The sequence below is a fragment of the Aeromicrobium sp. genome (genome assembly GCF_049587115.1).
Lineage (GTDB): Bacteria > Actinomycetota > Actinomycetes > Propionibacteriales > Nocardioidaceae > Aeromicrobium.
This window is the reverse complement of the sequence record NZ_JBAVDI010000026.1, coordinates 1-41,358: the sequence shown is the minus strand read 5'-3', so window position 1 is coordinate 41,358 and position 41,358 is coordinate 1. Positions and strand designations below refer to the sequence as shown.

42 protein-coding genes and 1 pseudogene are annotated in these 41,358 nt (G+C 68.1%); 23 read left to right on the top strand and 20 right to left on the bottom strand.

Annotation, left to right across the window (positions count from 1 at the left end; genetic code table 11):
- Window positions 1–212: pseudogene (locus tag WB461_RS02990) on the top strand (pyridine nucleotide-disulfide oxidoreductase); the annotation flags it as partial.
- 201 nt (window positions 213–413) lie between these two features.
- Here WB461_RS02990 and WB461_RS02985 read toward each other — a convergent pair.
- Together WB461_RS02985 and WB461_RS02980 are read right to left on the bottom strand one after the other, a co-directional pair.
- Window positions 414–1,964, bottom strand: a complete 1,551-nt coding sequence (locus WB461_RS02985; RefSeq protein ID WP_423851237.1) for a hypothetical protein — start codon at window positions 1,962–1,964, stop codon at window positions 414–416.
- 107 nt (window positions 1,965–2,071) lie between these two features.
- Window positions 2,072–3,454, bottom strand: a complete 1,383-nt coding sequence (locus WB461_RS02980; protein WP_423851236.1) for a pyridoxal phosphate-dependent decarboxylase family protein — start codon at window positions 3,452–3,454, stop codon at window positions 2,072–2,074.
- A 132-nt stretch (window positions 3,455–3,586) separates the two neighbouring features.
- On the opposite strand from WB461_RS02980, the gene WB461_RS02975 reads away from it, so the two are divergent.
- Window positions 3,587–4,759, top strand: coding sequence for a zinc-binding dehydrogenase (locus WB461_RS02975; RefSeq protein WP_423851235.1), 1,173 nt, complete (start codon window positions 3,587–3,589; stop codon window positions 4,757–4,759).
- Window positions 4,760–4,765: 6 nt separating this feature from the next.
- Here WB461_RS02975 and WB461_RS02970 read toward each other — a convergent pair whose 3' ends face one another.
- The 5 genes from WB461_RS02970 to WB461_RS02950 are packed head-to-tail and all read right to left on the bottom strand — an operon-like array spanning window position 4,766 to window position 8,358.
- Entirely contained in the window at window positions 4,766–5,179 is a 414-nt protein-coding gene (locus WB461_RS02970) for a hypothetical protein (RefSeq protein WP_423851234.1), read from the bottom strand.
- On the bottom strand, window positions 5,176–6,348 hold the full coding sequence (locus WB461_RS02965) for a molybdopterin-dependent oxidoreductase (protein WP_423851233.1): 1,173 nt from the start codon (window positions 6,346–6,348) through the stop codon (window positions 5,176–5,178). Before WB461_RS02965 ends, WB461_RS02970 begins: the two co-directional genes overlap by 4 nt.
- Complete coding sequence (locus WB461_RS02960) at window positions 6,345–6,989, bottom strand: SAM-dependent methyltransferase (protein ID WP_423851232.1); 645 nt, start codon at window positions 6,987–6,989, stop codon at window positions 6,345–6,347. Before WB461_RS02960 ends, WB461_RS02965 begins: the two co-directional genes overlap by 4 nt.
- Window positions 6,986–7,705: a TIGR04282 family arsenosugar biosynthesis glycosyltransferase gene (locus WB461_RS02955; protein ID WP_423851231.1), complete on the bottom strand. Its 720-nt coding sequence runs from the start codon at window positions 7,703–7,705 to the stop codon at window positions 6,986–6,988. Before WB461_RS02955 ends, WB461_RS02960 begins: the two co-directional genes overlap by 4 nt.
- Complete coding sequence (locus WB461_RS02950; protein ID WP_423851230.1) at window positions 7,702–8,358, bottom strand: glycosyltransferase family 2 protein; 657 nt, start codon at window positions 8,356–8,358, stop codon at window positions 7,702–7,704. Before WB461_RS02950 ends, WB461_RS02955 begins: the two co-directional genes overlap by 4 nt.
- Before the next feature lie 117 nt (window positions 8,359–8,475).
- Between WB461_RS02950 and WB461_RS02945 the strand changes: the two genes are divergently transcribed.
- The 3 genes from WB461_RS02945 to WB461_RS02935 are packed head-to-tail and all read left to right on the top strand — an operon-like array spanning window position 8,476 to window position 11,503.
- Window positions 8,476–9,765: a hypothetical protein gene (locus WB461_RS02945; protein WP_423851229.1), complete on the top strand. Its 1,290-nt coding sequence runs from the start codon at window positions 8,476–8,478 to the stop codon at window positions 9,763–9,765.
- Window positions 9,766–9,767: 2 nt separating this feature from the next.
- Window positions 9,768–10,502, top strand: coding sequence for a response regulator transcription factor (locus tag WB461_RS02940; RefSeq protein WP_423851228.1), 735 nt, complete (start codon window positions 9,768–9,770; stop codon window positions 10,500–10,502).
- Window positions 10,499–11,503 (top strand): sensor histidine kinase, encoded by a 1,005-nt coding sequence (locus tag WB461_RS02935; RefSeq protein WP_423851227.1) that lies wholly within the window; start codon window positions 10,499–10,501, stop codon window positions 11,501–11,503. The genes WB461_RS02940 and WB461_RS02935 overlap by 4 nt, the downstream gene beginning before the upstream one ends.
- Window positions 11,504–11,513: 10 nt before the next feature.
- Here WB461_RS02935 and WB461_RS02930 read toward each other — a convergent pair whose 3' ends face one another.
- Together WB461_RS02930 and WB461_RS02925 are read right to left on the bottom strand one after the other, a co-directional pair.
- Window positions 11,514–12,551 (bottom strand): NAD-dependent epimerase/dehydratase family protein, encoded by a 1,038-nt coding sequence (locus tag WB461_RS02930; RefSeq protein WP_423851226.1) that lies wholly within the window; start codon window positions 12,549–12,551, stop codon window positions 11,514–11,516.
- Window positions 12,548–13,351 carry an S-methyl-5'-thioadenosine phosphorylase gene (locus WB461_RS02925; RefSeq protein WP_423851225.1) on the bottom strand — a complete coding sequence of 268 codons (804 nt, stop codon included), beginning with the start codon at window positions 13,349–13,351 and terminating at the stop codon, window positions 12,548–12,550. The genes WB461_RS02930 and WB461_RS02925 overlap by 4 nt, the downstream gene beginning before the upstream one ends.
- 58 nt (window positions 13,352–13,409) lie before the next feature.
- Between WB461_RS02925 and WB461_RS02920 the strand changes: the two genes are divergently transcribed.
- Complete coding sequence (locus WB461_RS02920; RefSeq protein WP_423851224.1) at window positions 13,410–14,165, top strand: enoyl-CoA hydratase; 756 nt, start codon at window positions 13,410–13,412, stop codon at window positions 14,163–14,165.
- Window positions 14,166–14,171: 6 nt separating this feature from the next.
- On the opposite strand, the gene WB461_RS02915 is transcribed toward WB461_RS02920, so the two are convergent.
- Window positions 14,172–15,089, bottom strand: coding sequence for a LysR family transcriptional regulator (locus WB461_RS02915; protein ID WP_423851223.1), 918 nt, complete (start codon window positions 15,087–15,089; stop codon window positions 14,172–14,174).
- Between the two features lie 450 nt (window positions 15,090–15,539).
- Here WB461_RS02915 and WB461_RS02910 point away from each other — a divergent pair, with 450 nt between their 5' ends.
- Window positions 15,540–17,402 carry an acyl-CoA dehydrogenase gene (locus tag WB461_RS02910; RefSeq protein ID WP_423851222.1) on the top strand — a complete coding sequence of 621 codons (1,863 nt, stop codon included), beginning with the start codon at window positions 15,540–15,542 and terminating at the stop codon, window positions 17,400–17,402.
- Between the two features lie 138 nt (window positions 17,403–17,540).
- Here the strand turns inward: WB461_RS02910 and WB461_RS02905 are convergent, their stop codons facing one another.
- Window positions 17,541–18,083: a hypothetical protein gene (locus WB461_RS02905; protein ID WP_423851221.1), complete on the bottom strand. Its 543-nt coding sequence runs from the start codon at window positions 18,081–18,083 to the stop codon at window positions 17,541–17,543.
- A gap of 249 nt (window positions 18,084–18,332) precedes the next feature.
- Here WB461_RS02905 and WB461_RS02900 point away from each other — a divergent pair, with 249 nt between their 5' ends.
- On the top strand, window positions 18,333–18,764 hold the full coding sequence (locus tag WB461_RS02900; RefSeq protein ID WP_423851220.1) for a pyridoxamine 5'-phosphate oxidase family protein: 432 nt from the start codon (window positions 18,333–18,335) through the stop codon (window positions 18,762–18,764).
- Between the two features lie 98 nt (window positions 18,765–18,862).
- Here the strand turns inward: WB461_RS02900 and WB461_RS02895 are convergent, their stop codons facing one another.
- Together WB461_RS02895 and WB461_RS02890 are read right to left on the bottom strand one after the other, a co-directional pair.
- On the bottom strand, window positions 18,863–19,390 hold the full coding sequence (locus WB461_RS02895) for a flavodoxin domain-containing protein (RefSeq protein WP_423851219.1): 528 nt from the start codon (window positions 19,388–19,390) through the stop codon (window positions 18,863–18,865).
- Between the two features lie 28 nt (window positions 19,391–19,418).
- Window positions 19,419–20,261 (bottom strand): universal stress protein, encoded by an 843-nt coding sequence (locus tag WB461_RS02890; protein ID WP_423851218.1) that lies wholly within the window; start codon window positions 20,259–20,261, stop codon window positions 19,419–19,421.
- Window positions 20,262–20,422: 161 nt separating this feature from the next.
- Here WB461_RS02890 and WB461_RS02885 point away from each other — a divergent pair, with 161 nt between their 5' ends.
- Window positions 20,423–22,105: a GAF domain-containing protein gene (locus WB461_RS02885; RefSeq protein WP_423851217.1), complete on the top strand. Its 1,683-nt coding sequence runs from the start codon at window positions 20,423–20,425 to the stop codon at window positions 22,103–22,105.
- A 1-nt stretch (window position 22,106) separates the two neighbouring features.
- Here WB461_RS02885 and WB461_RS02880 read toward each other — a convergent pair whose 3' ends face one another.
- Window positions 22,107–22,748, bottom strand: coding sequence for a response regulator (locus WB461_RS02880; RefSeq protein WP_423851216.1), 642 nt, complete (start codon window positions 22,746–22,748; stop codon window positions 22,107–22,109).
- A gap of 160 nt (window positions 22,749–22,908) precedes the next feature.
- Between WB461_RS02880 and WB461_RS02875 the strand changes: the two genes are divergently transcribed.
- The 3 genes from WB461_RS02875 to WB461_RS02865 are packed head-to-tail and all read left to right on the top strand — an operon-like array spanning window position 22,909 to window position 25,178.
- Window positions 22,909–23,433: a hypothetical protein gene (locus tag WB461_RS02875; protein WP_423851215.1), complete on the top strand. Its 525-nt coding sequence runs from the start codon at window positions 22,909–22,911 to the stop codon at window positions 23,431–23,433.
- A complete protein-coding gene (locus WB461_RS02870; RefSeq protein ID WP_423851214.1) occupies window positions 23,420–24,217 on the top strand; it encodes a maleylpyruvate isomerase family mycothiol-dependent enzyme in 798 nt (265 codons plus the stop codon). The genes WB461_RS02875 and WB461_RS02870 overlap by 14 nt, the downstream gene beginning before the upstream one ends.
- A 25-nt stretch (window positions 24,218–24,242) precedes the next feature.
- On the top strand, window positions 24,243–25,178 hold the full coding sequence (locus WB461_RS02865) for an oxidoreductase (RefSeq protein WP_423851213.1): 936 nt from the start codon (window positions 24,243–24,245) through the stop codon (window positions 25,176–25,178).
- Window positions 25,179–25,181: 3 nt separating this feature from the next.
- Here the strand turns inward: WB461_RS02865 and WB461_RS02860 are convergent, their stop codons facing one another.
- Window positions 25,182–26,483, bottom strand: a complete 1,302-nt coding sequence (locus WB461_RS02860) for an MFS transporter (RefSeq protein WP_423851212.1) — start codon at window positions 26,481–26,483, stop codon at window positions 25,182–25,184.
- A gap of 60 nt (window positions 26,484–26,543) precedes the next feature.
- Here WB461_RS02860 and WB461_RS02855 point away from each other — a divergent pair, with 60 nt between their 5' ends.
- Window positions 26,544–27,149 carry a DUF1684 domain-containing protein gene (locus WB461_RS02855; RefSeq protein ID WP_423851211.1) on the top strand — a complete coding sequence of 202 codons (606 nt, stop codon included), beginning with the start codon at window positions 26,544–26,546 and terminating at the stop codon, window positions 27,147–27,149.
- A 7-nt stretch (window positions 27,150–27,156) separates the two neighbouring features.
- Here WB461_RS02855 and WB461_RS02850 read toward each other — a convergent pair whose 3' ends face one another.
- The 4 genes from WB461_RS02850 to WB461_RS02835 all read right to left on the bottom strand — a co-directional run bounded on the left by WB461_RS02850 (window position 27,157) and on the right by WB461_RS02835 (window position 31,921).
- Window positions 27,157–28,536 carry a dihydrolipoamide acetyltransferase family protein gene (locus tag WB461_RS02850; RefSeq protein WP_423851210.1) on the bottom strand — a complete coding sequence of 460 codons (1,380 nt, stop codon included), beginning with the start codon at window positions 28,534–28,536 and terminating at the stop codon, window positions 27,157–27,159.
- Between the two features lie 8 nt (window positions 28,537–28,544).
- Entirely contained in the window at window positions 28,545–29,555 is a 1,011-nt protein-coding gene (locus tag WB461_RS02845) for an alpha-ketoacid dehydrogenase subunit beta (protein WP_423851209.1), read from the bottom strand.
- A complete protein-coding gene (gene pdhA, locus WB461_RS02840) occupies window positions 29,552–30,682 on the bottom strand; it encodes a pyruvate dehydrogenase (acetyl-transferring) E1 component subunit alpha (protein ID WP_423851208.1) in 1,131 nt (376 codons plus the stop codon). Before pdhA ends, WB461_RS02845 begins: the two co-directional genes overlap by 4 nt.
- Before the next feature lie 180 nt (window positions 30,683–30,862).
- Window positions 30,863–31,921 (bottom strand): histidinol-phosphate transaminase, encoded by a 1,059-nt coding sequence (locus WB461_RS02835; protein ID WP_423851207.1) that lies wholly within the window; start codon window positions 31,919–31,921, stop codon window positions 30,863–30,865.
- Window positions 31,922–31,950: 29 nt separating this feature from the next.
- Between WB461_RS02835 and WB461_RS02830 the strand changes: the two genes are divergently transcribed.
- From WB461_RS02830 to WB461_RS02785, 10 genes are all read left to right on the top strand, one after another.
- The gene (locus tag WB461_RS02830; protein ID WP_423851206.1) at window positions 31,951–32,889 is read left to right on the top strand and encodes an EamA family transporter; all 939 of its coding nucleotides are present in this window, start codon (window positions 31,951–31,953) and stop codon (window positions 32,887–32,889) included.
- Between the two features lie 37 nt (window positions 32,890–32,926).
- Window positions 32,927–33,325 (top strand): phage holin family protein, encoded by a 399-nt coding sequence (locus tag WB461_RS02825; protein WP_423851205.1) that lies wholly within the window; start codon window positions 32,927–32,929, stop codon window positions 33,323–33,325.
- The gene (locus WB461_RS02820) at window positions 33,322–33,810 is read left to right on the top strand and encodes a low molecular weight protein-tyrosine-phosphatase (protein ID WP_423851204.1); all 489 of its coding nucleotides are present in this window, start codon (window positions 33,322–33,324) and stop codon (window positions 33,808–33,810) included. The genes WB461_RS02825 and WB461_RS02820 overlap by 4 nt, the downstream gene beginning before the upstream one ends.
- 33 nt (window positions 33,811–33,843) lie before the next feature.
- Window positions 33,844–34,722: a fructosamine kinase family protein gene (locus WB461_RS02815; RefSeq protein WP_423851203.1), complete on the top strand. Its 879-nt coding sequence runs from the start codon at window positions 33,844–33,846 to the stop codon at window positions 34,720–34,722.
- 59 nt (window positions 34,723–34,781) lie between these two features.
- Entirely contained in the window at window positions 34,782–35,474 is a 693-nt protein-coding gene (locus WB461_RS02810) for a response regulator transcription factor (RefSeq protein WP_423851202.1), read from the top strand.
- Entirely contained in the window at window positions 35,471–36,859 is a 1,389-nt protein-coding gene (locus WB461_RS02805; RefSeq protein WP_423851201.1) for an ATP-binding protein, read from the top strand. The genes WB461_RS02810 and WB461_RS02805 overlap by 4 nt, the downstream gene beginning before the upstream one ends.
- Window positions 36,860–36,929: 70 nt before the next feature.
- On the top strand, window positions 36,930–38,399 hold the full coding sequence (locus tag WB461_RS02800) for a trypsin-like peptidase domain-containing protein (protein ID WP_423851200.1): 1,470 nt from the start codon (window positions 36,930–36,932) through the stop codon (window positions 38,397–38,399).
- Window positions 38,400–38,539: 140 nt separating this feature from the next.
- Window positions 38,540–39,463 (top strand): DMT family transporter, encoded by a 924-nt coding sequence (locus WB461_RS02795; protein ID WP_423851199.1) that lies wholly within the window; start codon window positions 38,540–38,542, stop codon window positions 39,461–39,463.
- A 124-nt stretch (window positions 39,464–39,587) separates the two neighbouring features.
- A complete protein-coding gene (locus WB461_RS02790; RefSeq protein WP_423851198.1) occupies window positions 39,588–40,322 on the top strand; it encodes a DsbA family protein in 735 nt (244 codons plus the stop codon).
- A 53-nt stretch (window positions 40,323–40,375) separates the two neighbouring features.
- Window positions 40,376–40,993 (top strand): hypothetical protein, encoded by a 618-nt coding sequence (locus WB461_RS02785; protein WP_423851197.1) that lies wholly within the window; start codon window positions 40,376–40,378, stop codon window positions 40,991–40,993.
- Between the two features lie 9 nt (window positions 40,994–41,002).
- Here WB461_RS02785 and WB461_RS02780 read toward each other — a convergent pair.
- Window positions 41,003–41,358: hypothetical protein (locus WB461_RS02780; RefSeq protein WP_423851196.1), on the bottom strand; the 356-nt coding region annotated here is incomplete at its 5' end.

Sequence of the window (41,358 nt, the reverse complement as noted above, 5' to 3'; positions counted from 1 at the left end):
GGGCCCGGATGAACCTGCGCGGCACCCAGGCGGTCATGTCCTTCATGAGTGAGCCCGACATCAAGGACTGGTCCAGCCGAGTGGCGATCAACCCTGCCCGGATACCGCCCGGGCACCCGGGCTCCCCGGCGTTGGACGACGCCCGCGAGCGCCTGGCAGCGAATGTCGGGCCGGCACTCGCCAAGCTCGCCGAGCTGGTTGGAGCACCTTAGGTCGGCAACGCTGCCCGCGCCCAGGTCTCGTCGGGCACCGCCTGGATCGCGATGAGCGACTTCATCTCGTATGCCGTCACGGAAGAATTCGGTCTGAACGAAACCTGTGCCAGTCATGCGGATCAACTGAATTCACTGCAGCCGGATGAAGCCACCGGGAGGCCGCAGGCAGCACCGAATGCCTCGGGGCTCGCGCACGCTTCAGCGGGTGTCCGCGACCCGCACCAGTCCACCGAGCGTGCCGACGTACGCGGCGCCGTCCCGGCCGAGACTGATCGGCGCGTAGTTGTTGTTGTACCCGAGGCCGCTGCCGGTGAGCTGCGACCAGATGTGCTTGCCGCTGCGCAGGTCGAGGGCGCTGAAGTACCACGCGTCGGGCGCCAGCAGGTCCGGGAGCGGAGCCAGCTTCCACGAGAGCTCGTTCGCCGCCGGATGGGTGTACGTGTAGATCAGCCCGGTCTTCAGGTTGACCTTGCTGACAACGCTGGGCACGCGGGCTGTCGTGTTGCTCCAGGCGATCCGGCACCCCCCCTGCTTGTAGTTGACGTCGATCCGGACCAGGCCGGGCGTCGTGTCGGGGATTCGCGTCGTGGCGCCCGCTGGCAGGGGCCCGCTGTAGCCGTAGTTGTTCTCGGCGATGAGCCCCCCGGGAACCGAGATCAGGCTGTTCTCGTCATTGCTCTGGTCGGCAGGGAACACCGGCTGCTTGCACAACGGCTTGGCTCCGGGGCCGCCCTTGCCGCGCCGGAAGACGAGAACGTTCATGCGGGGGTCGGCGTTGTCGGTGATGGCGATCGATCCGCCGCCGGGCGAGCTGGCCGAGCCGATCAGCGTGGGTGTCGTGCCGCTGCCCTGGCTGACCTGCCCCGGCTTGACCCGGCTTCCCCGGTCGTACGACTTGCGCCACGTCACCTTGGGCCTCGAGCGCACGACGTCGAAGCGGTAGAGCGCAGCGTCGGAGACGATGAAGACCCCGCCGGACTCATCCATAGCGAAGCTGTTCGCGATGGTCTCCCCGGTTGGGAGCTGGTGCGGATGGACCACACCCTTGGAGTCGATCATCGCGACCAGACCCTCGGTCGTCACGAACCAGATGCGACCGGCCCAGTCCGGCAGAGCCGACTGGATTCCGGCACCTCCGGTGACCTTGCTGACGTCGATGTCGCGCTTCAGCGTCAGCGTGGATCCCTTGACCGCGATGACGAAGATGTGGCCGGTAGACGTGGAGACAACGGCACGATCGAGGTGGTCGAGGTAGAAGTAGCCTCCGCCGGAGAAGTTGGAGAACGAGAACGAGCCGAGCTTGCGCGGCGGCAAGTCGTACGACGCGATCTCGCCGAGTGTCGTGGGGTCGAGCACCTTGAGCGACGCGCCCGCCACCCCGACGCACACCGTCACGATCCGACCGGCTCGGTCGAACGTCACGGATGCGCACTCGTTCGCGTACAAGGTGCTGGTCACCTTGGGGTTCTTGCCGAGCGGCCCGGGACCGTTGTACGCATCGCTCTGATACGCGTCATTGTGGATGTTGTTGGCACCATTGCGCGCCATGAACGGGTGCTGCGGCAGGGTGAGTCCGGAGGTCGGGCGCGCGATGGCGGGGTGTCCAAGGTACGGAGTGAGCAGCGCGTTGCGAGGGTCCGGCGGCACCGGTGTCGCCGAGGCGCTCTGAGCGGTGATCGCGATCGCGGCGACGGCGACGGCGACGGCGGTCAGGGCGCGGTGCCAGAACTGGTGGACCAGGGCCGTCATCTGCATCTCCAAGCTGTGGGCGCTGCTGTGATCGGTGCTCTAACGATCAACGCGACGTGTGGGTTACGTGCGCTGCCCGAGTCAGGTCGCCGTCGCCCCGGTCGGGATCAGCGAGAGGTCGCTGTCGCCTGATCGACCGCCGCGCGCAGCGCCACGAGGGTGCGCTCCACATCCCCGCTGGTGGTCGACCAGTTGCTCACCGAGATCCGCAGCACCGCCTGACCCCGCCACACCGATCCGGTGGTCCACGCGGTGCCGTCCTCCATCATCAGCCGGACGACCTCGCGGGTCAGGGCATCATCCCCGAAGGTCGCGCACACCTGCGTGAAGACGACATCGTTGAGCACGTGCGCGCCGGGAATCTGGGCGATGCCGTCGGCGAAGGACCTCGCGTTGCCGGCCAGACCTTCCACGAGCGAGGCGGCACCCGTCCTGCCCATGGCCCGGAGGACCGCCCACACCGGGATGGCGCGACCGCGACGACTGAGCTCCGGGACCTTCTCGAACGGATCCCCCGCCTCGTCGCGGATGAGGTACGCGCCGTGCATCGACATCGCCTTGCGCAGCACCGCCGCGTCGCGGACGATGACCAACCCGCAGTCGTACGGAACATTCAGTGTCTTGTGCGCGTCGGTCGACCATGAGTCGGCGGCCCCATGACCCGCGACGAGGTGTCGATACACCGGGGAGGCGCCGGCAAACAGGCCGAACGCCCCGTCGATGTGCACCCACGCCCCATGCTCGTGGGCGGCGGCGATGGCATCTGCGAACGGATCGAAGGCGCCGGAGTGCAGGTTGCCTGCCTGGAGCACCACGATGGTGGGCCGGTCGGGGCCGTCCGCCAGTGCGTCGCGCAGCGCCGTCACATCGATCCGCCCCTGGTCATCGGCGGCAATCGGCTCGGGCTCGCCCAGCCCGAGGTAGCGCAGCACCAGGTCGACGGAGTCGTGGCGTTCGGCGCCGACCATGACCCGCACTCCCGGGGATCCCGCGAGACCGTGCCGCCCGGTGTCCCAGCCGACCCGGGACAGCACCGCTTCACGGCCCGCCGCGAGACCGGTGAAGTTGGCCATCGTGGCCCCGGTGACGAAACCAACGGCGGCGTCGGTCGGAAGTCCGAGCAGATCCAGCAGCCACCCCTCGGCGACGTCCTCGACTGCCGAGTGGGCCGGGGCGATGTTGCGCAGACCGGCATTCTGGTCCCAGGCACTGGTGAGCCAGTCGGCTGCCAGGGCCGCGGGGTGGGTCCCGCCGATCACGAACCCGAAGAACCGGCCCGAGGGCATCGCGGTGAGCCCGGGCTCGCAAGCCTCGGCCAACAGATCGATCACGTCGGTGGCGTCGGTCGGCCCGTCCGGCAGCTCCCGCCCCAGTCGTTGAATGATCTCGTCGACCCCCGCTCGGGGTGGGACGGCTCGCGAGTCGAGCGAGTCGAGCCATGCCTGCGTGTGGGCCCTGGCCCGGTCCAGAGCATCGCTTGCATCCGCCATCACGCCATCCTCCTCGCCTTGCGAGGTGAACGTCCATAGCCTGACCGAGCCGGGCCCCGAGATCGCCTGACGATCTGCGGCTCCGTGACCCGGAAGCGCACATGTCGGAGCAGGGTCGGCTTGAATGGCCCGATGACGATGCGCGCCGTGACCTGCCACGAAAACACCCTGAGCGTCGACGAGGTCGACACCCCTCGCCCCGGCGCGGGCCAGCTCCTGCTCGACGTGCACCGATGCGGGATATGCGGCTCGGATTTGCACGCCCGCACGCACGGCGACGAGCTGGCCGACGTCATGGCCGAGACCGGTTACGACGACTTCATGCGATCCGAGCAGCAGATCGTGCTGGGCCACGAGCTCTACGGCGTGATCGCCGAGCACGGCCCCCAGACTCGCGGGAAGCTCGCCGTCGGGACACCCGTCGTCTCGATCCCCCTGTTGCGGCGAGGCAGTGAGGTGCACGCGCTGGGCTTGTCCGCCCGGGCGCCCGGAGCCTACGCCCAGCAGGTCGTGACCCAGGAGTCCCTGACGCTCGAAGTTCCCAACGGACTGGATCCCGATGTCGCGGTGCTGACCGAGCCGATGGCGGTCGGCTGGCATGCGATCGCTCGCGGGGAGGTCGGCAAGAAGGATGTCGCGGTCGTCGTCGGCTGCGGACCGGTCGGCCTGGCGATCATCACGATCCTCAAGGCACGAGGCGTGCGCATGATCGTCGCGAGCGACCCCTCACCGGGCCGCCGGGCACTGGCGCAGCGCTGCGGTGCGCACCGCGTCGTCGATCCGACTGTGGAGTCGCCGTTCGACTCGACCGCCGATCGTCATCTCACCACGGCCCCAGCGGCCCTGGGTGCCGCAATGGATGCGATCGACCAGATGTCCCGGCTGCCAGTCGGCTGGTGGCATGCCTGGCGGCTGGCTGACAAGGTCGGCGCCACGAAGCCCAAGGCCCCGATCGTGTTCGAGTGCGTTGGCACACCCGGAATGCTCGACAGCATCCTGGCCGGCACGCCACTGTTCTCCCGCGTCGTGGTGGTGGGGGTGTGCATGGGATCGGACCGCATCCGCCCGTCGATGGGCATCAACAAGGAGATCGACCTGCGCTTCGTGCTGGGGTACACCCCGCTGGAGTTCCGCGACACGCTGCACGCACTCGCCGACGGAACGATCGATCCGTCCGCCATGCTGACCGGCCGGGTCGGTCTCGACGGCGTGAGCGGTGCGTTCGAGGCACTCGGTGACGCCGAGGCACACGCCAAGATCGTCATCGACCCCCGGCTGTCCGGCGATGCCGTCCAGGCCATCTGATCGGAGTCAGACCTGACCTTCCACGGTCTGGCGTCGGCGCAGCGCGAGGATGGCGGCCACCGCCGCGATCACGACGGTCATCACGATCCAGCTGAGCAGATAGGGGCGGCCAAGGATGGTGGCGTTGTCAGGTTTTCCACCCTGCCCGCTCAGCACCGGGATGAACACCACCGTGAGGGTGGCCCAGAGCAGGAACGCCGTGGCCGTCGACGCCCGGAAGTGGCCGGGCAGGTGCCGCGCTGCGACGACACCCAGGATGACCGTGAGCGGGGCAAGGATCGCATCGTGCAGCACGACGGCTCCGCCGAACCACGTTCCGATCGAGATCAGCTGTGCGCCGGTGAAGTCGCGCATCAGCCACAGGCCCCACAGGCCGAAACCGACGCCGATCAGCAGGAGCGCTCCACGCAGGGCCCTCATGCCTGGATCTCCAGTCGCTTGACCCACTTGGTCTGGAAGACACCGGGCCGATTCGGCGCGATGATGCGGCACGGATAGCCGTGGTCCAGGCTCAGGGTCTCGCCGTTCAGCTCCAGGGCCAGCAAGGTGCGATGGTCCTCGACGTAGGAAGCCGGCAACAACGAGACACCGAACGCACCCTTGGTCTGCATCGACCGGATCTTGACGGCGGAGTGCGGGGGCGCGTCGAGCAGGGCGATGACGTCCCGCAGCGCGACCCCGGTCCAGTCCGCGTTGCGGCTCCACCCCTCGACGCAGGCGATGGGCAGGCGGTGGGTGCGTTGCGGCATCGCCAGCAGCTGGTCTCGACTCAGCGAGAGTGTCTGGTCACCGGCGACGATCTCGAGCACGAACTGTGGGTCCTTGGCCTCGGTCGCCGCGCCGGCGCCCTTCGCCGTGCGGTTGATCGGCAGATCCTGGGGCCCCTGACCGTCGCGAACCGCGAACACCGAGACCTTACGCAGGAACGGCACGGTCTGGCCGGCGGTGAGCAGCACCACGAGTCCTGAAGCTGCGACGGCTCCCTGAAGGATGCTCCTACGGGTCGGGGCATCCGCGTCGAGGGCATGGTCCCGATGCTCGATCGGGGCGCCGAGTCCCTCCCGGATGACCGGCAGCTTGACCCCGATGTGCACGATCAGCGAGCCGATGGCGATCCACGCGACCGCCTCGTGCGTGCGCCGGAAGCTGAAGGCCCACGGATACCACTGCGCGATGTTGAGCAGGCCGCTGAACAGCATGAAGAACGACGACGCGACCAGGATTCCGATCGATGCCTTTTCGACCAGGTCGATGGCGAGGTGCCGGTCGAACTTCTTGGGCGGGAGTGCGAAGAGCCGCGGGAACACCGACCACAGCTTGACCAGCAACAGCGGGATTGCCGCCATGCCTGACAGGACGTGGGTCCCCTGGGTCCACCGATAGAGCTGGGTGGGGTTGGGACCGAGCGGCAGCCAGCCTGGCGTCGTGTATTGGAAGTGGCTCCACATCCCGGTGAGGAAGCAGATGCTGAACGCGATGCCCAGCATCGTGCCCACCCGGGCCGTGAGCTCGGTTCCTCGCGCACGGGACTCGAAGTCCTCCGGTTTGGGGAGGCGCTGCTCGATGTCCGCGACGGTGGGCAGCCTCATGGGTGTGTCCGAACCATGGTGGCAGTGTGACGCCCGCCGGCCGAGTTTGTCCCCACAACGCGCATTCCGGCCCGGGCGGCAATGTCCTCGATGGCGTCGAGGCCGACAACCGCCCACTCGAAGCGGACCGACAGGCGGCCCTCCACCCGGAGACGGCGGTGCTCGCAGACGAACCCAGCGCCATCCTCAGCCACCTCGGCGATGACCCGGCCGTCCGAGCTGAGCAGATCGCTCAGGCGGGTCAGCAGACGCACTGGATCTCCGCCGATGCCGAGGTTGCCATCGGCCAGGAGGGCGTAGCTCCACCGTCCCTCGCCGGGAATTCTGGCGAAGACGTCACGGCGCAGCGCCAACGCGCCGCGGATACGCGTCTGCCGCACCGCTTCGGCTGACACGTCGATGCCCATCGCCGGGACCCTGCGCGCGGCGATCTCGGCGACAAGCCGACCCGGGCCGCAACCCACGTCGATCGTGGCGGCATCGCACGGTTCGATGAAGAGCTCGCGATCGACCCAGTCGGGCGCGGCAGACCACTGGGCGACCTCAAACGGCTGGGACCGCCCGATGTGGTCGATCACATGGGTCAACTTGCCCGAGAACGCTTCGTCATACGCGCTGACGGCGTCGAAGGCGATCGTCATGCCATCACCTCCTCCTCGGTCGGGCTCGGAGGCTCGGTCCCCTCCGCCTCAGCGACTCCGGCCTCAGCAGCTGCGTTCGCCACGATGTCGCGGACAGCCCACGCCAGCTGCGAGATGGGTAGATGCTCGGCGATCTCGACGGCGTCGTCCCAGGTGTCCATGTCGCGCACGGAGCGGAGTCGGACGAAGTTCCCGCCGAGGGCGAGCTCGGTCTGCTCTCCCGTGTCGCCCTGGGACATCTCGACGCCGATCAGTCCGTGCGCCTCGTCCGGGTCGGGCAGTCCGAGCAGCCACCAGCCACCGTCGCCGGCCGGACCGATGACCCGGCTGCCCAGCTCGACCATGCGTCCGGCGTCCAGGTAGTCAGCGACGGTCAGCTGAGGCGTGTCCATGCCGACCTGGATGACTCCGCGCCCGGCGTCGGCGTCCGCGTGGGCATTGGCCAGGCGCTCACCCAGGCCCGCGCCACGCTGCTCCACCACCCGAGCTGTCGCGAGCGCGGCAGTGATCTCGTCTCCACGGATCGCGTGATCCAGATCGCCGGTCACGGCAACCACGACAGGCCAGCCGACCGATGTCGCGGTCATCAGCGTGTCGAGGAGCGCTGCTGCCGCGACCTCCGCGGCGGCCACGTCACCGACTGACTGCGCGATGCGGGTCTTGGCGAGTCCGGGAACCGGCGCCTTGGCGACGATCAGGACGGTGGGGGCACTCATCGGAGCACCTGGGCGAAGTCGTGGACGACACGCGCAGTGCCCTTGAAGGAGCCGGAGACCTTGGACTTCGTACCCGCGGCGCGACGGTCGTACGCGACATCGATCTCGCGGACGGACCAGCCGCTGCGCGCAGCACGCAGCATCAGCTCCAGCGGGTAGCCGAAGCGACGGTCCTCGACGCCGAGCGCGAGCAGGTCGTCTCGGCGGCTGACGCGCATCGGCGCGAGATCGTGAATCGGGAAGGCGCTGCGGCGACGGATCCAGGTCGCCAGCAGCTTGGTGCCAGCGCGGGCGTGCCAGGGCCAGACCCCGCGACCCACAGGTCGGCGCCGACCGACGGCCATCGTCGCGGCCCCGGAGCGCACGAGGTCGAGCATCGGGACGAGATCGTCCATCCGCATCGAGGCGTCACCGTCCATGACGGCGACGTAGTCGGCTTCGGCGGCCAACATGCCGGCGTGCACGGCGGCCCCGTATCCCGGTCGGGATTCGGTCACGACCCGGGCGCCCAGGGATCGGGCCACGTCGGCCGTTCCGTCGGTCGAGCCGTTGTCGACGACGATGACCCCCCACCCAGCAGGAATGCGCGCCAGCACGATCGGAAGCGCAGCCGCCTCGTCCCGGCACGGGATCACCACGTCGCAACTGCTCATGTGCATGGTTCGAAACTATGGCCCCTGAGGCTTGGCCACCACTGCAACACGATGACCGACCTGTGACGCGCTCCGTGCTGGTGAGCCCCGGCGGGCCACCCGCCCTACGCTGATCAGGTGTCCCGCCTCTCCGCGAACCCGCTCTCAGCCACCCTGTGGGCGGCGGCCGGGTTGGCCCTGGTGATCGCAGCGCGGGTGTTCGCCTACGACGGCTTCGACCTGGAGTTCCCTCCCCTGCACGCGACGTGGGATCCACGTATTGGTCGGTCGGCCCTGCCAGCCGTCGCGATCGGACTGGTGCTGTGGATCGTCCTTCCGCGAATCGCGGCCCGAGCATCGTGGGCGGCACTGCTCGCCGCGGCGTTCGCCTCGACGTGGCTGTGGATCATGGCGCTGGCGCTGACCGCCGGCAAGGACGGGCTGGCCAGCGTCTTCGAGCGCCGGCAGGAGTATCTCTACGACGCACAGCACGTCAGCTCGATCAGCACCATGCTGCACACCTTCATCGAGCGGATCCCGCTCGACGCCCCGCACAACTGGTACGTGCACGTCGCCGGCCACCCACCCGGAGCGCTGCTGTACTTCGTCGGGCTCGACCGCATCGGCATCCAGGATCCGTTCTGGATCGGCGTCGCGTGCGTCACGATCGCCAGCAGCGCGATCGTGGCGGTCCTGATCACGCTTCGCACGCTGGGGTCGATCGACCTGGCCCGCTCGGCCATGCCGTGGATCGTGCTGGCTCCCAGCGCGGTGTGGATGGGCGTCAACGGCGACGCCGTCTACACCGCGGTCGCCGCCTGGGGGCTGGCGCTGCTCGCCATCGCGGCGGTGCACCGCCGCATCGTTTCCGCGATCGGGGCCGGGCTGCTCCTCGGCCTGTGCGTCTATCTCTCGTACGGGCTGGTGCTTCTCGGCATCCTGGCAGTTGCTGTGCTCCTGATCGCCCGCTCCTGGCGGCCGCTGCCGTGGGCGCTGGGCGGATCGGCCGTCGTCGTCGCGATCTTCACCGCGGCCGGGTTTTCGTGGTGGAAGGCATATCCCGTGCTCCGCGAGCGCTACTACGACGGCATCGCTTCGGAGCGCCCCTACTCCTACTGGGTGTGGGGTGACATCGCCGCGTGGACGTTCACGATCGGACTCGTGGTGTGGGCCGCCTTTCCGTATGCAGCAAAGGCTTTCCGCGAGCGCAACGCGCTCGCCCAGCTGGCAGCCGCTGCGGGGCTCACGGTTTTGATCGCGAGCCTGTCAGGCATGAGCAAGGCCGAGACCGAGCGCATCTTCCTCCCGTTCACGATCTGGGTGGTGGCGCTGCCCGCGCTGCTGCCGACCCGCTGGCACCGGCCCCTCCTGCTGTCGCAGGTGGCAGTGGGCCTCGGTGCCGAACTGTTCCTGCTGACGAGGTGGTGACGATGGCCCGCGGCGACCGGCCCCACGTCCTCGTGGTCGAGGACGACCTCGCAGTGCGCGACGTGCTGCGACGTTATCTTGAGCAGGAGGCGTACGACGTCACCGTCGCGAGCGATGGCCCGTCCGGGCTGGCCGCTGCGCGGCGCGTCGAGCCGGACCTGATCGTGCTGGACGTCATGCTGCCCGCGCTCTCCGGGCTCCAGATCTGCGAGCAGCTGCGGATCACCGACGGCTCTTCGGTACCGATCATCATGCTGACGGCCCTCGGCGAGACCGACGACCGCATCGTCGGCCTCTCGGCGGGCGCCGACGACTACGTGACCAAGCCGTTCAGCGTCAAGGAGCTCACGCTCCGGGTCGGATCGGTGCTGCGACGCAGCCTCGCGATCGTCGATCCAGCGGTCGTCGCGCCGCTGGTGGTTGACGGTGACCTGGCGATCAACCCGGTGTCCCGCGAGGCGCTGCGGGACGGCGCCCCGCTTCGGCTGACGACCCGCGAGTTCCACCTGCTGCACTTCTTCCTGCGCCGTCCGCGTGAGGTCTTCAGCCGGGAGGACCTGCTGCAGCAGGTCTGGGGGTGGGAGTATGGCGATCATTCGACCGTCACGGTGCATGTCAAACGCCTGCGCCGCAAGGTCGAACCCGAACCCGCCGAGCCTCGGCGGCTCGTGACCGTCTACGGGCTCGGCTACCGCTGGGATCCGTCGCCAACCACCCCCGAGGAGGAGCCCCGGTGAGCCCCGACACCGTGCACTCGATCGTGATCGGGCTGCTGACCTCGCTGGCGGTGGTGGTCGCCGGTGCGCTGGCCCTGCACGCGTTACGGCGTCGCTCCTTGTCCGTCTCGATCGCCTTGCTGACCCTGGTGCCACTTGTCGCGATCATCGCCGGGGTTGTCATCACGAGCCAGTTCATGTTCACCGCAGAGCTGCGTCGCACCGCGCTGGTGTGGCTTGCCGTCACGACCGTGAGCGTTCCGAGTGCGGTGCTGCTGGGTCGATCGATCGCCCGCCAGAGCGTCTGGGAACGCGAGGCACTCGAGCGCGAGCGCAGCGCCGAACGCTCGCGCCGCGAGCTGCTGGCATGGCTCAGTCACGACCTGCGAACTCCGATCGCAGGGGTTCAGGCCATGACCGAGGCGCTCGGCGACGGGGTCGTCTCGTCCCCCGAGGACGTCCGGCGGTACGCCCAGCTGATCCGCGGCGAGACCCGCCGACTCGCATCGATGATCGACGACCTGTTCGAGATGTCCCAGATCAACGCCGGAACCCTGCTGCTGGACGTCGGGCCGGTCGCGGTCGACGACGTCATGCGCTCGGCGGTCGCTGCCGTGCGTCCGCTGGCGGACCAGCGCGGGGTGTCGATCGCGGTCGAGGGACACCACCAAGGAACCCTCGCCGTGGGCGCCGCACCCGAGCTCATGCGTGTCCTGCGCAATCTGCTCGGGAACGCGATCAGGCACACGCCCCAGTCGGGCACCGTGACGGTCTCTCTGGGCTCGGAGCGGTCCGAGGTCTGGCTCCGCGTCAGCGACGGATGCGGCGGTATCCCCGACCTCGAGCTGGCCTCCGTCTTCGACATGGGCTACCGCGGGACCGCCGCGCGGGAGAGCGACGGTCAGGGCGCCGGAATGGGGCTGGCCATCGCCCGTGGCCTGCTCGACGCGCAGGCCGGCTCGATCGCGGTCCGCAACCGAGAGCCCGGCTGCGAATTCGAGATCCGCCTGCCCGCTGCGTGATCCTTGGCGCTCAGCGCATCCGCAGGGGGTCGGTCGCGAGCCTGGCCAGACCGTCACGTGGCGCCACCTCGGCGACGAAACCCAGACCCTGCTTCGCAGCCTCCGGAGATGCGACGACGTGGCGCACGTCGAAGCGGCGGAAGTCGCCGGTCAGGACCGGCGCAGGCGCGCCCGCGGCCCCGGCGAGCACAGCGGCCATCTGGCCGATCGTGAAGGTTTGGCCAGAGGCGACGTTGTACGGCGTCAGCCCCGCTGGATGATCGCTGACCTGCTCGATCGCCAGGACGTTGGCCCGGGCGACATCCGTGACGTGCACGAAGTCGCGCATCTGTTGGCCGTCCTCGAACACCTGCGGGGCGTCACCGCGGGCTATCGCGGAGCGGAAGATCGCCGCCACGCCGGCATATGGAGTATCCGCGGGCATGCCAGGCCCGTACACGTTGTGATAGCGAAGTGCGATCGTCCGGGCGCCCTCGAGCGTGCACCAGGCTCCGGCATAGTGCTCCTGCGCAACCTTGGACGCCGCATAGCTGGTGCGCGGCAGGAATGGGGTGTCCTCGGCGATCTCGCGCCACCTGATCTCGCCTCCGCAGACTGGGCAGCGCGGGTCGTAACGCCCGGCGTCCAGATCGTCCTCGCGTCGCACGTCCGGGGGTACGTCACCGTCGACCGGGCAGGTGTAACGGCCGTCGCCGTAGACGACCATCGACGAGGCCAGGACCAGGTCGCGCACGCCGGCACGGGCCATGGCGGCGAGCAGCCGAGCGGTTCCGGCGTCGTTGTGCTCGGCATAGTCTGGCAGGTCCTGCGCGTCGACACCGTTGCCGACCATCGCGGCCTGGTGACACACGACGTCGACGCCGTCGAGGACGTCATCCAGGTCGTCGTGGCGCAGGTCCAGCAGCGCAAATCCGCCGGGTCGCGCGCCCTCACCGTGTGCCTGGGGCAGGAAGGCATCGAGGGCCACGATCTCGTGCCCTCGCGCCTGCGCCTGGACGCCGATGTGCGTGCCGATGAATCCGGCGGCGCCGGTCAGCAGGATCTTCACGGCAGGTCGATCGGCAGGGTCATGCCGTCCACGGCGCTCGAGCAGGAGCAGTCACGATCGGGACCCAACCCGGCCACGACGGACGCGAGCGCGGACTTGAGCGTCTCGGTGTGGGAACTGAAGACCTCGAACACCGACTCCATCGTCACCGCGCTGGCCTCGTCGACGCCCGCATCGTGGTCGGTCACCAGGGCGACGCTCGCGTAGCAGAGCGCGAGCTCGCGGGCGAGAACAGCTTCGGGGTGACCGGTCATGTTGACCACGGCCCACCCCTGCTCGGCGTACCACCTGGACTCTGCCCGGGTCGAGAACCGCGGTCCCTCGATCACGACCATGGCACCCCCGTCGACCGGATCGTGGCCATCCAGACCATCGAGCAGGTGCCTGCGAAGACGCGCGCAGTAGGGGTCGGCGAAGGCAACATGACACGCCCCGGAGTCGTAGTAGGTCTGGTGGCGCGCCGTCGTCCGGTCGACGAGCTGGTCCGGGACCACGAACGTTCCGGGGCCGTGCTCGCGCTGCAGGCCACCGACGGCGCACGGTGCCAGCACCTGACGAACTCCGAGGCTGCGCAGCGCCCACATGTTGGCGCGGTAGGGGACGCGATGCGCCGGGAAGTCGTGGTGCGCCCCGTGCCGCGGCAGGAAGGCCACCGGCCGGCCCTCAACCGTTCCGATCGCGATCGGTGCCGACGGCGCCCCGTACGGGGTGTCGACCTCGACGGTGTGTGGATCCTCGAGAAACGTGTAGAAGCCAGATCCGCCGACCACGGCGACGTCGGGGCGTGCTGACTCAGTCATGACCCGAGCATGTCATCTACGGGATGCCCGGGCACTCCGGTCCCGATACGGTCGGCCCATGTCTCTCGTCCTGCTGGAGTCCGACGGTCACGTCCGGACCGTCCGACTGAACGCCCCCGAGCGCCGCAACGCGCTGGACTGGCCGTTGCTGGACGAGTTCGCCGCCGCCGTTCGCTCAGTTGCTGACGACGCCGAAGCGCGGGCACTCGTCGTGGCTGGCAACGGCTCGGCGTTCTGCGCCGGCGCCAACCTGGAGAACCTGTTCGGCGATCTGGACCGGCCGGTCGAGGAGATGCGCGATCACCTCATGATGGTCTACGCCTCATTCCTCGGCTTGCTCGAACTGACCATCCCCACGATCGCCGCGGTGCAGGGCCCTGCGGTCGGCGCAGGCCTCAACATCGCGCTGGCCTGCGACGTCATCGTCGCGGGACCCAAGGCAGGATTCGGTCCGACCTTCGCGGAGATCGGGTTGCACCCCGGTGGCGGTTGCACATGGATGCTGACGCAGCGGATCGGCGCCGGCAACGCGACTGCAGCCCTGTTGGCAGGCCAGGTGATCCGTGCCGAGGAGGCCTACCGACTCGGGCTGGCCAATGTGCTCGCCGACGACCCCGTCGTCGCGGCGCTCGAGCTTGCCGCGACCTACGCCGCCCGCGATCCCCGCCTCAACGCAGACATCCTGCGCTCCGTCCAGATCGCGTCGTCAGCAGACTTCGACGCCTCGCTGGACTTCGAGTCGATGGCGCAGGCCGAGTCGTTCGGCCGGGAGCAGTTCCGTCACTACATGGCGCGCTTCCTCGCCGAGCACTGACGTCGCTCATGCCACGTCGTGCGCGTCGGCGACAGCCCGCGCCTCCTCGCGCAGCGCCTCGACCACCAGCCGTACCGAAGGCCGCTCGAACCGGTCCGGTCGCAGCAGCGCGGCGATCTCGCGCCTCGCCCGGATGCCCACCAAGGGCCGGGTGACCAGTCCGTTGCTGTGCTCGCGGGTCGTGAAGCGCGGCAGGATCGCGATGCCATGGCCGGCAGCGACGAGCGCCTCGACGATTCCGTTGTCCGCGATCCTCTGCGCGACACGAACCGGCTCCCCGGTGGCCGCGACCACCCGACTCAGCACCCGGTCGAACGGGTAGTCGTGCGGAACCCCGATCCAGGTCTCCCCCACGACGTCCTTGGGTGACAGGCTCGACCTGCGAGCCAACGGGTGACCTTCCGGTAGCGCGACGTCGAGCGGCTCACTCATCAACGGCACCACCTGCAGTCCACGTTCGTGCCAGGTGGCGGCCGTGGTCGGGGAGTCCGCCAAGACGATGTCATGATCCGGGGTGAGGTTCGCGAAGTCAGTCGTGACTCCGTCCTCGTCGCTGCAGATCAGCTCGACCTCCGGAACGTCGGCGAGGCGGGTCAGGACTCCGGACAACAGCATCTCGCCGCCGGTCGGGAACGTCACGAGCGTGACCTGGCCAGCGGGCCGGTGCATGAACTCGCGCCACTGGCCCTCGGCACGCTCGATCGCAACGGCGATCTCGGTGGCGGTCTGGACCAGCGCTCGTCCTGCGACGGTGAGTGCCACACCCCGCCCAGCCGGCTCCACCAACGTGTATCCGGCCTCCCTCTCCAGCACTTTCAACTGCTGGGAGACGGCCGAAGGTGTGACCTTCATCGCGTCCGCGACGGCGCCCACCGTGCCCCGTTCCGCCAATTCCCTCAGGAGAGTGAGTCGATAGACGTCCATGTAGCGATGCTACACGTTGGATGTAGTTCTATTCGATTGTCCTTGACGTTTGAGAGGGTCACACTGGAGATACGAATTCACCTCAGCCTTGAAGGAGGCCACCATGATCGCCCTCGGAATTGCCACTGCAGCCATCACCGTGATCGGGGTCGGCCGCTCCATCCACACCGTTGCCACCGACGGATTCGGACGCGTCCCGACTCGGGTCTTCTGACCCACGGTCACCCTTGAGCACAGCCCCCGCGAGCATTTCCGCGGGGGCTGTGCTCGTCTCCCGGGAACCCAGTTGGTCTGAATTCACCATCAAAAGGTTCTTCGAAGGTGTGACGTCCCCGACAGCGGGACATCGGCTCACGGACTTGTGTAGACGCCCCTCTCGGGCGGATACTTAAGTTACTACTCAGTAGCAGCCTGCCCACCGCAGCGCATACCCCCCAAAGGAATGCTGGCATGAGCCATTACAAGAGCAACCTCCGCGACGTCGAGTTCAACCTGTTTGAGCTCTTCAACCGGCAAGACATCCTCGGCACGGCGCCCTTCGAAGAAGTTGACGCCGACACCGCGAAGAGCATCCTGTCGGAGATCGATCGCATCTCCCGCGACGAGCTCGCCACCTCGTTCGACGATGCTGATCGCAACCCGCCGGTCTACGACCCGGCCGAGAAGACCGTGACGATGAACCCGGCCTTCGCCAAGTCGTACAAGAGCTGGATGGACGCCGAGTGGTGGCGCCTGCAGATCCCCGAGGAGCTCGGCGGCCAGGTGGCCCCCGCGTCCCTGATCTGGAGCAGCGCCGAGTTCGTACTCGGCGCCAACCCGCCGATCTGGATGTACGCCTGCGGGCCCGCGTTCGCGCGCATCGTGTTTGAGAACGGCATCGAGCGGGACAAGAAGATCGCCCAGTACATGGTCGACCGCGGTTGGGGCGCGACGATGGTGCTGACCGAGCCCGATGCGGGCTCCGACGTCGGCGCTGGCCGCACCAAGGCGTTCCCCAACGAGGACGGTTCGTGGAACATCGAGGGCGTCAAGCGCTTCATCACCTCGGCTGAGCACGACCTGTCCGAGAACATCATGCACCTGGTGCTGGCTCGACCGGTCGGCATCGAGGGCGTCGGCGGACCGGGCACCAAGGGTCTCAGCCTCTTCCTCGTGCCCAAGCACCACTTCGATCACGAGACCGGCGAGCTGACTGGCGAACGCAACGGCGCCTACGTCACGAACGTCGAGAAGAAGATGGGCATCAAGGTCTCCACGACCTGTGAAGTCACTTTCGGTGATGGCGCCCCGGCCCAGGGCTGGCTGCTCGGCGAGGTGCACGACGGCATCAACCAGATGTTCCGTGTCATCGAGAACGCCCGCATGTTCGTCGGCCTCAAGGCCGCCGCGACCCTGTCGACCGGCTACCTCAACGCGCTCGAGTTCGCCAAGGAGCGCGTGCAGGGTGCCGACCTGACCCAGGCGTCGGACAAGACCGCTCCCCGCGTCACGATCACGCACCACCCGGACGTTCGCCGTTCGCTGCTGACCCAGAAGGCCTTCGCCGAGGGACTCCGCTCGCTCGCGATCTACACCACGACGTGGCAGGACGACGTCATGGTCAAGGAGGCTGCCGGCGAGGACGCTTCGCTGTCCGAGGCGATCAACGACCTGCTGCTGCCGCTCGTCAAGGGCTATGGGTCGGAGCGTTCGTGGGTCCTGCTCGGCACCGAGTCACTGCAGACCTTTGGCGGATCGGGCTTCCTGCAGGACTACCCGATCGAGCAGTACGTCCGTGACGCCAAGATCGACACCCTCTACGAGGGCACGACCGCCATCCAGGGCCAGGACTTGTTCTTCCGCAAGATCGTGAAGAACAAGGGCGCTGCGCTGGGCTACGTGGCCGGCGAGGTGCAGGCCTTCGCCGAGAGCGATGCGGGCAACGGTCGACTCAAGGTCGAGCGCGATCTGCTCGGCAAGGGTCTCGAGGACGCCCAGGCGATCCTCGGTGCGACCTTCCAGGACCTGATGTCCTCGAACCCCGCCGACGAGAAGGGCGACCTCAAGAACATCTACAAGGTCGGCCTCAACACGACCCGCCTCGTGTACGTCCTGGGTGACCTGGTCGTGGCCTGGCTGCTTCTGCGCGGTGCTGAGGTCGCGCTGCAGAAGCTCAGCGGCGAGGTGTCCGCTGCCGACAAGAGCTTCTACGAAGGCAAGGTTGCCGCGGCGCAGTTCTTCGCGCGCAACGTCCTGCCGAAGCTCGCCGGTGAGCGCGCGATCGCCGAGAACATCGACGACTCGATCATGGAGCTCGACGAGTCGGCGTTCTGACCCATTGCGACCACGACGGCCCCCATCCCGCCCGGGTGGGGGCCGTTGCGCTTGCCGGGCTGACCTGACCCGCAGCCAGAACACGCAGAAGGCCCGGCACCCCAAGGGCGCCGGGCCAGTCCTGCTGTTGATGCGTGATCAGCGCAGGAATGCGTGCTCCTTGACGATCGGGAGCTTCTCCCACATGGCGCCCAGACCCAGCGTGCGGCCCGCGCTGGTCAGCGCAAGCACGACGAGGATCAGCGCGTAGATCAGGTGGTCGTCCATGAAGAGATTGTTCGCCGGCGGCAGGACCGCGGTCCACATGAGGATCAGCAGCAACGAACCTGCGGCGACTGCAGCACGAGTGGCCACGCCGGCGGTCAGCGCCACGCCGATTCCGAGCAGCCCGAGCATGAAGAGCCAGTCGGCCCATGCGTGCCCCGCGAAGCTCTGGTACATGCCCGAGAACGGACCCTTGGTCGCATTGCCGAGGAATCCAGCCGTCGGGCTGCCCCCGTTGACCCATGCGCCGGCCGACGGTGTCTCGTGGCCGAGTCCGAATGCCTTGTCCAGGAAGGGCCAGAGGAAGGTCCAGCCCATCGCGAGTCGGGTCACGCCGAGCACGAGCGACAGGGGCGTCGCCTGCTCCGCGGTGACGGATGCGGTGTGTGTGTGGCCAGCGGCCAGGGTGGCGCTCATGGTGACTCCTCGTGAGTTGGTCGTTGGTCCTGAGCATTCCGCTGATCCGCGGCCGCCAGCAGGGCCAACGGACCACGAACCGTGGGCCCTAGGTCCTTTGCAGCGCGCCGGCCCGTCGTCCAGGACGTTGGTCCCGCCTGTCGATGCTCTACGGCCATGGGCCTTTGTCGACGCGCGCGCAAGACTGGTGAACGACTCGGGAAGCGGCGCATCCGCACCGGACGCCGCACGACAGCGAAGGAAAGTCACATGACCATACCCAGCGAGCACCCGCAAGCCAGTCTGGTCTCCATCGAGGATGGTGAGTGCCGTGAGCTGCTCACGACCACGACAGTCGGACATGTCGCCTTCGTCGATGACGACGGGCAGCAGCTGATCCCGGTCAACTTCGCCTATCTCGACGGTGCCGTCTACTTCCGCACCGAGCCCGGCCGAGTGCTCTCGGCGCTGGCCCGGGGGCACGACGACGTCGCCTTCGGCGTCGACCATCACGACGTCTTCCGGCACGGCTGGAACGTCACGGTCAAGGGTCCGGCCGGCGAGGTCGAGGACCGCGCCACGATCAACAAGGTGCTCGGCCACTCCAGGCTCCGTCCGTGGGCGGGTGGCACGCGACCCATGGTGATCAGGATCGGCGTCGACTCAATCGACGGGCGCCGTGTCTCCGGGACCAACCCGTGACGACCTCCGCCCGAGGCGCCAACCGCGACGACCGCGCTGCACCGACGTGCCCTCGCGAGAGCGCCGGCACAGACCGCGCCGGTACAGACACCGCCCGGTCAGCGACCTGAGGACCGCGCGACCGATCCGCGCGTCGGAACCTGCGACAGCTGCGCGGCTATGTGCTTGGCCCAGTCGTCGACCTGGTCCCAGTCGCGGTGGTCGCCGGGCAGGGCGTGGACGGCTTTCACCGCTGCCCGCTCCGCCCAGTTCAGCAGCGAGGTGTCCAGCCTGCCGCCAAACACCTGGTGCTCCACCGCAAGCCCGTCAGCGACCATGGCATCAGCCGACGGCACCTGGGCATCCGCACTGTCGACCTCGGAGATCGGACCCGTGCTGAACAACCAGAGGTCGAGCAGTGGAGCGTCCTTGACGTAGCGGAGCGCTCGCCCGGCCGCGTGCATCCAATGGCTGTAGTAGACCGCGCTGCCGAGCACGACGGCGTCAACGTCGTCGAGCGCGCGCAGGTCCCGCAGGTCAGTGCGAGTGACGCTCCAACCGTCCGAAAGCTCTGCGGCCAGGGTGACGGCGATCCGATCGGCGATCTCACACGTGCCGCCGTGGCGGCTGGCGGCGGCAACGGCCACAGTGCGACACGTCGCAACGGAACCCATCTCAGACGCCCGCGTAGTCGGACGGCACTATCGCCACCGGGCAGTTCGCTCGCCTGGCCACCCTGGTCGCGACGGGCCGGGCGAGGGCGAAGGCAACAGACCTGTTGTGGGGACGCCCGACCACCACCAGCTCGGCGCGCTCGGTCGCCTCGACGATCACGTCCTCAACCGCGTCGAAGACGAATGCCGGAATGACCCGGACGTCGGGATAGATCTCGGACCAGCCCGCCAGCACCTCGCCGATGTTTGCGCGCACGGCCTGGACGTCTTCGGTCAACGTCGCCGGTGGCGTGGCATGCAGGACATGCAGCGTGCGGCCAGCAGCATCCGCCTGCTCGAAGGCATACCGCAACGGACCCGACGCCGAGGTGTCGCCGTCGAGCGTCACCACGACGCCGCCGATCAGTGGCGAGGGATCCCCGTGCTCGGGAACCACGATCACGACACAGTCGGCATGACGTGTGACGTGCCCGGTCACGGCGGTACCGAGAGCCCGTTCGTACCACGGCAGATCATCCGACCCGATGATGAGGACCCTGGCGCCGAAGGAGCTGCGAACCAGCGTGTCGATCGCCGGCCCGGTCGACAGCTCGTAGCTGACCGGGGGTGGGGCGACCTCCTGATCGATGAAGTGCCTGGCCTCGTCGAGAATCTCCTGCCCAGCCACCCGTGCGCCATCCATCGCGTCGTACCCGGTGTAGAACTCCGCGGCCTGGACCGGGAGCGCGGACGAGTGCACGACCCGCATCGGAACACCGGCACGACGTGCCTCCTGGAGACCGAATCGCAGCGCTGCGGGCTGCTTGTCCTTGATGCCGACGACGACGGGCTTGGCGGTGGTCATGGTTCCTCCTGCGTGGTTGGTGATCCTCACGATCCACCTCGGGGCCGCGCGACAACATGGGCCGTCGCCCCCCTTGCTCGGGACCTAGGTCCCGGCAGATGAGGCGGAGCTGCGCTCCCGTGGGCGTAGTCTCGGCACGTGAGCAGCTACCTGGGGGTGGGATGACCGAACACCACGGGTCGGGGACCGGGCCCAGGCTCGAGTTCGAGGCCGTGCTTGCCCAGCTCGTGGAGCGTGCCGACCAGATGATGACGTCGCAGTCGCGGATGCGGGACCTGATCCGGGTCAACAACGACCTGACCAGCGATCTGGATCTCCCCAGCGTCCTGCGCCGTATCGTCGAGATCGGCATGGAGCTGATCCAGGCCAGATACTGCGCGATGGGCGTCATCGGTGACGAGCGGCGTCTGGAGCAGTTCATCCATCGCGGGATGGATTCGGAGGTCGTCGAGCAGATCGGTCACCTGCCTGAGGGCAAGGGACTCCTCGGTGCGCTGATCGACGATCCTCAGCCCGTACGCCTGGACCGGATCGCCTCTGATGCTCGTTCCAGCGGCTTCCCGGCGCATCACCCACCGATGGAAAATTTCCTCGGCGTGCCGATACGCGTGCGCGACGAGGTCTACGGCAACCTCTACCTGACCGACAGCCTCAACGGCGCTTTCTCCGCCGACGACGAGGAGCTGGCGCAGGCACTCGCGGCGACCGCCGGCATCGCGATCGAGAACGCCCGACTGTTCGACGACTCTGCCTACCGGGCGCGCTGGTCTACAGCGCTGGCGGATGCCGCCCGCCGGCTCATGCGCGATGACGAGGGAGACGAGCACCTCGGTGTCGTCGTCGAACAGGTTCGTGGGCTGGCCGATGCCGATCTGGTGAGCATCGGCAGGGTCTCCGGCTCGCAGATCGAGCTCGACCGCGCCGCTGGAGTCGGCGCAGCGGATCTGTCAACGATGTCGTTCTCCTTGGCGGACAGCATCGCTGCGGACGCGATCGCCTCGGGAGAACCGATCTTGGTCACGGAGTCCGGTGAGCCCCGCCGCGAGGGCTTCGATCGTCACGCACTGCTCGGCAACTCGCTGGTGATCCCCTTCTCGCAGGGCGAGGTGACAACCGGCCTGCTCACGCTCTCGCGCGTCGCCGGGCGGCCGCCGTTCACCATGCGGGACCTCGACATGGGGGTGTCCTTCGCGAGTCATGTCAGCGTGACGATCGACCGAGCCGAGTCGCGGCGCAGCCGTCGCCGCGTGGCCCTGCTCGAGGACCGCAGCCGCATCGCGCGCGACCTGCACGACCACGTCATCCAACGCCTCTTCGGCACGGGACTCAGCCTGCAGGCCGCGGCGGTCGGCGCTGATGCCGAAACAGCGGCACGAATCACGACCCAGATCGCGGAGATCGACGCCGCGATCGCCCAGATCAGGCAGAGCATCTTCGCCATGCAGCGCGATCCGGAGACCACGACCGTGAGCGTTCGCGCACGAATCCTCGAGATCGTCGACCGGGTCACCGAGCAGCTTGCTCACCGGCCACGCGTCGCCTTCCTCGGACCCGTCGACCTGATGGTCTCCGGCGACCTCACCGACGACATCACCGCAGTGGTGAGCGAAGGCCTCGCCAACGTCGTGCGGCACGCCGGGCCAGCAGATGTCGAGGTGACGATCTCAGCCGTTTCGGGGGAGATCACGATCGAGATCACCGACAACGGGATCGGTCCCGGAGACTCTCCACGGCTCAGCGGTCTGGGCAATCTCCGCGGCCGGGCCGAGGAGCGTGGCGGTGACTTCGCCATTCGCGCCGTGGCCGATGGGGGCACCAGACTGACCTGGAGCGTGCCGACCTGAGTCAGCGGTCGTCGAGAAGGCGGCTCGCCAGCACCGCGGCCTGGGTCCGGCGCTCGAGCCCCAATTTGGACAGCACGTTGGACATGTAGTTCTTGACTGTCTTCTCGGCGAGGAACAGCCGCTCGCCGATCTGTCGGTTGGTCAGGCCCTCGGCCACCAGCTCCAGGATGCGCCGCTCCTGGGCGGTGAGGTCCTTCAGCTCGTCCGGCTCGCCGGGCGCCCCGGCGCGCAATCGCTCCATGACTTTGGCGGTGACGCTCGGATCGAGCAGCGATCCACCCGAAGCGACGTGGCGCACTGCGGCGATGAGGTCCTGACCCGTGACCTGCTTCAGGACATAGCCGGCGGCGCCAGCCATGATGGCGGCGAAGAGCGCCTCGTCGTCGTCGTACGACGTCAGGATGATGGCTTTGGTCTCCGGGTGCGAGGACCGCACCTGTCGGCACACTTCGATGCCGCTGCCGTCGGGGAGGCGGGCGTCGAGCACCGCGACGTCAGGCTTCAGCGCTGGGATCCGTGCCAGCGCGGTCTCCGCATTGCCGGCCTCGCCCACGACCTCGATGTCGCCACCGCTCTCCAACAACTGCCGCAATCCGGTGCGTACGACCTCGTGGTCATCCAGCAGGAAGACACGGATCGTCATCTCAAGCTCCTCGTCATGGCCATCAGCCCAGTATTCAGACGCCGGTCGAACGTGTCGAGGGCCGAAAGTCCCGCAGAGTGCAGCCGGTCTGCCGCGAGGTCCCGGTCCTGACCGCGCGTCTGGCGCTGCCCCCAGGCGACCCGTGTGCGAAAGTTGCCCCGTGAGACCGACGAACCCGCTCTGGTACCTCGCGGCCTTCGTCGTCGCGCTGGGCAGCGTCATGATCGGTACGGTCGTCGCAGCAAGCGCATGGGAGCCGGTGCGGAACGCGACGGTGCTGCCCACCACCGCCCGTGCTGACGCCGCAGGCCAGAGCGTTGCCGTGTTCACGGACATCCTGCAGCCGGAGCGCGCAGTCACGTGTCGCGCAACGACCCCCACCAAGAAGCGACGCGCTATTCCCGCTGCCGCTCTGGAGATCACCGTCGACGACGACGGCAACCAGTGGCACCTGATCGGGCTGCTCAACAAAGGATCCAACGGCCTGAAGATCAGCTGCGAACCACGCGACGATCGGGCTGACAACGCGTCGTACGGCTACGCGTTGATCTCCGGCTTCGACTCCCGCGCCAACACCGGCAACGGAATCGGCGCGATCGGGGTCGGTGCCGGTGCACTCTTCGCCGGGTACGTCTTCTACATCCGCCGCAAATATCGCAAGGAGCGAGCCCATGAGTCTGCTTGAGACCTACGTTCGAGGGTGGCACGAGTCGGTTGACTCGATCCTTGCCCTGGCCGCCGAGCTCGACGATGCGGACTGGGCGCAGCCGACGGACTGTCCCACGTGGACGGTCAAGGACGTGCTGGCGCACGTAGCCCATCTCGAGACCGAGCTCAGCCGCAGCGAAGCCGGCTCCCACGAACCGACCGGAGCCCGCGAGATCGTGTCGTCCTACACCGCCATCGGCGTCGAGGAGCGCGCGGATCACACCCCGGCGCAGCTCGTGGCAGAGCTTGCCGCGGCGGTTGAGCTGCGGCTCGATCAGCTGGCCGACCTCCCCAGCGACCCGTCGGCCCTGGCGCCCGGCACTCCCGGGGGCGTCGCTTGGAGCTGGGACACGCTGCTGCGCAATCGCACGATCGACATGTGGGTGCACGAGCAGGACATCCGCCGGGCAACCGGCCGCCCCGGGGGGCTGGACTCCACGGGCGCGCAGGTCGTCGTGATGGCATTTTCGTTCGCCATGCCGATGATCCTTGGCAAGCGGGTCAAGCCGCCGGCGGGGTCGACGGTCCAGTGGCAGGTGACTGGCGAAACGCCACTCGAGCTCGTCGTGCGGATCGGCGAGGACGGCCGCGCCTCCCAGGTCGAGCATCTCGAGCAGCCTTCGACCACCCTGTCGATGTCGACCGAGACGTTCACCGTCCTGACCGCCGGACGTCGCACGCCGGACCAGGTCGAGGTCGAGGTCACCGGAGATCAGGAGCTCGGCCGATCGGTCCTTGCAGCCATGGCTGTCACACCCTGAAGGTGGACCGCCTAGGCTGTGTCGCATGACGTGGCACACCGAAGACATCCCCGACCTGACCGGCAAACGAGCGGTCATCACGGGAGTGACCGGTGGTCTGGGTCTGCACACAGCGATCGGCTTGGCGCAGCACGGCGCGAGCCTGGTCGTGACGGCGCGGGATGCGGGTCGCGCCCAGCAGGCGGTCGACCGCATCGCGACAGAGGCCCCCGGAGCTGAGGTCGACGTCGTCTCGCTCGATCTGGCCGATCTCGCAGACGTCAGTCGGGCAGCCAAGGAGGTCGCCCAGGGCTACGATCGCATCGACATCCTGGTCAACAATGCCGGCATCATGGTCCCGCCCAAGCTCACCAAGACGGCCGACGGCTTCGAGCTGCAGATGGGCACCAACCACCTGGGGCACTTTGCGTGGACCGCCGGCCTGTGGCCGCTCCTGGTCGCCAGTGAGAGCCGAGTCGTCACGGTGTCCTCGCTCGCGCACTCGGCGGTCGGCAGCATCGATCTGGACGCGCTGACCCCTGCGGGATCGGGCCGGAGCTACAAGCGCTGGCAGACGTACGGCGAGTCCAAGCTCGCCAACCTCATGTTCGCCCTCGAGCTCGACCGGCGGGCGAAGGCCGCCGGGCTGGGAGTTGTGAGCGTCCCGGCCCACCCCGGCTACGCCTCGACCAACCTGACCAAGACCGGTCCGACCGTCCACGGCCTGTCGCTCCCCGGGATCGGGATGCACCAGATCACCAAGATCATCGGCCAACCCGCATCGCACGGGGCCTGGCCGCTGCTGATGGCCGCGACCGATCCATCGCTGACCGGCGGCGAGTACGTCGGTCCGGCCGGGTTCCGCGGCTTGCGCGGCCGGCCCAGGCTCGTCGGGATGACCCGGGTCGCGCGCGACGAAGAGCTAGCCGATCAGCTCTGGGCGGCCTCGGAGTCGGCCACCGGGGTTCGCTTCGACGTCTGAGGATCAGCCGAGCGTCCGGGTGCGGCCGTATGCCTCGGGCTCCTCGGCCATGATCTTCGCCCGGGTCCGGACCCGGTAGCGCCAGATCTGGGTCAGTCCGAGCGCCCACAGGACGTACTGGAACGACATCGCCCAGGTGAACGCAGACGGCGAGTAGGCCGTGGACGACCCGGGTGTGCGCCAGTCCAGGATCAGCCCGATGGCGACCACGAGCACGAGGCTCGCGACGAAGCCGGCCTGATTGACGATCGCGGTTGCGCTGCCGAGCCGGTCCGCAGGATTGGAGGTGCGCGCCAGGTCGAAGCCGATCATCGAGGCGGGCCCGCCGATGCCCATGACGATGACCAGGACGACGAGCAGCAGCAGCGGCGCCGGACCGCGCCACATCAGCACGACCGTCCACACCACCACGATCGCCGAGATGATCCCGAGCACGATCGTCGAGCGGTGCCAGGGGTGGCGCGTGATCGCCCAGCCGAGCACAGGTCCGGCCGACATCACCGCCACGACCATCAGGGTCAGCAGCAACCCGGCGACGTGGTCGGAGCGACCCTCCCCACGGACGAAGAATGGATAGCCCCACAACAGGCCGAAGGTCGTCGCGCTGAACTGGGTCGAGAAGTGCATCCAGAAACCCAGCCGTGTGCCGGGCTGCGCCCAGGAGGCGCCGAGACTGCGTCGCACCGCAGTCAGGGACAAGGCTGCGCCCCGGACAGATCTGGCGGCCGGTGCGTCACGCACGAAGATGACCAGGGCTACGGTCAGGATCACGCCGAACGAGGCGGCGATCAGGTACGACCTGGTCCACCCGAGCTCACGCAGTGCCACCGTCATCGGGACCGCCGCGATGATCGCACCCAGCTGCCCGGTGACCCCAGTCAGCTGGGTGATCAGCGGCACCCGTCGGGGAGCGAACCAGGTGTTGACCAGTCGAAGCACGCAGATGAAGGTCATGGCGTCGCCGATACCGACGAAGACGCGAGCCAGCAGCGCCAGGGCATATGTGTCGGCGAACGCGAAGCCCACCTGGGCCAGGGTCAGCGTGATCGCGCCGGTCAGCAGCACCCGGCGCGGTCCGAAGCGGTCGACCAGCAGCCCGACCGGGATCTGCATCCCGGCGTAGACCAGCAGCTGCAGCATGGTGAAGGTCGCCAGCTGGGCGGCGGAGATGTCAAAGCGTTCGGTCGCGGCGAGCCCGGCGACCGCCAGCGAGGATCGGTGGAACACCGCCAGGAGATAGACCAGGAGGGCGACGACCCACACGGCGTACGCGCCGGGGTGGCGCGTCTCGACGGGGTGGCTCACCGAATCAGTTTAGGGTCCGTCGCGGCGCCGCACGAGCACTGCTGTGCCACCGTGGACGGCATGCCCGAATCCTCGCTGACCCTGGTCGACTGGCGCCGCCGCGTCTACGACAGCTATGCCGACGTCCGCTCCTCTACCGACCCGGCGTCAGCCCATTCGCGGTGGAGGGCCGTCCGCGACGAGATGTTTCAGACCCATCCGCAGAGTCCGCTGGCCGACGGCGACCCGCTGCGCGAGACCGGGCTGTCCTACTGGCCGTACGACCCCACCCTCCGGTTCGACACTCCGCTGCTGGCCGCCCAGCCGGCTGAGGACCGCCTGGTCGAAGCCGGCGGAGACGGGACCATCAGGATGCGGCTGATCGGCCGGGTCGAGCTGCCTGCCCCCATCGGCGGCAGCCTCGATGTGTGGTGGCTGCACCAGTACGGCGGCGGCATCTTCGTCCCGCTGCGGGACGGGACATCCGGCGAGCAGAGCTACGGCGGCGGCCGCTACCTGCTGGACACGGCCAAGGGATCGTGGCTGGGCGGTGGGGACGACTTCGTCACGCTCGACCTGAACTACGCCTATCACCCGTCGTGCCGCTACAACGCCGCTTGGCAGTGTCCGCTCGCTCCGACCGGCAACACCGTCACCGCTCGGATCGAGGCGGGCGAACGGCTCTGACGGGGTATCAGTAGGTCAGCGCAAGCGCAGGATCGCGCAGGATGGCCGCGACGTCCGCGAGGAAACGGGAACCCTGCTCGCCGTCCACCACCCGGTGGTCAAAGCTCAGCGCAAGAGTCGTGACCCACCGCGCGACGATCTGGTCGTCGTCACCGACCCACGGTCGACGGCCAATCGCTCCGACGGCGAGGATGCCGGCCTCGCCCGGGTTGAGGATCGGTGTGCCGGCGTCGATGCCGAAGACACCGATGTTGGTGATCGTGAACGAGCCCCCACTCATCTGCGCCGGCTGGGTCCTGCCATCACGCGCTGTGCCGATCAGATCGGCAAATGCCTCCGCGAGCTCCGGCAGCCCCATGCTGTCGGCGCCCACGATGTTGGGCACCACCAGGCCGCGTGGCGTCGCGGCCGCGATGCCGAGGTTGACCGAGCCCTTGAGCACGATCTCCTGGGCCGCGTCATCCCACGTCGAGTTGAGCTCGGGCGTGCGGCGCATCGCCAGACACACCGCACGCGCCACGATCAACAGCGGCGAGATCCGCATGCCGGCGAAGCGGGGATCGGCCTTGAGCTGGGTGACCAGGTCCATCGTGCGGGTCACGTCAAGCGTGACCCACTCGGTCACATGAGGAGCCGTGAACGCCGAGGACACCATCGCCTCGGCCGTCATCTTGCGCACGCCCTTGATCGGCACGCGAACGTCGTCGTGGGACGCGGGACGCGGCGCGGCAAGCGCAGGTGAGGAGTCCGATCCGTTCTGGGCTGCTCCGTTCTGGTCACGGCGGCCGGCGAAAGCCTCGACATCGGCCCGGGTGATGATCTCGCCGACAGCCGGAACGGCATCGAGCGAGACACCGAGATCCTTGGCCAGCTTGCGTACCGGCGGCTTCGCGAGTGCGCGCATCGAGCGCTGTGGGACCCGCTCACTGTCGACCGACGCCACGGCACCCTTGCGGGCCCGACGCTTCGTCGAAGTCGTGCGAGGCCCGTAGCCCACGAGCACCGACTGACGCTCCTCGGCCGGCGCGGCGGTCGCCGCCGGCTCGGGCTCCGGCACGAGGTCGACGGCGGACGCGAAGTCGCCGGCGGTCCTCGCCTGGGGCAGTCCCGCTGCGGGGGGCGCCGACTCAGCCGAGGCGGGCGCCGACTCGTCGGCCGTCGTGATCCGGATGATCGGGGTGCCGACGTCGACGGTCTCTCCCTCGGCGACGAGCAGCGCCTCGATCGTGCCCTCGTAGGGGCTGGGAAGCTCCACGATCGACTTCGCGGTCTCGATGTCGACGAGCACGTCGTTGACCTTGATGACGTCGCCGACGGCGACCTTCCAGGTGACGATCTCGGCCTCGGTCAGGCCTTCGCCGACGTCGGGCAGCTTGAACTCACTCATGACGACTCCTAGTAGGCAAGCGAACGGTCGACCGCTTCAAGCACACGGTCCAGACCCGGCAGGAACTCTTCTTCCGCGCGGCTCGGCGGATAGGGCAGGTCATAGCCTGTGACCCGCAGGACGGGCGCCTCGAGCGCATAGAAGCACTTCTCGGTGATCCGCGCCGAGATCTCCGCGCCCAGTCCCAGTGTCTGCGCGGCCTCGTGCACCACGATCGCGTGCCCGGTGCGACGCACGGACTCGAACACCGGATCAAGGTCCAGCGGCGACAGGGTGCGGAGGTCGATGACCTCGATGCTGTTGCCCTCCTCGGCTGCTGCGTCGGCTGACTCCAGGCAGGTCTTGACCATCGGGCCGTATGCGATCAGGGTCGCATCGGTGCCCTCACGGAGCACCCGCGACGTGTGCAGCGGGATCGGGTCCGACGTGAGGTCGACCTCACCCTGGTCCCAGTAGCGGCGCTTGGGTTCCATGAACACGATCGGGTCGTCGCTGGCGATGGCCTGCTGGATCATCCAGTAGGCGTCGTTGGCGTTGGAGCACGACACGACCTTGAGACCTGCGGTCAGGGCGAACTGCGCCTCGGGGCTCTCGGAATGGTGCTCGACCGCGCCGATTCCACCCCCGAACGGGATGCGGATCACGATCGGCATCTTGACCTTGCCGCTGCTGCGGAAGTGCAGCTTGGCGACCTGGCTGACGATCTGGTCGTACGCGGGGTAGACGAAGCCGTCGAACTGGATCTCCAGCACGGGCCGGTAGCCACGGAACGTGAGACCGATCGCCGTGCCCAGAATGCCGCTCTCGGACAGCGGGGCGTCGATCACCCGGCTCTCACCGAAATCCTTCTGCAGACCGTCGGTGATGCGGAAGACGCCCCCAAGCTTGCCGACGTCCTCTCCCATGATCATGACCTTGTCATCGGCCTCCATCGCGGCGCGCAGTCCGGCGTTGAGGCCCTTGCCGAGCGGCATTTTCACCGTGCTGGTCTCCGGTTTCGATTGCTGGCGCTCGCTCATGACGCGCTCCCCTCAGGCTCGAGACTGTCGCGGAAGGCGAGGTACTCGGCCTTCTGCTCGGCCAGCTCGGGCGTCCCCTCGACGAAGACCTTGTCGAACAGTGCTGCCAGGTCCGGCTCGGGCAGGGCTTTGCAGGTCTCGCGCAGATGCCGACCCAGCTCCTCCGCCTCGGCGTCGAGGTCGTCGAAGAACTCCTGGGGAGTGCCCTGCACGAGGAGATAGCGCTTGACCCGTTCAATCGGATCCTTGAGCTTCCAGGTCTCGACCTCGGCGCTGTCGCGGTACCGGGTCGGATCGTCCGATGTAGTGTGCGCACCCATCCGATAGGTGTAGGCCTCGATCAGCATGGGCCCCTGGCCATCACGGGCACGCTGCATCGCGGCGGTCGTGACCGCGTGGCAGGCCAGGACGTCGTTGCCGTCGACCCGGATGCCGCGGAAACCGAAGCCACCGGCGCGCTGGGCGATCGGACCACGGGTCTGCCGGTCAGTCGAGGCCGAGATGGCGTACTGGTTGTTCTGGCAGAAGAAGACCACCGGCGCGTTGAAGACCGCGGCCCAGTCGAAGGCCTCGTTGACGCTGCCCTGGCTCGTGGCGCCATCACCGAAGTACGCGATCACCGCGGCATCGCGGTCCGGGTCGTTGGTGCCGACCGCGCCGTCGAGGGTCAGACCCATCGCATACCCAGTCGCGTGCAGCGTCTGGGCGCCGATCACGATGCTGTAGAGCGCGAAGCCGTGCTCCGCCGGATCCCACCCGCCCAGCTCGACACCTCGGAACAGTCCGAGCAGCAGGGCCGGGTCGACGCCACGGCACAGGGCGACGCCGTGCTCGCGATAGGTCGGGAACGCGAAGTCCTGGGTCCGCAAGGCGCGACCCGAGCCGATCTGGGCGGCCTCCTGGCCCTGAGCCGGCGCCCAGAGGCCGAGCTCGCCGTGCCGCTGCAGGGCATGCGCCTCGAAGTCGATGCGGCGGCTGAGGACCAGGTCGCGGAACAGCTCGCGGATGCTGTCGTCATCGCCGTCGTAGGAGAACTCGTCGTGGCTGACGCGCTGACCCTCGGGGGTGAGGAGCTGTACGAGCGGAAAGGCTCCAGCGGGATCGTCGGCGACGTACGTATCGGGCATGGACACACTCATGCAACTACCTCAATCAATCGGTGAGCGGGATTGCCGCTTCGATGTCGAAGATGTGAGCCACCGGCGTCACAAGGGTGGCGGACGTTGGGGACTCACACGGACGTGACTGGCATCACATCTGAGACCACCGTATCCCGCTCGGGTCGCCGGGTCCAAACGCCGCCCCGGTCAGTGCGCGGCGCGCCAGGCCGCGGCCCGCGAGACCAGCAGGGCATTGACCTCCGGGGCCCCGATGCTGATCCGCACGCCGTCGCCGGCGAACGGGCGAACCGACACCGGATCTGCCGCTGCGGCGAAATCCATCGCGTCCTCGCCGAGCGGGAGCCAGACGAAGTTGGCCTCCGTCTCCGGCACCTGCCAACCCTGCCCCCGCAGTGCCGCGACCATCGCGATGCGCTCCTGCACGATCTCCTCGACCCGCTCGTCGAGGGCCTCCTGCGCATCGAGCGACGCCACCGCAGCGGCCTGGGAAAGATCGGTGACCGCGAAGGGTGGCGTGGCTTTGCGGATCGACTCCGCGACCGCGGGCCGGGCGATGGCGTAGCCGACCCGCAGACCCGCCAGGCCATATGCCTTGGAGAACGTGCGGAGGACCACGACGTTGCCGCGAGCAGCGAGCGCGGCGAGGCCATCGGCGGCTGACGGATCCCGCACGAACTCGACGTAGGCCTCGTCGATCACGACCAGCACGTCGTCCGGAACCGTGTCGAGGAACCGATGAAGCTCGTCGGCCGCCACCACCGGACCGGTCGGATTGTTGGGAGTGCACACGAGCACGACCCGCGTCCGATCCGTCACGGCCGCCGCCATGGCGTCGAGATCGTGTGTCGAATCCGCCCGGAGCGGCACACGGACGGTGGTCGCGCCGGTCAGGTCTGCCGCGATCGGGTACGCCTCGAACGAGCGCCAGGCGTAGACGATCTCGTCACCGGCCTCGAGGTGTGCAGTGAGCAGCGCGAACAGCACGGCAACCGAGCCGGTCCCGGCGGCGAAGTGGTCCGGCGACAGGCCGTGCCGTGCCGACAACGCTTCGTACAGGGCCGTCATGCCAGCATCGGGGTACCGGTTCATCCGGCCCAATTCGACCGCTGCGCGCTCCATGACTCCGGGCAGTGGTGCGAACGGGTTCTCGTTGCTGGAGAGCTTGTGGTCCTCGCTCGTCGCGGCCTTTCCCGGACGGTAGACCGGGATGTCGTCAAGGGCTCGTCGGGCGCGGGGGCTGCTCATGCGCCGAGCGTATCCGCCATGATCGACTCGTGACCGTCCGCAATCCCCGACTCGGCTATGCGCTGGTCGTGGTGGCGGCCGTCCTGTTCGGGGTCAACGGCGGCGTCTCTCGCGTCGCGATGGGCTCCAACCTCAGCCCCGAGTCATTCACGACCCTGCGCATCACCGGCGCAACGATCGTGTTCGTCGCGTACGCCGCGTGCTTCCGCCGATCAGCGCTGCGGCGCCCCCGGGGCAGTGCGCTGATCCTGGTCATCGGACTCGGCTTGGTCGGGGTCACTTCACTGCAGCTGACCTACAACGTCGCGATTGACCGCCTGCCCCTCGGGATCGCGCTGCTGCTGGAGTTCCTCGCGCCGGTCCTGGTCGTGCTCTGGGTGCGATTCGTCCGCAAGGAGCCCGTGCGCGGACGGATGTGGGTCGCGGTCGGGCTCGCCGTCGTGGGGCTCGCGGTCGTCGGTCGGGTGTGGAACGGCCTGACCTTCGATGGCCTCGGCGTCGTCATGGGGCTGCTCGCTGCGGTCAGCTTCGCCTCGTACTTCCTGCTCGGCGAGCACAACGTCGGCATCGACGACCCGCTGCGGGTGCTGCTGTGGGCCTTCGTGGTCGCCACCGTCGCGATGAACCTGATCGAGCCGGTCTGGGCGACGCCTGAGCTGCAGGGCCGGACGTCCCTGCTCGAACGGCTCGACCAGTACACCGCCAATCCATGGCTCGTCGTCGCGATCGTCGTGGTCCCGGGGACGGTGGTGCCGTTCTTCCTCGAGATGGTGGCCCTGCGCCACCTGCCGGCGACGATCGTGACCGTCGTGGCGATGCTGGAGCCGGTCATCGCGAACGTCATCGGCTGGGCCTGGTTCCGCGAGTCGCTGACCCCGGTCCAGATCGGCGGCGCGGTCGCGGTGCTCGTGGGGATCGTGCTGGCTCAGACGTCCCGCGAGGTCGAACGGATCCTCCCACCGCCCTAGCGGCGGCGGAAGCACCATCAGTGCAACAATCGGCGACATGCCCAAGCTCCTGACTGCATGGATCCTCAGCGGGCTCGCGCTCGCTGCCACTGCTGGCCTGCTCGGCGATCACATGAACATCGGGGTCGCCAGCGACTCGACCGGCGAGCGCGTTGCCGCGATCGCCGCGGTCGCCGGTGTGTTCACTGCCATCAATGCGTTCGTCGCGCCGGTGCTCAAGGCCTTCTCGCTGCCGTTCATCATCGTGACACTCGGTCTCGCTCTCTTGGTGATCAACGCCCTGCTCCTGCTGCTCACCGAGTGGGTCACGGGCAAGTTCGGCGTCGTCTTCGAGGTCGACGGCTTCTGGTGGGCCATGCTCGGCTCCGTCGTCATCTCGATCGTCAACACGGTGCTCAGCGGCTTCACCGGCAAGAGCGCCCGCCCCCTACGGTGACGTACCGGATCGCCGTGGTCTGCCTCGGCAACATCTGTCGATCACCGATGGCGCACGTCGTGCTGGAGGACCGGCTGGAGCGGGCCGGACTCGCCGATCGCGTCGAGGTGGCCTCGGCCGGCACCGGCGGCTGGCACGTCGGGCAGCCGATGGACCGGCGTGCCGCCGCGGCGCTGAGTGCGGCCGGTTACGACTCCAGTCGGCACCGGGCGCGCACGTTCACGACCGACTGGTACGCCGAGAACGACCTGTTGCTGGCGATGGACGCCAGCAACCATGCCGACATGACCCGGCAGTCGCCGACGGTCCAGCAGACCGAGCAGGTTCGGATGTTTCGCGAGTTCGATCCTGTGGCGACCGCGGCCGACAACGAGGTCCCGGACCCCTACTACGGCAGCGGCGACGGCTTCCGCGAGGTGCTGGCGATGATCGAGCGCACGACCGATGAGCTCGTCGCCCGGCTACCGGACCTGATGGACAACTGAACGTCCGCCCCCGCACGCGGTAACCTCGGGCCCATGGCACGCATGGCAGGAACCGCCGCCCGGGCGGAGGCACTCCTCGGCCTCGGTGTCGTCTCGACCACCCCGGTCGCCGGTGGCGACATCTGCACGGCGACCCGACTGAGGCTGACCGATGGGCGGGGGGCGATCATCAAGACCCGCCCCCAGGCTCCCGAGGGCTTCTTTCTGCGCGAGGCCGAAGGGCTCGAATGGCTTGGCGGCGCGCACGGCGCCAAGGTCCCCCGCGTGCTCGCCGTCGCCGAGGATTGCCTGATCATCGACTGGATTGAACCGTCCAAGCCGACGACAGACCTCGCAGAACGCTTCGGTCGTGCGCTCGCCGCGACACATCAGGCCGGGGCGGACGGCTTCGGTGCCCCGCAGAACGGATTCATCGGTCTCGCCCCGCTGCCCAACCGACCCTCGCCGACCTGGCCGGAGTTCTTCGCCTCACGGCGGGTCATGCCCTACGTCCGCGCTGCGGTCGATCGGGAGGCCCTCACGGCGGACGAGGCGGCCACGATCGAGACGGCGATGCGCCGCATCCATGAGCTGGCCGGACCAGCGGAGCCACCAGCCCGTGTCCACGGCGATCTGTGGTCGGGCAATCTCGTCTGGGGCTCCGACGGCGACGTGTGGCTGATCGATCCCGCCGCTCACGGCGGTCACCGGGAGACCGACCTGGCGATGCTGTCCCTGTTCGGCGCCCCCCATCTGCAACGCATCCTCGACGCCTACGCCGAAGCGTCTCCGCTGGCCGACGGGTGGCAGGAACGACAGGCCCTGCACCAGCTGCACCCACTGCTGGTGCACGCCATGCTGTTCGGCGGCACCTACGGCGCCCGCGCCGGGGCGGCGGCGCAGTCGCTCGTCGACGGCCCAGCCCGGGCCTGAATCGACCGTGTCCGGCGACGATTCAGCAATCCCTCAGGCGCGGCAGGCAGACTGAACCCATGCGCATCCTTGTCGTCGATGATGACCGCGCCGTGCGCGACTCGCTGCGCCGGTCCTTGGAGTTCAACGGTTACACCGTCGATCTGGCCTCTGACGGAGCCGAGGCTTTGGCACGGGTCCCGCAGACCAATCCAGACGCGATCATCATGGACGTCATGATGCCGCGACTCGACGGTCTCGAGGCGACACGTGCACTGCGCGGCGCCGGCAATGACGTCCCGATCCTCGTCCTGACTGCGCGAGATGCGGTGTCGGACCGCGTCGACGGCCTCGATGCGGGTGCCGACGACTACCTCACCAAGCCCTTCGCCCTCGAGGAGCTGCTCGCCAGGGTGCGCTCGCTGCTGCGCCGCTCGAGCCGCGCCGCGGCGGTCGAGCCGGACGAGAAGCCGCTGGTGTTCGCGGACCTGTCGCTGGATCCGGTGACCCGAGATGTCACGCGTGGTGAGCGTTCGCTGTCGCTGACCCGTACCGAGTTCGCGCTGCTCGAGCTCTTCCTCCAGCGACCCAAGCGGGTGCTGGAGCGTTCATTCATCCTCGAGGAGGTCTGGGGATTCGACTTCCCCACGACCGCCAACTCGCTCGAGGTCTACGTCGGATACGTCCGCCGCAAGCTCGAGGCGGAGGGCGAGTCCCGCCTGCTGCACACCGTGCGGGGCGTCGGATACGTCCTGCGCGAGACGCCCCCGTGATCGCTGGACTGCACCGTCTGGTCCGCCTCTTCACCCACCGGATGACGCTGGCCCTGCGGGTCGCGGTGCTCACGACACTTGCCGTGGCGGCGACGCTCAGCGTCGTCAGCGCGACGGTGTTCGTGGTGGTGCGCGCAGAGTTCAAGAGCTCCCTGGACGAGTCGATGCTGCGGCGGGCCCACACGGCCGTGCAGGGCGACTACCCCGCACGCATCATCCGCGGCGAGTCCGAGGACGAGCTCGCCGTCGCTGACGTCAAGCTGGCCGTCGTGCGGGGCGGCGCGCTGCGGCCCGACACCAACTTGAGGTCTGACGGGGGCTTCGTGGACTACCACGAGCTCGAGGTCGCCATCGGGGAGCAGACCCACTCGATGCGCACCACCCACATCGGTGGGACGCCATATCGGGTCGTGGCGGTGCAGGCTGGGCCCGGCACCGCGCTGGTCATGGCCCAGTCGATGGAATCGATCGAGCAGGCCCTGGAGCGACTCAAGCTGATCCTCCTGCTGGCCAGCTTCTCCGGCGTGGTGATCGCTGGACTCGCAGGGTGGGGCGTCGCGACCAATGGCCTGCGCCCGGTCCGCCGACTCACCGCCGCCACCGAGCATGTCGCGCGCACCGCCGAACTGACCCCCATCCAGGTGACGGGGCACGATGAGCTCGCTCGTCTGACGACCTCGTTCAACGCGATGCTGCAGGCGCTTGATGCCTCACAGGAGCGCCAGCGTCAGCTGGTTGCGGATGCTGGGCACGAGCTGCGCACCCCACTGACCAGCCTGCGTACCAACATCGAGCTGATCGGCCAGGCCGCCGACACGACGGAACGGTCTCTGAGCGACGACCAACGCCACGAGATCATGGGCGACGTCCGGTCCCAGCTCGAAGAGCTGACGACTCTCGTCGGCGATCTGGTCGAGCTGGCGCGCGACGAACCGATGCGACGTGATCCCGAGCCCCTGGACTTCGCCGATGTCGTCAACCAGGCCGTGAGCCGGGTGCGCCTGCGCGCACCCCAGGTCACCTTCGACGTCGACCTGCAGCCTTGGATGGTGTTCGGCGAGCCACAGCTCCTCGAGCGCGCCGTGACGAACCTGCTCGACAATGCTGCGAAGTGGAGCTACGAAGGGGGGGCGGTGCGGGTCCGCCTGGGCCAGGGCGCCCTGACTGTCTCGGACGAAGGACCCGGCATCGACCCGCGCGATCTTCCGCACATCTTCGATCGGTTCTACCGTTCGCGCGAAGCCCGTACCCTGCCGGGATCAGGGCTGGGGCTGTCGATCGTCAAGCGTGCCGCGGAGCGTCACGGTGGAACCGTGGATGTCGCGTCCGGGCCGGACGGTGGCACCACGTTCACGGTCACGCTGCCCGACTCACACCCGTCCTGACCTCGGGTTTCTTTGATCGCTCACACACCGCTCTCAGAGCGATCTCAGTGATGCGCGAGAATCTATGACCATGACCGATTCGAAGGATCCGTTCGCCGATCATCCGTACGTACCGCCGACGGAGCGCGAAGAAGCCAGCACTCGCGCGCCCGACTCGTCGGAGACCGCTGCCCCCGAGACCACCTCACCGGAGGATGCGGGCCGCGAGCACACGACGTCGGCGCCCGAGACCGGCCAGCCAGCCCCTGCTCCGACGACAGCCGCTTCCGAGCAGCCACCGGCCAGGGACGCGTACACGCACCGCTACGCCACCCAAGGCAGCTCGTCCACCGAACCAGAAGCGGGTCGGGTCGATCCCACGCGATCGTTCCCCGCCGACGACACGACCGCGTTCTCGACCGATGATGGCGGAAACCAGCCGACGGCCAAGCCGAAGAAGCGACGAGGTCGGCGGCTTGCTGGCGCGACGGCACTCATCCTGCTCGCGGGCGGTGCCGGGTACGGCGGCGCCTACCTCCAGGACCAGGCACAGGACGACTCCGGAAACTCCTCGAACGTGAGCTCGCTGGACACCGGCAAGGTCACCAACACCAACGTGCCGGCCGGGGCGGTCGAGCAGGTGGCCGCGAAGGTCCTGCCGTCCGTCGTGCAGATCAACGTCAAGGGCTCGCAGGAATCCGGCTCTGGCACCGGCATCATCATCAGCAGCGACGGCGAGATCCTCACCAACAACCACGTCACCGCAGTGGCCGGCAAGAGCGGCACCATCACGGTTGCGTTCAACGACGGATCGAACACCACCGCCAAGATCGTCGGCGCCGATCCCAAGACCGATCTCGCAGTCATCAAGGCCAAGGGCAAGACCGGACTGACCCCGGCCACGCTCGGGACGTCTGCCGATCTTCGCGTCGGCCAGGAGGTCGTCGCGATCGGTTCGCCATTCGGCCTCGAGAGCACCGTCACCCAGGGCATCGTCTCGGCGCTCAACCGCCCCGTGACGTCCTCGGACGGCAGCTCCGATCCCACCAAGTCCAACACGTTCCCCGCGATCCAGACCGATGCCGCGATCAACCCGGGCAACTCCGGTGGCCCCCTGGTCGACATCAAGGGCAACGTGATCGGGATCAACTCGGCGATCAAGGCCTCCGGATCCACCGAAGGCGGATCGATCGGCCTCGGCTTCGCCATCCCGGTCGACCTCGCCAAGAACGTCTCGAAGCACCTGGTCAAGGGCGAAAAGGTTGAGCACGCGCAGATCGGCGTCTCGGTGCGCCCTGCAGTCGGCGCGGATGGCATCACCGGCGTGGGCGCGCTGATCGGCGATGTCACCTCCGGTGGCGCCGGGGACAAGGCCGGGCTCAAGAAGGGCGACATCATCACGGCCGTCAACGGGCATCTGATCCCCAGCTCGGAAGCGCTGGTGGCTTCGGTCCGCGGCTACCAGCCCGGCGAGAAGGTCACCGTCTCCTTCCGTCGTGACGGCAAGCAGACCCAGATAGACGTGACGCTGGATTCGGACGGCGGCAGCACGACCGGCTGACGATCTGCTCGACCCCAACACCCGGGGCGGCCCGCTCAGAGGTCCGCATCGGGCGTTGGGGTCTCAGTTTCGGCGGGAAAGCGTGTCACGATGGCCGATTCTCGCTCGTGCAGCGGGTCGCTCCTGACTAACGTGAACCTGTGAAGACCGATCGCGACCTGTCGTTGCCGGCCTTGCTCGTCACGGTCGCCGTCTGGGCGTCGGCCTTCGTCGGAATTCGCGCGGTCGGCGACACCTTCTCGCCCGGTTCTCTGACGCTGGGCCGCCTCGCGGTCGGCGCTCTCGCGCTCACGTTCTTCGCCCGACCGCGCAGCACGGCGCTGCCCACCGGGCGCCCCTTGCTGCTGGTCGCGTTGTACGGCGTCGTCTGGTTCGGCGCCTACAACATCGCGTTGAATGCCGCCGAACGCGATCTCGATGCCGGTACGACCGCTCTGATCGTGAATGTGGGCCCGATCTTCGCGGCAGTGATAGCGGGATTCCTCTACCGGGAGGGCTTTCCCCGACCGTTGATGATCGGGATGGGCATCGCCTTCGGCGGAGTGATCCTGATCGCCCTGAGCGCCGACAACCCCTCGACAGGTGTCGAGACAGCGAGCACGACTGGAGTCTTGCTGTGCGTCGCGGCAGCGGCCTTCTACGCCTTCGGCGCGCTGGCGCAGAAACCCGCCCTCAAGCACATGCAACCAGTGATGTCGGTGTGGCTCGGTTGCCTGGTCGGTGTCGTGGTCTGTCTGCCATTCGCTCCCGCCCTGGTGGCCGAGCTCGGGTCCGCGTCGGCCCATGACATCGGCTGGCTCGTCTACCTCGGCGTGTTCCCGACCGCAATCGGCTTCAGCACCTGGTCATACGCGCTCAAACGCATCTCGACCGGCCAGGCTGCCTCCACGACGTACCTCGTCCCGGCCGTCGCGACGCTGATCTCGTGGGCGGTCCTCGATGAGGTGCCCGCGGCGCTCGCGTTCGTGGGCGGCGTGTTGTGCCTCGTCGGGGTTGCCATCACCCGCCTCAAGATTCGGCGTCGGAGCACTCCCAGCCGCACCCTCACGACGCCGGCGAGCTGAGCGAACCGGGCTGACACGCGCACCCCGGGCCGGGCCGGTATCGTCCGAATCTGACACCACCCCACCTCCGAAGGGCCCCATGAAAGACACAGGAACGAGTCCGGCCGATCGCGCATCGCAACTGATGCGGGGTTATCAGATCACCTCGCGGCGGCGCCGACTCACCACCACGGTCGTGGTAGTGATCGGGGTCGTGGCGGCAACGTTCGGTGCTCAGAAAGCACTGAGCATCAAGAATGACAACGGTGCTCAGGCTCTCGCCCCCCAACATGCGACCAAGGACTTCGGCTTTCGGCTGACCCCCGCGCTGGTGGAGGGCAAGAAGCGTACCCAGACCCCGGTCACCGTCACGCTGTACGAGGACTTCCTCTGCCCTTCATGCCGGGTGTTCGAGAAGCGAAGCGGCGACTTCCTGCGCTCAGCAGTCAAGCAGGGTCGGATCGTCCTTGAATACCGTCCCTTCACGTTTTTGGTCGGGGCCAGCAGCAATCGCTACACAGAACGGGCGTCGAACGCCGCCGCCTGTGTGGCGGACTCGGCCGGTGTCGTCGCATATGCGAAGTTTCACGACCGGCTCTTCGCGCATCAGCCCACCGAAGGAGGCGCCGGCCACAAGGACGACAAGCTGATCGCGTGGGCCAAGAAGGCAGGCGCCCCCAAGGCCGAGCGGTGCATACGCGACGAGAAGTTCGCGGACTGGATCGTCCAGGCATTGGCTGAAGGCAAGGATCGCGGGGTTTCGACCACCCCGACGGTGAGTGTCAACGGCAGCGTCCTGCAGGTGGCGGGGGACAGTGGAGGAACTGCCATCCCAGGCCCCAAGGTGCTCGAGCAGGCCATCTCCAGATTCAACAAGTGACGAGACGTCACAAGAACTTCGCAGCGGCGCAGTCGTGTCCTAGCATGAAAGCCATGTCGGGACCCGTTGCCGATGGCACTGCGACCAGCGCCGCGCATCCGCCGGAGCGTCCGTCCTTTGCCTCGGGACTGCCGCAGCGCACGGAGGTTCCCACTCCCGGGACGATCGGAATCGCCGCGTGGTCCGTTCGGCTGAGCGTCCTTGCCTTCATTGTCCCCACCGCGCTCGCCGGAATGAGGCAGGCGGATCTCCGCAAAGCCTTGCGCAAGGCCTTGGACGCGCAGGCGCCGGACTACTCCGCAACGGAGATCGGCCGAGCTGTCATCGTCGCTCTCGTCTCGCTTGCAGCCATCGGCGTCATCCTCTCGCTTCTCGAGCTCAGCGCGCTCTCAGCGCTTCGACAGCGTCGTCGTGGGGGCCGTACAGCCCTGATCGTCCTGACCGCGTTTCACCTTCCGGTGCTGGTGGTCATCTCAGCCTTTCGGGGAGCAGGGACCCTCGATCTCACGCTCACGGCGACACAGGGGCTCCTGCTCATCGCCGCCGCCGCTACAGCTGCTCTACCGGCCACCAAGCGCTGGCTGAACGCGAAGCCGCCGCTGGCCGTCACATCCCTGCTCAAGCCCCACGAAGCGTCAGATCACCCCGACCGACCAGAGCCGGGGCGCTGAGCCCACGACTCAGCTGTTCGACACCAAGGTGTTGGCCACCTGGTCGATGATCCCTTCACAGCTGCGCACGACGACTCGACCCGCGGCAGCCACCTCACGCTCGGTCAACGGATTGTCGACCAGCGCCAGCCAACGCCACAGGGTTTCGTGAGCCACGTTCGACAGCTCGTCCGCCGAAGCGTCCTCGCCCAGCCCAAGCCGCTGGTGAGGCGCCGTCCCATGACCGCCGATCAGGCGCGTGAGCTCGTTCAAGCTCTGCTCATCGATCATCAGGTCAACCGATCGCACTCGGCTGATCAGCCGCATCTCGCGAAATGCATGGGAATTGTTGAGATACTCCTCAGCAGTTTCGAGCAGCAGACGAC

Bases quoted from the DNA above. Each gene is read 5' to 3' on its own strand.
- WB461_RS02940 (WP_423851228.1), top strand. From the start codon at position 9,768: ATGGCCCGCGGCGACCGGCCCCACGTCCTCGTGGTCGAGGACGACCTC.
- WB461_RS02970 (WP_423851234.1), bottom strand. From the start codon at position 5,179: ATGAGGGCCCTGCGTGGAGCGCTCCTGCTGATCGGCGTCGGTTTCGGC.
- WB461_RS02790 (WP_423851198.1), top strand. From the start codon at position 39,588: ATGCGGGGTTATCAGATCACCTCGCGGCGGCGCCGACTCACCACCACG.
- pdhA (WP_423851208.1), bottom strand. From the start codon at position 30,682: ATGCCCGATACGTACGTCGCCGACGATCCCGCTGGAGCCTTTCCGCTC.
- WB461_RS02920 (WP_423851224.1), top strand. From the start codon at position 13,410: ATGTCTCTCGTCCTGCTGGAGTCCGACGGTCACGTCCGGACCGTCCGA.
- WB461_RS02960 (WP_423851232.1), bottom strand. From the start codon at position 6,989: ATGACGATCGCCTTCGACGCCGTCAGCGCGTATGACGAAGCGTTCTCG.
- WB461_RS02900 (WP_423851220.1), top strand. From the start codon at position 18,333: ATGACCATACCCAGCGAGCACCCGCAAGCCAGTCTGGTCTCCATCGAG.
- WB461_RS02870 (WP_423851214.1), top strand. From the start codon at position 23,420: ATGAGTCTGCTTGAGACCTACGTTCGAGGGTGGCACGAGTCGGTTGAC.
- WB461_RS02890 (WP_423851218.1), bottom strand. From the start codon at position 20,261: ATGACCACCGCCAAGCCCGTCGTCGTCGGCATCAAGGACAAGCAGCCC.
- WB461_RS02865 (WP_423851213.1), top strand. From the start codon at position 24,243: ATGACGTGGCACACCGAAGACATCCCCGACCTGACCGGCAAACGAGCG.
- WB461_RS02810 (WP_423851202.1), top strand. From the start codon at position 34,782: ATGCGCATCCTTGTCGTCGATGATGACCGCGCCGTGCGCGACTCGCTG.
- WB461_RS02980 (WP_423851236.1), bottom strand. From the start codon at position 3,454: ATGGCGGATGCAAGCGATGCTCTGGACCGGGCCAGGGCCCACACGCAG.
- WB461_RS02975 (WP_423851235.1), top strand. From the start codon at position 3,587: ATGACGATGCGCGCCGTGACCTGCCACGAAAACACCCTGAGCGTCGAC.
- WB461_RS02950 (WP_423851230.1), bottom strand. From the start codon at position 8,358: ATGAGCAGTTGCGACGTGGTGATCCCGTGCCGGGACGAGGCGGCTGCG.
- WB461_RS02905 (WP_423851221.1), bottom strand. From the start codon at position 18,083: ATGAGCGCCACCCTGGCCGCTGGCCACACACACACCGCATCCGTCACC.
- WB461_RS02850 (WP_423851210.1), bottom strand. From the start codon at position 28,536: ATGAGTGAGTTCAAGCTGCCCGACGTCGGCGAAGGCCTGACCGAGGCC.
- WB461_RS02815 (WP_423851203.1), top strand. From the start codon at position 33,844: ATGGCACGCATGGCAGGAACCGCCGCCCGGGCGGAGGCACTCCTCGGC.
- WB461_RS02885 (WP_423851217.1), top strand. From the start codon at position 20,423: ATGACCGAACACCACGGGTCGGGGACCGGGCCCAGGCTCGAGTTCGAG.
- WB461_RS02845 (WP_423851209.1), bottom strand. From the start codon at position 29,555: ATGAGCGAGCGCCAGCAATCGAAACCGGAGACCAGCACGGTGAAAATG.
- WB461_RS02835 (WP_423851207.1), bottom strand. From the start codon at position 31,921: ATGAGCAGCCCCCGCGCCCGACGAGCCCTTGACGACATCCCGGTCTAC.
- WB461_RS02925 (WP_423851225.1), bottom strand. From the start codon at position 13,351: ATGACTGAGTCAGCACGCCCCGACGTCGCCGTGGTCGGCGGATCTGGC.
- WB461_RS02965 (WP_423851233.1), bottom strand. From the start codon at position 6,348: ATGAGGCTGCCCACCGTCGCGGACATCGAGCAGCGCCTCCCCAAACCG.
- WB461_RS02985 (WP_423851237.1), bottom strand. From the start codon at position 1,964: ATGACGGCCCTGGTCCACCAGTTCTGGCACCGCGCCCTGACCGCCGTC.
- WB461_RS02800 (WP_423851200.1), top strand. From the start codon at position 36,930: ATGACCGATTCGAAGGATCCGTTCGCCGATCATCCGTACGTACCGCCG.
- WB461_RS02880 (WP_423851216.1), bottom strand. From the start codon at position 22,748: ATGACGATCCGTGTCTTCCTGCTGGATGACCACGAGGTCGTACGCACC.
- WB461_RS02825 (WP_423851205.1), top strand. From the start codon at position 32,927: ATGCCCAAGCTCCTGACTGCATGGATCCTCAGCGGGCTCGCGCTCGCT.
- WB461_RS02955 (WP_423851231.1), bottom strand. From the start codon at position 7,705: ATGAGTGCCCCCACCGTCCTGATCGTCGCCAAGGCGCCGGTTCCCGGA.
- WB461_RS02915 (WP_423851223.1), bottom strand. From the start codon at position 15,089: ATGGACGTCTATCGACTCACTCTCCTGAGGGAATTGGCGGAACGGGGC.
- WB461_RS02855 (WP_423851211.1), top strand. From the start codon at position 26,544: ATGCCCGAATCCTCGCTGACCCTGGTCGACTGGCGCCGCCGCGTCTAC.
- WB461_RS02785 (WP_423851197.1), top strand. From the start codon at position 40,376: ATGTCGGGACCCGTTGCCGATGGCACTGCGACCAGCGCCGCGCATCCG.
- WB461_RS02910 (WP_423851222.1), top strand. From the start codon at position 15,540: ATGAGCCATTACAAGAGCAACCTCCGCGACGTCGAGTTCAACCTGTTT.